Consider the following 57448-nt stretch of genomic DNA (forward strand, 5'->3'; position numbering starts at 1 on the left):
ACAGTGGCACCAGCGGTGGATACAGTAAAAGTAACAAACAATAAGGCTGGAGATGCGGATACAATTACAGTAAGTGGGATTGCCGAAGGTGATCTTGTTCGCGTATATGATGCATCAACAGAAGGGAAAGAGTTAGAGAAAGCATACGTGGCGAAAGATGCGAAGGAAGCGACAATCACAGGAAAAGATTTACTAGTATCAACAGGCGGCACAGTATACGTAACAGTAACGAAATCGAATAAAGATGAGAGTAAGAGAGTCACAGTGAAGTACGAAGCAGAGCCAACAACGGTGGCACCAGCAGTAGAAAAAATCACAGTGTCAAATAATAAAGTGGAAGCAGAAGATACAATTACAGTGTCAGAACTGAAAAAAGGTGACATTGTCCGCGTATATGAAGAAACGAGAGACGGAGAAGCAATTGCAACAGCGAAAGCAGAAACTTTTGCGGAGGAAAAAACAGAAGCGATAATCAAAAAAGCAGATCTATTAAAAACAACAGGTGGAACAGTGTACGTAAGTGTACAGAGTGAAAATGAGCTAGAAAGTGCTCGTACAGCGGTGAAATATGAATCACAAGTAACGGCGGCGCCAGTAACTGGAAATATTGTTGTTTTAAATAATGACGGAGCGGCTGATATTGTTAGAGTGACTGGTTTAACAGCAGGTGATAAGGTAAGTGTATATAATGAAGAGACAGTCGAAGAAGTAATTGGAACAGCAACGGTAGCAGAAAATAAAACGGCGGTAAATGTTGTAATCCCTCAGTTAGGGGAAGCAGCAGGAAAAATCTATGTAAGTGTTACAAAATTAAATAAAGATGAAAGTAAACGTGTTGTAATAAATTATATTGCTGAATAATTTGTGCAGTTAATGAATTAGATGGAATAAAGGGAAGTGCACTAGTAAATAGTTGACTAACTATTTACTAGTGCACTTTTTTTATTTAATAAATAATTTTTAAATAGAAAAATATTTTGTTAATAACGATTTTTAGAATGTTGAATGTGAATATTCTGGTAAAAGCTATTTAATAGATAGTAATAAGTTAATATATTTTTAAGTTAAAGGAAGAAAATATATTTATTTCTAAATTATATAAAAGCGTTTTAAAAGTGATATTATCCTCTGATAGTAGACGGGTGAGAGAAAGGTACTTTACTGTTTATTTATGAAGGGGATTTTTTTGAAAATAAAAGAACTTTCTCAATGGATTTTAAAATGAAAGCTATTGAATTGTACTCACATAGAGGAATTGGAATTGAATTATTTGGAGAGGAATTAGGCGTTATATATTCAGTTATAGATAGGTGAATTAAAAAATATAAAAATGAAAGGATTCTGGGCCTACAAGAAAAAAGAGGAAGAACTAGACAAACACATGAAATAAATCAAGGTGCTAGAATATAACAATTAGAAGTGGAAAACGCATGCTTAAAAAAGCTATTAGCTACGAAAAAGGGGATGAAATCAAAAAATTAAATCAGTAGAATACGAGCGAGGTTCAGAGATAAATGGTAACTATAGTTACCGAAGAAGTTGTATATGGATGAGTCAAAATGTTGCTACAAATTCTTTAAATCGGTGCTTAAAAGCATCCACAGAAGGGCTGAAAAAGTAGCCGTTTAGTTTTTACAACATATATTGACTAAACTTCTAAATAAAAAATCAACTTCATCTATACGAATTTTTTCTCCATACACCCCTGTTTCCAAGCAGATCCGTATTTTAGATTCAACTGCATTTCAGCTTCGGGATATATTTTCATCAATTTATCTGGGCGGGAGGATGTAGCCATACAGAAAGATATCTAAGAACTATCAAAGATTACTATTCAGCTATTCAAGCTCCTACAGCAAAACGAGCGAAAATCTCATCGGTATGATAAAAAACAGTCATTGATATATTAGGTTTCGTTTGCAATTATACCATGTCTGATGATCAAGTGGCCCAATTCAAAAAATGAAACACCCTTTACTATATTTGATGTTGTATGAACTTAATTTGATGGACATGGGATAAGATCAGAATACAGAAATTATCTGCTTGATGTTATCTAGTTTTTTTAAAAAATGCCCTTTACAAAAGGCTGGATACAGATTAGTTAGGCTATTCCTTTTTTATGATGTGATAAATAGTTGTACTTCTAATAGTTATTATGGTTTGTAAATGATGTTGTGTCTCTATTAAGAATGGAAGAGGATATAGATTTTATAGAGTTGAATGATAAGGTATTTAGCTAATTGTAAGTGATATGAACGAGTTCTTAATGTAAAATACACAAGGATCCTGTGTCCCTTTATAATTCTACTATTGTTGGATGGATTTAAACTATAATAATTAAAGTTGTACAGGTCCTCCAATAAATTTAATTTATCTGATGAAATGATTAAAAGAGAGAAAAGTATAGTTTTGGGGAGGTATTAGACACATTGAAATAGCTATGCCAAGTTTGTAAGTATTCAAGCTGCGAAGGGATATTTGGTTCTTAATTGTTAGGGGGGATTGATATATGAAAACACACCTCTCAATTTGTAGAGAGGTGTGTTTTCATAGTTGCTAAATGGATTATTGTAATAATTTACTTACCATTTGTGGAGTTTGGTTTGCTTGAGAAAGCATGCTGATACCAGCTTCGTTTAAAATTTTGAACTTAGTCATTTCAGACATTTCTTTTGCCATATCAGCATCTTCGATTTGAGAAGCAGCGTCTGCCATGCTAGTTTCTTGACTCTTTAAGTTATTTGAATTAAATTCAAAACGGTTTAATGTTGCACCAAGCGTAGCACGTTGACCAGCAATTTGTGTAATAGCAGCATCGATTGCATCAATTGCCTTTAAAGCCTCAGCTGGGTTAGCAGCCTTTGTACTATCAGCTTTTGTATCATCACCAATTTTTACTGTGTCAGAAAGTTTTAAATCGTCTACTTTTACGCTATTAAGTGTAATTGTCATTTGAGTATTACTTTTGCTTCCAGTGTCAAGTGTTTGAATCTTAATCTCTTTACCATCACTATCTAATAATTTTTGATCATTGAATTGTGTATTATCTGCAATATAATCGATTTGTTGTTTTAGTTGATCAAATTCTTTTTGTAAAGAAGCCTGGTTACCTTCAGTGTTTGTTCCGTTTGCAGATTGGTTTGCAAGGTCACGCATACGTAATAGGATATTAGAAACTGAGTTTAAAGCTGAGTCAGCTGTACGAATTAAAGAGATACCGTCTTGTGTATTACGTCCAGCTACGTTTAAACCGCCTTCACGCGCTTTCATACGAGTTGCGATTGCAAGACCTGCTGCATCGTCAGAAGCGTTGTTGATACGTTTACCGCTTGATAAACGGTCCATAGCGTTGCTCATTTTAGCTTGGTTTTGGCGCATGTACTCTTGAGTACGCATGCTGTTAATGTTTGTATTAATTCTCATGTTAAGAAACCCCCATTTTTTTATATTGACTTTTCTGCAAATTGAAAAACGGTAATATGCGAAAAAATCAATTTCGAGATTTATTGTAATCCCTGTCATAGCGGGTGTCAACTAAAAATTCGAATTAATAAATATAAAAAAATAACAGTTTAACAATATATTCATTTTTTTATTACATAATTATTAAAAGGATTATTGCAAACTTTAAAAAAAAACTCTAATATTAGATTATCTTTGTTTACCGAAAAGGTGATATTATGTTAGTTGGAAATATAGTAAAAGAAGTGCTTGCATATAAAAAAGGACAAATTCAGCAAAAGCTAAGTAGTCCACAAGCATTCGTTAGTAGTCGTTTTCAAGAGAAGTTGCAGAGTGAGCCTGCGAAGGAGACGAAAGAAACTACGCAGCCGGCAAAAGTAGAAGATATGAGTCAGCCGGTACAATCTACGAAAATAGAAGCGGTTGTTAATAAGCCGGTAGAAACTATTAATAAAGTAGAGGAAGCGAGTAAGTCTGAAGAAAAGTCTGAAACGAAGAAAGCAGATGAAGTGCAAGTTGCGCAAAAAGAGTTTGAACGACGTTTCCCAGAAACGAAAAATGAGGCTGCTGATACGTGGGAATTAACGAAGAAGTATAATATTCAAAAAATACGTTCTTTCAATGAAGGAAAGTATGAGGATATTATTGATCGCGTAAGTCGTACATACGGAATTCCGAAAACGTTAATTCAAAAAATGATTGAAGTAGAGTCTAATTTTAATCCGAAAACGGTGTCACATGCAGGTGCGATGGGTCTTATGCAGCTTATGCCAGCGAATGTGAAGGAGATGGGTGTGAAGAATCCCTTTTCACCAGCTGAAAGTATTGAAGGTGGCGTGAAAGAGTTAAGCGGTTATTTAAAGAAAAATAACGGCGACTTAGTATTGGCACTTGCTTCTTATAATGCTGGTCCTGGCAATGTGAGAAAGTACGGAGGCGTACCGCCATTTAAAGAAACGCAAGGATATATTAAAAAAATATTAAATATCGACGTTTCAAAATAAGAAGTTTCATATATAGAGAGAACATGAAATTTTCGTGAACATGATATGGGAGTTGGCTAGATTTGAAATTACAAGATGATATTCCGTTAACAATTTATTTTGAAATCGGAAATACGAAAAAGAAAATTGAAGATCTGCTTCATATTACGAAAGGTACATTGTATCGTCTTGAAAATTCAACGAAAAATACGGTGCGTCTTATGCTTGAGAATGAAGAGATTGGAACCGGAAAGATTTTGACGAAGAATGGGAAGATGTACGTTGAAATCGTTGAATTGAAAAGGTAGGGAAGGGGATTGTCATGAGTGGCGAAAAATTAAGCCAAGAGCAAATTGATGCCCTGCTGAAGGCGGTAAATGAAGGCGAGGAAATGCCAGCTTTCGCACAAGAAGCAGGAAAGCAAGAGAAATTTCAAGAGTATGATTTTAATAGACCAGAGAAGTTCGGTGTTGAGCATTTACGTAGTTTGCAAGCAATTGCTTCTACATTTGGAAAACAGACGTCACAGACGTTATCAGCGCGTATGCGTATTCCAATTGAACTAGAGCCTTCAACAGTTGAGCAAGTTCCATTTACGAGTGAGTATGTGGAGAAAATGCCGAAAGATTATTATTTATATTGTGTAATTGATCTCGGTTTACCAGAGCTTGGAGAAATTGTTATTGAGATTGATTTAGCATTCGTTATTTATATTCATGAATGTTGGCTTGGCGGAGATAGTAAGCGTAACTTTACGATGCGCAGACCGTTAACAGCATTTGAGTTTTTAACGCTTGATAATATATTCTTGCTTCTTTGTAAAAATTTAGAGCAATCATTTGAAAGTGTTGTTGCGATTGAACCGAAATTTGTAACGACGGAAACAGATCCGAATGCATTAAAGATTACGACAGCGAGCGATATCATTTCATTACTTAACGTAAATATGAAAACAGATTTTTGGAATACGACGGTGCGTATCGGGATTCCGTTCTTATCTGTTGAAGAAATTATGGATAAGTTAACGTCTGAAAATATTGTCGAACATTCTTCAGACAAACGTAGGAAGTATACGTCTGAAGTGGAAGTGAAAGTAAATCAAGTGTACAAACCTGTTCACGTTGCGATTGGTGAGCAGAAAATGACAATGAGTGAGATTGAACAAATTGAAGAAGGCGATATTATTCCGCTTCATACGAAAGTTTCGGATGAATTACTTGGTTATGTAGATGGAAAGCATAAATTTAATTGTTTTATTGGAAAAGATGGAACGCGTAAGGCGCTCCTATTTAAAAGTTTTGTAGAGTAGGAGGATCCATATGAAGCATGAAGTATCTCCTGTGTCATTAATGGGATTAGAAGATTTTGCAGGAAAGCGAAATGAAGCAGGTAAAGCACATATTGATACTGTTTCAGATATTTCGATTGAACTTGGTGTAAAGCTTGGAAAGTCATCTATTACGCTCGGTGATGTAAAGCAGTTAAAAGTTGGCGATGTTCTTGAAGTAGAGAAAAACTTAGGACATAAAGTAGATGTGTATTTAAGTAATATGAAAGTCGGCATCGGTGAAGCAATTGTAATGGACGAGAAATTCGGTATTATCATTTCTGAAATTGAAGCTGACAAGAAACAAGCGGCGCTTATGAAAGCGCAAAGTCAAATGCAAGATAAAGAGTAGAGGAGGAGTCATATGTCGTATATGACGACCTTATTTCAAGTCGTTTTACTGTTTGGTGCGCTCGGTTACGGTGCATATTATATGACGAAAAAGACGCGCAAACAGCAGTTTTTTAAGCAGGGTGAAAATGGCCATATTCAAGTAAAAGACGGCGTGTATTTAAATCATCAAACCAGTGCCTTTTTATTTGAAGTGGACGGAAAGCAAGTGTTCACTGTTATTAGTAATAACGGTGTACAGTCTGTGCAATTAACCGGAACAGGAAATCAGTTTCAACAAGCACTAGAAGACGCGGTGAAGACTGAAACGAAAAAAGTAGAGGATCCATCATGAGAATAAAGAAACAGTTATCATTATTAGCCGTTATTTTCGTATTTTCTATCGTTTTTTCAATTATTTTTGTAAATCCAGCGTATGCGGCCCCGAACGGTTTTATTAATTTCGAAAATGGAAAAGAGTTTACGAGTAATTCAAGTGTACAACTATTTGCGCTCGTTACCCTTTTATCATTATCTTCTTCTATCGTTCTATTATTTACACATTTTACTTATTTTATGATCGTTCTTGGGATTACACGTCAAGGACTTGGGGTAATGAATTTACCACCAAACCAAGTGCTTGTTGGACTTGCATTATTTTTATCACTCTTTACGATGCAGCCTGTACTCGGGCAACTGAAGAGCGATGTGTGGGATCCGATGACGAAAGAGAAAATAACAGTAAGCCAAGCTGCGGAAACGACAGCTCCTATTATGAAAGAATATATGTCAAAGCATACGTATAAGCATGATTTGAAAATGATGCTGAAAGTACGCGGAGAAGAGTTGCCGAAAGATTTGAAAGATCTTTCCTTATTTACACTCGTACCATCCTTTACGTTAACGCAAATTCAAAAAGGGTTACTTACAGGGATGTTCATTTATTTAGCGTTTGTATTTATAGATTTGATTATTAGTACACTTTTAATGTACCTCGGGATGATGATGGTACCGCCGATGATTTTAAGTTTACCGTTTAAAATACTCGTTTTCGTATATTTAGGTGGATATACAAAAATCGTCGATATTATGTTTAAGACGGTCGCTTGAAGCGCTTGATGCTATGTGATAGGAGTCATATAAATGAATACGTCACCAATTATAGATATTTTCCAAACCTTTTTTTATAAAGGGGTTATGATTTTAATGCCGATTGCCGTTGTAAGTCTGATTGTCGTTATTATTATCGCGGTTATTATGGCAATGATGCAAATTCAAGAGCAAACGCTGACGTTTTTACCGAAAATGGCGAGTATTGTGCTCGTTATTATCATTTTAGGTCCGTGGATGTTCCAAGAGTTAACGATGCTTATTTTAGATTTATTTGATAAAATCCCATCGCTATTGCGTTCGTACTAAGATAGGTGAACTGAAATGAATATGGAATTATGGGCGGCGACGTTTTTTGCGTTTTGTCGCATTACTTCATTTTTATATTTTTTACCGTTTTTCTCAGGTCGATCAATTCCGGCGATGGCAAAGGTTACAGTTGGACTTGCTCTTTCAATTACAGTGGCCGATCAAGTGGATGTCTCTCACATCAAGACAGTTTGGGACGTTGCAGCTTATGCAGCAACGCAAATTGTAATTGGATTATCACTTTCAAAAATTGTAGAAATGCTGTGGAACATTCCGAAAATGGCAGGGCATATTTTAGACTTTGATATTGGTTTATCACAAGCAAGTTTGTTTGATGTAAATGCAGGGTCACAGTCCACTTTGCTATCAACAATTTTTGATATATTTTTTCTTATTATTTTTATTTCACTTGGCGGCATTAACTATTTCGTTGCCACTATTTTAAAGTCGTTTCAATATACAGAGGCGATTTCAAAATTGTTGACGACTAGTTTTTTAGATAGTCTACTCGCAACGTTATTATTTGCGATCACATCAGCGGTTGAAATTGCTCTGCCGCTTATGGGAAGTTTATTCATCATTAACTTTGTTTTAATTTTAATCGCAAAAAACGCTCCGCAATTAAACGTTTTTATGAATGCATACGTAATTAAAATTACATGTGGGATTTTGTTTATTGCGATGAGTGTACCGATGCTCGGTTATGTGTTTAAAAATATGACGGATGTATTACTTGAAGAGTATACGAAACTATTTAACTTTTTCTTAACGAAGTAGGGGGACGCGCATGGCAAAGGATAATAAAACAGAAAAGGCCACCCCGCAGAAGCGTAAAAAATCGCGTGAAGAAGGGAATATCGCCCGGAGTAAAGATTTAAATAATTTATTTTCCATTCTCGTATTAGCAGTTGTCGTTTACTTTTTCGGAGATTGGCTAGGGTTTGAGATTGCGAATTCCGTAGCGGTGCTGTTTGATCAAATTGGAAAAAATACAGATTCAACCGAGTATTTTTATTTAATGGGGATTTTATTACTAAAAGTATCGGCTCCGATATTAATACTCGTATATGCTTTTCATTTATTCAATTATATGATTCAAGTCGGCTTCCTATTTTCTTCTAAAGTCATTAAACCGAAAGCGTCACGTATTAATCCGAAAAACTATTTTACGAGATTGTTTAGTCGTAAAAGTTTAGTAGATATTTTGAAATCACTGTTTTACATGGGATTAATCGGTTACGTTTCGTACGTTCTCTTTAAAAAGAATTTAGAGAAGATTGTTAGTATGATTGGATTTAACTGGACAGCGTCACTTACTGAAATTATTAGTCAAATTAAATTTATCTTTTTAGCCATTTTAATTATTTTAATCATTCTTTCTATTATTGATTTCATTTATCAAAAATGGGAGTACGAACAAGATATTAAGATGAAAAAAGAAGAAGTAAAAAGGGAGCATAAAGATAATGAAGGGGACCCGCAAGTAAAAGGGAAACGAAAAAACTTTATGCATGCAATCTTGCAAGGAACAATTGCGAAGAAGATGGATGGCGCAACGTTTATTGTAAACAACCCGACTCATATTTCGGTCGTACTTCGTTACAATAAACACGTTGATGCAGCACCAATTGTCGTTGCAAAAGGGGAAGATGAGCTCGCATTATATATACGAACACTTGCCCGTGAACAAGAAATACCAATGGTGGAAAACCGTCCGCTTGCTCGTTCTTTATATTATCAAGTCGAGGAAGATGAGACGATTCCAGAAGATTTATACGTAGCTGTAATTGAAGTTATGCGCTATTTAATTCAGACGAATGAACTTGAAGTATAATAGCGCGTTTGGAGGAGATCTCTTTGTTTAAGATAGATTCTGCAAGAACCTATTTTTCTATCTTTTTAGCAGCGTCATTCGTAGTGGCGCTCTTAATTCCACTTCCACCATTTATACTTGATATCATTATCGTTTTTCTACTAAGTATGTCAGTACTTATTTATATGCGAGCGACAAGTATTAACGAGTGGGATGAATTAAAGTCATTTCCGACGATGTTGTTATTAATCGGGATTTTCCGCGTATCGATTAACGTTTCGACGACGCGAGCGATTTTGACAGACGGAAATGCCGGTCATGTTATTGAAGAGTTCGGCCAGTTCGTAATTGGCGGAAACTTATTAATTGGTATCGTTATTTTTACAGTATTAATCATATTCCAGTTTATCGTTGCAAACGGTGCATCTCGTACAGCTGAAGTAGCAGCTCGTTTTACACTTGATTCTTTACCGGGGAAACAAATGTCTATCGATGCTGATTTAAACCAGCGTATTATTTCAGAAAAAGATGCACAGGCAAAACGTAAAAAATTAAATATGGAAACAGAGTTTTACGGAGCGATGGATGGTGCCGGGAAGTTCATTAAAGGGGACGTTATTTTCGGGATTGTCATTTTATTCGTAAACATTATTTTCGGTTTAATTGTCGGAATGATGCAGCAAGGAATGAGCTTTGCAGATGCAGCTCTTCATTATACACAGTTAACTGTCGGTGACGGAATCGTAAACCAAATCGGTTCATTAATGCTTGCAATTTCAACAGGTATTATCGTAACGCGTGTATTTGACGGCTCACCGGATACAGTAACAGAAGGTATCTTTAAAGAGTTATTAGCGCATGAAGTCGTTGTATATGCACTAGGTGGTTTATTTATCGCAATGGGTATTTTTACTCCGCTACCGTTTCTACCATTCGCACTCGTTGGTGGAACGATTATCTTCTTAGGCATTCGTAATAAAAATCGAATAAAGAAAGAAAAAGAAGACGAGCTCCAAAAAGAATTAGAAATGATTCAAGGCGAAGATGAGCAATTACAACAAGTGGAAGATTCATTCGGAGTATTTACGGATAAATATCCGATTATTGTAGAACTAGGTTTAGATTTAGCAGCACTTGTAAAGCAGAAAATTAACGGGGAAACAGCTCGTGATAAAGTTGTTCTTATGCGGAAGTCGATTATTACTGACCTTGGTATTAACGTTCCTGGAATTAACTTTAAAGATAATACGAGTTTTAGACCACGTGGTCGTTACATTATTCGTATTAAAGGTGCGAAGGCGGCTGAAGGTGTTTTAAAATCAGGTTATTTATTAGCACTGAAAACACCGAACGTAATGGCTGATTTAGATGCAGAGCCAGCGAAAGATCCAATTTTCGGTGAAGATGGATATTGGATTTTAGAGCATATGGTGCAAGATGCACAAATGAAAGGCTATCAAGTGTTAGAGCCACTTAGCATATTAATTACACATTTAGATGTTATCGTTAGACGTAATCTTCATGAATTAATTCAGCGTCAACATGTAAAAGACTTAATTAACTCGCTTGAAAATGATAATGGCGTTCTATTAGAAGAGATTAAGAAGAAAGAAATTGATTTATCACTCGTTCAAAATGTTATTAAACAACTTCTAAAAGAAGGTATTTCTATTCGTGATTTACCAACAATTATTGAAGGTATTATTGACGGAAAAGAAGTGTATCAAAACCACGTTGACGGTGTGACATCATTTGTTCGTGAATGTATTTCAAAAGTTATTTGTGAAAATGCGAAAAATCCGGACGGAAAAATATATGCAGCGCTCTTCTCTGATTCAATTGAGTTAGATGCGGATGTTGTGAATAATTCATATCAAGGTTACTTATTAAACTGGGATTTAGATTTAGAAACACGTGTCGTTGAGCAAGTGCAACGCGTCTTTAAGCAAGCACGTTTAATGGGAAGAGAACCAGTGTTATTAACACGTAGAAAAGATTTTAGATTTGCGATTGTAAGACTGCTAGAACGTTATCAAGTGGAAGCACAAGTACTTTGTATTAGTGAATTAGCACCAGAAATTGTTGTGGATCAAATTGCCTATATTGAATAGTAGGGGGTGAAGTAATGGAAAGTACAGAAAAGAAAGAAGCGTTAATGCGAATAAAAGCAGCTTCGAAAAATGAATTGTATCGAAAGTTATTTGACCAATATGGTACAGATTATTATTACGTTGTCGATGAAAGTGTAAAACGAAATATACCGTTTTTCTGGAAAAAGGATTATGAAATGTTAGTTGCTTTTCCAGAAGAAAAACAGGAAGAAGTGAATGAAGGTACAGCACAATTTCATGAACAGTTAATGGATGTCGTGAATGATCCTTCAGAACAAATTGTGAAGGCGAATGGAATTCAATCAGTACTGCACAATTTAGAAAACGTAACGACTTCTATGTCATACGCGGCAATGCAAACAGGAAATAGTGAAGAATGGGCAAGAAAAAAAGAAAAACTATTAAAGCTGTTTGAAAAAGGAATTGTCGTGGTGAAACAGACGAAAGAAACGGAAGTACCGAAAAAGAAAAAAGTTGTGAAACAAGTCGTTCCGGTAAAGAAAGAAGAAGTAGTTCCAAAGAAAGAAAGTCAAGAATCTGTACCGTTTATTATTCAAAAGGTAATTCGGATGCTAGAACAAAACGATGTGGAACAATATTTCATTTATGCATATGCTGAAAAGTTAAAAATAAAGTTTGAAAATGCAACGATGATTACGGAAGAAGAAGTTATTAGGTACATATTGGAAGATATGAAATCTCATTTCAATACGGAAAACGTCTTTGAAAAAGAAGTACAAACAATTGCATTAATCGGTCCAACTGGTGTTGGTAAAACGACGACGCTTGCGAAAATGGCATGGCAATTTCACGGTAAGAACAAAACAGTTGGTTTTATAACGACAGATCATTCGCGCATAGGGACAGTGCAGCAATTGCAAGATAACGTAAAGACAATTGGATCGGAAGTAATTGCTGTGCGTGATGAAGCTGCAATGACAAGAGCGCTTACGTATTTTAAAGAAGAAGCGCGCGTCGATTATATTTTAATTGATACAGCCGGAAAAAATTATCGTACGACAGAAACAGTGGAAGAAATGATTGAAACGATGGGACAAGTAGAACCAGATTATATTTGTTTAACGTTATCAGCTTCGATGAAAAGTAAAGATATGATTGAAATCATTACAAACTTTAAAGATATTCATATAGATGGTATTGTGTTTACAAAATTTGATGAAACAGCAAGTAGTGGTGAATTGTTGAAAATTCCAGCAGTATCATCAGCTCCTATTGTATTAATGACAGACGGCCAAGACATAAGGAAAAATATACATATCGCTACAGCTGAACATTTAGCGAAACAAATGTTACAAACATCGTAGAAAAGAGGTGAAGAATAAGGCACTTGCCTTATTCAAACGAATATGAACGGTCTTTATATAGGTTCTATGGGTATGATGAACTACATGCAGCGAATTAATGTTCATTCGAATAACGTTGCAAATGCTCAAACGACAGGATTTAAAGCAGAAAATATGACGTCTAAAGTATTTGATGTACAAGACACATATCGCCGCGGAGATGGGGCGGTAACAAATATCGGTTCGGTCGATTATGCTGTAGTACCAGCTGCAACACATGTGAATTTAGTACAAGGAAATATACAAATGACAAATAGCGCTACAGATTTCTTTTTAGATGACGGCGCAGCCGGCACAACATCATTTTTCGTTACTTCTAAAAATGATGAAACGTTTTTAACGAGAGATGGTAGTTTCACATTAAATGGTGATCGTTATTTACAAACATCTTCAGGTGCTTTCGTAATGGGAGAGAATAATGAGCGTATTCGTATTCCAGAAGGAGCAAAGGTTGCTGTACAAGCAGACGGTACATTATATGATGAAGTAACACAAAATAATATTGCTCGTTTGCAAACAAAAACAGTAGATGCAGAAACGAATGCTCGTCTCGTGCAACGTGAAAATAAAAGCTTTACACTAGCAGAAGGAAACATTGCTAATTTACCGAACGGAACAGGAATAGTAAAAAATCATATGCTAGAAAATTCAAATGTAGATATGACGAAAGAGATGGCCGATCTTATGACGGATCAAAAGATGATTCAAGCATCACAGCGCGTTATGACGTCATTTGATAAAATTTATGAAAAAGAAGCGAATGAAATATTGAGATAGTGGACTCCTAATAAAGGAGTCTTTTATTAATTTCAAATTTCAGAATTATCAATTGACTTTACAGAACTTCTTTTTTATATTAGTAGGTATAACTATAACTACTAAAGAGGTGAGAGTATGACAACGGCATTATATTTAGAAGATGCATACAAAACGAGTTGTGAAACAGAAGTGATAAAAGTAGAAGGGAATAAAGTATTTGTAAAAGAAACAGTTTTTTATCCAACTGGTGGAGGGCAGGAATGTGATACGGGTGTCATTGTACAAGATGGGTCTGTATTTGAGGTTGAAAAAGTAAAGAAGGAGCAGGGAGAAATAGTTCACTATATAAAAGATGAAGCTCAAGTAAAATTAGGTCCAGTTAAATTAGAGATGAATTGGGAAAGACGTCATAATTTAATGCGTCATCACTCTTTACTGCATCTTATCGGAGCTGTTGTTTATGAAAAGTATGGGGCTCTATGCACCGGAAATCAAATTTATCCTGATAAAGCACGTATCGATTTTAATGAGTTACAAGAGTTATCGAGCGTGGAAGTAGAAGAAATTGTTGAGGAAGTGAATAAACTTATTAAGCAAAATAAAGAAATTTCCACTCGTTATATGAGCCGCGAAGAAGCAGAAAATGCTGTAGGAATGATTAAAACAGCAATAAATCTCCTGCCAACGACTATCCAAGAAATCCGCATTGTTACAATTGAAAATTTAGACGAACAAGCTTGTGGAGGCACACATGTGAAAAATACGAGTGAAATAGGAACACTTGTTATTGATAAAGTAAAAAGTAAAGGGAAGCAAAATCGTCGTTTTGAAGTAAGGGCGATTTAGATTGTGAGGGGTTACCGATGGATGAAATTATAAAGGAATTACAAAAGTTAGGATTTTCCCAGTATGAATGTAAAGCGTATATTGGATTGTTAAAACACTCCCCAGTAACAGGCTATGAAGTGAGTAAACAAACAGGAGTACCTCGTTCTATGATTTACGAGGTACTCGGTAAGTTAATGGATAAAGGAGCGGTGCATATTGTACCTTCCGAACCAGTTAAATATGTACCAGTACCAGCTACCGAATTAATGAATCGAATGCGAAAAGACTTTGAAAAGTCATTTGAATTTTTAGATGAGAAATTAAATTGTTTAGAACAAGAGCGACAAATAGATGTAATTTCGCATATTCGTTCAAATGATCGTGTTTTGAAAGAAATATGCAATATAATTAGTAGAGCTAAGGAAGAGTTATGGGTTTCTGTATGGGAAGATCAAGTGTATGAAATTGAGCCATACATTCATCAAAAGGAAGAGGAAGGCGTACATATATTTTCAATCTTATTTGGAGCTCCAGAAACAAAAATAGGAGCGACGTTTCACCATAATTATATGACGCCTCACGTTGTTGAAAAGAGAATGGGTGGTCATTTAACTGTTATTGCTCGTGATGGAGAGGAAGTATTAATTGCGAACTTTTCAAATGATAGCACTTCATGGGCCGTTACAACGTATGACCCAGCGCTAGTTCTCGTTGCTACAGAGTATGTAAGGCACGATATTATGGTTGAAGAAATCACAAAGGAATTTGGAGCTGATAAGTTAGATACGTTATGGCGTGAAAATATAGATTTAGTTCATGTCGTAACAGGAAAACGAACTTTAGAAGGAATGGAGGATGATAGAGATGAGTAAAGCTGAGGCACATGTAGCTTTGCAGAGCGATGATACATTTCAGCAAGGAGTAAAAGATTGTTTACCAACTGTATTTGGTTATTTGAGCATCGGTATAGCAGCTGGTGTAATTGCAAAAACAGCCGGTTTTTCTATCATTGAAATTGCATTTATGTCCACTTTAATTTATGCAGGTTCTGCCCAATTTATATTAGCTGGTATGTATGCAGCCGGTGCACCTGCTTCCGCAATTATTTTCACTGTATTTTTTGTTAATTTACGCCATTTATTAATGAGCGCAGCGCTTGCACCGTACTTTACGAAAATTCCTCTATTTAAAAACTTAATCATCGGTTCTCAAATTACAGATGAAACTTTCGGCGTTGCAGTGCAGCATGCAGCGCAAAAAGGATATTTAGGTGAAAGGTGGATGATTGGGCTTAACGTAACAGCGTATTTAAATTGGATTCTTGCTACTATTATTGGTGGGCTGTTTGGTGAGTGGATACCAGATCCGCATACATACGGGATGGATTATGCATTACCAGCGATGTTTATCGGATTATTTGTTCTTCAGCTCATAAGTAGTAAACCAACACTAGTAATTCATTTAAGTGTTGCAATTGTAGCGATTATTATCGCATACGTTTCACACCTATTTATGCCAGATAGTATAGCGGTTATTATCGCAACATTACTAGCTGCGACGATTGGAGTGGTGATTGAAAAATGGAAATGAGATTAGATGTATTATTACTTTTATTAGCAGCAGGAGCTGTTACACTCGTGCCACGTATTTTACCTCTACTCGTATTTAGTAAACTACAAATTCCAGACTGGGGTTTAAAATGGTTAAATTACATACCAATTGCAATATTAGCAGCACTTTTAGCACAAGTATTATTTATGCATGAGACGATGCAGTGGGATTACCTTATCGCAGCAATTCCAACATTTCTTGTAGCGATATATACTCGTAGTTTATTAGGTACAGTATTAACAGGAGTGGTTGTGATTATTTTGTTACGTTTCTTTTTCTAAAAAGGATTACGCTCATATAATAGCGAAAGGTGTAATAACATGAAAAATATAGGGGTGGTGTTATGATACTTTTAACGATAGGAGCAATTTTGTTAACGTTGTTTATTTTCTTTATTATCGGTTTCGTTACGTTTATGATGTTTGTTGATAAGGCGACACCTCAAATATATTATACACCTTGTGAATCAGTGACAGTGAAAACTAAAGGTAAACATAGAAGGAAGAAAAGTTGAAAGTTGGCTTTTCTTCCTTCTTCTATTACATCCCCGAAAGAACTAACAACAATAACCCAAATAAAAAACTAATAAAGGAAAGAAGAACGATACATATGGAAAATACACGATTATTTCTCCATTCGTGCCAAAAAGCGATAAATCCTAAAATACAAAGGAAAAACCAAATGGGCAGGAATATGAACTCGCTAACTTTCTCGGGGAGTAACGAATAAAAAGTTGTTACATATAAAATCCAATTTGTAAAAAATAAAATGCAAATGATAATAGATTGTAAGTAGGGGCGGTTGAAAAATATCCTTTTTTTACGGTTTTAAAAATGATAGTTAGCGCTGAGATAAAGGCAATGAGTATGAAAACAAGTAAGAGTAATGTCAGCGTCATTTTGAGTCTCCTTTATAAGATTGTTTTTATCACGCATGGGAGTAAGACCCACATCTTAAAACTCAACGTAAGAAAAGAGATTAGGTGGGGGATGAACACCCCCAACTGATTGAAGTTTCACTTTACAAGAAATGAATCTATTAAATGGTATGCTTGCTTTGTAGAGTGCCCGTTATATTTTTTAGTGTACGGATTTAGAAATCCATGTTCACCGTGTAGTTGTTTTATTTCTAATAAAGGATTATTTTGTTGCTGCAATGTTTGAATTAAAGAGGATACTGAAAAACTAGCTTCTTTTTCAGGAAATATAAGTAGTGTAGCGCATGTAGGCTTTATGTGAACATAGTCGCGTATACGAGAACCGTAACATCCGATAATAAAATCTATTTCCGGATTGTTACTACATAGCCATGAGATGGTAGCTCCAACACTAAAGCCGATAAGTCCAATATGTGTATAACTACTAGAAAGATGAGAAATGAATTCTTCAATTTGCTTTTTTCCATAATCAAATCCAATATGATTTATAAAATGTTCATATGCTTTTTCTTCATCACGATAATGAAATGCATGTTGCGATTGTAGAAGATTAGGACAGAATACGTCTATATGAGATGAAGTAAAGTGGTTGGTAACGTGATGCATATGGTCGTTCACACCATATATTTCATGAACAACAATGAGAGCTACTTTTTTCTTCATAGTTATAAAGTACCTCTATGAAACTTAAATTCTTTCTCAACAAGGCAGATACGCAGGTGGAAGTTTTCATACCATTGCTCACGACCTCTTTTTTTCGCTTCTTTATGTAAGGCGTTCTTTTTCCAATTTTCAATCGCATCAAGTGATTCCCAATAAGAAATTGTTATTCCGAGTCCAGAATTACCTCGTGCACTTTCTACACTTAAAAATCCAGGTTGTTGCTTTGCAAGTTTCTCCATTTTGTCGGCAACTGTACTATAATCTGCTGTATTATTAGATAAATTGGAAGTGAATATAACTGCATAATAAGAATTGTTTTTTTCTAAATTAGATGCCATTATTTTTCCTCCTTAATGTATAGTGTGAATAATTAATCCATAGTTTGTATTTTAGCAGGTCACAAAAAGAAAAGAAGTAGAAAATTCTTATTTTTTTCAGCTCATGTAAAATAAAAGATTGAAGAAATTTATAATAAGTAATCTGAAAGAAGAAAAATGCCACTTCAAAAGAGAAGTGGCATTTCTTATATTTCCTCTAAGCTATTAACTGGAACAGTTAATTCGCGTTCTGGGTTTTTTACTTCATATATGCGGGCGGTTTCATTGCTTTCATCGACGTGTTGAATCATAACAGGCATGCCTTGAAAACTGACATTGGCTTGTTCCGCTGACACAGAAAGCTCTATTGCACGTTGTATATTCATTTATATTCCTCCCATCATTATTATCTTTGCTAAAAAAGAGGAATAATATACCATTTAGAGACATTCTTAAAGTTTTTGTATTATTTGTAATGTTTCTTTAATAAATGAAGTGAAGATGGAATCAGGATAACCATCTATCGTTTGAACTGCTTCTTTTGCTTCTTTCAGAGCAGCTGGTTTATCTTGAAGTTTTATATGACACAGGGCACGATAAGACCCGGCTGTTAATACCCAGGATTGATCAAGTGGATGAGTCATATAATCTGGTATGGTAGCGTGTTTTAATATTGCCAAAGCTTCCTTATAACGTTTTAAGCCATACAAAGATTTTCCTTTTTCAAGATAATATAATCCATCGTCTTGAAAGATTGGTTCATCTTTTAGTTTTTCTCGGAATTGTTCTAGATGTTCTAATGCGATTGTATATTCATTAGTAATTGTGTTGTAGTAGTAAGCTTTTAAAATATCAATAATCGCAATGGATAGAATATCTTCTGTAAAAATGGCAAATTGCTCCGATTTTTTTATGTAATATAAATATCGCTCTTTATCGGTTGTAATGATTTTTTGATAAGATAAAATACGGTAAAATTCATCTGTTTTATAATACACTTGATGTTTTTTTGAAAATGCAAGTGCATCTAAAATGACTTTTTCACATTTTTCATAATTACCATATGCGAGTAAAATAATTGCTTCTTTTAAGTATAATTGTATATGTGTAATGAGATCCATTTCTAAATTCTTCGTTTTATATTCATCGCGAATTCTGCTAATCAACTGTAAACATTCTTTATATTTTTTCCGTTTGTAGAGCATATAGTAAAACAGTAGTTTCGTTTCAGTACTTTCACGATACAAAGTATATTTTTCAAATATAGAAACAGCTGTTTCAACGTAATATTCAATATTGTAATCGTTCATAATGGCCGCTCCAGTTATGAACTGTTTATATAAACGTGCTGTGTTTAAAGTAAGGGGTAGTTCTTTTTGAACGATAGGTAGTAAAGTCTTGTATACTTCATCGCATTTATTTGATTTTATTAATGGCTCCATTTTTTGAATGAGTTCCACAATTTCTTCTTCATCTTCTTCTAATAAAAAGCTCGTTTCACATTCAAGTTTTTCCGCAATATATTGTAATGTTTTCATAGAAGGTGTAGCTTTTCCATTTTCAATTTGACTAAGCATACTTTTTGTCAGTTCCGAACCTGCCAGTGCTGTTTGCGTAAGCTTTTTATCTTTTCGTAATGCTTTAATTTTTTCACCGAGAGTTGCCATATTATTGCTCCTTTATATTTAAAAAGTTTAATTGTATTTAACTTTTTGTTGTAAAAATTGGAAAGTTGATTATATAATAAGTTTAACACAATTTAACTTTTAAGGGGAGAGAGTCAAAAATGGGAGATATAAGTATAGGACAACATGATTCAAGAATGAAGATTGCAACTAGAAATATCATTTTAATGATGATTGGAAAAATGACGTCTTTATTAGGCGCAGGTATTTATACGTTCGCAATGGGGTTATATGTATTAAAGACTACTGGTTCAGGGATGGGTTTTGCAATTACGCTCGTTTGCGGATCACTTCCAAGGATGATCTGTGGCCCAATTGCTGGTGCTGTAGCAGACCGTGTGAATCGAAAATGGCTTGTCATTGGTACTGATTTATTAAGTAGTTTAACGATGCTTAGTATGTTTATTCTTGCTACTATATTTGGGCCATCACTTCTTTTTATTTATATTTCAGCAGCATTATTATCAATTTGTGCAAGTTTTTATTCTGTTGCATTAACTTCGTCTATTCCGAGTTTAGTAGATGAAGGACGTATTCAAAAAGCGAGTGCTTTAAATCAAACGGCGGCTTCTTTATCAAATATTTTAGGACCGATTATTGGCGGAGTTGTATATGGTTTCTTTTCAATTAAATCGTTTTTCCTATTAAATAGCATTACGTTCTTTTTAGCGGTTATTTTGCAATTATTTATCGTATTTGATTTATATAAAAAAGAAGTGGCTGAAAGTACAGAGCATTTCTTGACGAGTATAAAAGAAGGTTTTTTATATGTAAAAAGACAACGTGAAATATATGGTTTAATGAAAATAGCATTGTGGGTAAACTTTTTTGCGTGTGGTCTAACAGTTGCACTTCCGTACATTATCGTCCATACATTGCATTTATCTTCAAAGCAACTCGGTACTGTAGAGGGAATGTTAGCAGTCGGGATGCTAATGGGAGCGATTGCTTTATCAGTGCGTAAAGAAGTGAATAATCCGTTTCGTTCTATTTATACTGGACTGTTTTTGTTTGCAGGTTTAAGTTTATGTACAGTCTTTCCGTTGTTAGTTATCATTCCAAAAGTAGCAAGTTTTATTTACTATATTGCTTTTATGATGTTAACTGGTATAGCAATTATGATTGTAAACATTCCAATGCAAGTACATATGCAAAAAACGACAGATCCGAGCTACCTAGGGCGTGTGTTTGGCCTACTTGAAACAATTGCGACTGCAATCGCACCACTTGGTATGATTGTATATGGACTACTATTAGATATGTTGCCAACTAGCATTGTTATGATGACAATAGGCGGAGGGTTATTGTTAGTTGTATTAGTTGGAGTAAAGCAACATATGGCGAAAAAACAAGTAGATGTGTCCGCTTAAAAATAAGAAAATAATAAAAATTTGACTTATCATTATAAAAATGACTAAATTAGTATTTTAGTTTTTGAAACTCTTTTTCATGTATGTTAAAGTAAAGTGAGCTTGCAAAGAAAAGGAGACAACAGCATGAAAAAATTAAGTTTTGTTATGCTTTTTCTATTAGTCGTAATGGCTGGATGTAGCAATTATGACACATATATTGAAACAGGTATGCAATCATTGAAAGATGAAAAGTATAGTGATGCAACAATGTGGTTTGAAAAAGCAGAAAAAGAGAAATCAGGAAATGAAGCGAAATCATATAAAGAAGTTGCTGAGAAAATGGATCACGGAGCAACAGCATTAAAAGATGGTAAGTATTTAGAAGCGAAAGACATTGCAAATGAAGTGTTACAAAAGAAAAAAGATGCTGAACTTGAAAAAGCTGTAACATCAAATGCAGAGAATATGCTTCAAAAAGCAAAAGATGTGGAAGAGAAAGTAAATGAAAGAGTGGCAAAGCGTAGAAAGGTAGAAGAAGAAGGAATCGATAAAATTATTAAAGCTGTCGATAGTATAGATGAAGTGAAAGAAAAAGAGAAGAAAGTATCAGAAGCATTAGATAAGGCTGAAGAGGCGCAAGCAAAAATTGAGGCAAAGAAAAATAAATAGATTTATAGTTTGAAAGGCTGTCGTGCATAACGACAGCCTTTTAATTTTTTGTTGCAAATGAAGTGATGCTCTGTAGTAAAAAAGAAATGATTTTAGAATTCCATCTGTCCTCATGATGAATCGTATAAATGTTACGCTGAAATTCAAATTCAGGGATTGGTATATAGCATAGCTCATTTCGTTGTATTTCTTGCTCGATAGCAAGTTTAGAAATAAAGGCAATTCCATTACCATATTTTAAAATTTGTTTCATCGTTTCTAATGAGTCTAATTCAATTTCAGATTGGAATGTAATGTTGTGCGCCAACGTCCATTGTGTAAGTAAATCTCTCGTTGTAGATGGATTACGATGCAATAGTATGCGTTCCTTTTCGATATTTTGTAACGATACATTGTCTTTCTTTGAAAAATGATGTTCTTTGGAAAAGGCAAGAACAAGTGTATCGGGCATTATATTCGTTTGTTTTAAAAGTGGTTCATCAAATGGAGCAGCGGAAATTATCCCAAGATCGATTTCGTGATTTTGTAGCATCATTCGAATTTCAGGGGCTGTTTTCACTAGTAGCGTTATTTTTATATTGGGAAATTCACATTGAAATTGATGAACGACTTCTGGCAAAAGATAAGTCGCTGGTACATAACTAGCGCCGATTGTTATAGCACCTTTATGAAAATCTTTAAACTCTTGCGTGACACGTCTAGCTTCTTTCATAAGTGCATCTATTTTAGAAGCATAATGATGCAAAGCCTCACCAGCCTCTGTTAAGAAATACCTTCCAGAACGTAATTCGAATAGAGATACACCGAGTTCTTCTTCTAAGCTTTTTATATGAAATGTAATAGTTGGTTGTTTAACGCCAAGTTTTTCTGCAACGATTGTAAGCTTTTTGTATTTCTTAATAAGTACTACAATTTCTAATTTTAAGAGATTCATTATGAATTGCCGCCTTTTTTATTTTAACTATAGAAAAAATCTATAGAAATAAATAGTTTATTAGAAGTTTTTTAATTTAATCTTTACAGTACATTAACATTCAGTATAAATCTTCCATATAGAATGAAAGCAGGTTAAGAATGAGGGGAGAGAGGTGAAGCAATGGATATTACAATTAGTGGATTAGAAAAGGCATTTGGAAAAATACAGGCGTTAAAGACGTTGCAGATTGTAATGAAACAAGGGGAATTCACTACACTTTTAGGACCTTCGGGGTGTGGAAAAACGACTTTACTTAGAATGATAGCAGGGCTTGAAGAACCGGATAAGGGAGAAATATATTTTGGAGACCAGTGCATGTATTCTGCTGCAAAAAAGATAAAGACATCTCCTCATGAACGGAATATCGGTATGGTATTTCAAGATTTTGCTTTATGGCCGCACATGACTGTTTTTGAAAATGTTGCATTTGGTTTAAGAGCTACAAAGCAAACGAATCGATTGCGAGAAAAAGTAGAAGATGCGATAAAGCGAGTTCGCCTGCAAGGTATGGAGAAAAGGTATCCACACGAACTTTCTGGTGGACAGCAACAACGTGTCGCATTCGCTAGAGCAATTGTAACAAAACCTCATTTTATTTTGTTTGATGAACCGCTAAGTGCACTCGATGCAATTTTGCGAGAAGAAATGAGAATAGAGCTTATGGATATCGTTCATTCCATTGGTTTAACTGCACTGTATGTCACTCACGACCAAACAGAAGCAATGTCAATGTCAGACCAAATTATTGTCATGAAACAAGGAGAAGTATTACAAAAAGGAACACCGGAAGATATTTATGTGAAACCGTCTCATGAATTTGTTGCCAAATTTGTTGGTAAGGCGAATTGGCTTGTAGAGGGTAAAAAAATGGTTCGTCCAGAGCATGTGAGCTGGACGAAAAATGAAGTGTGCGAAATGTATACAGGTGAAATTAAGCACGTTACATATGTAGGAGAACGGTATGAAATAAAAGTAAACATGGGGGCACTCGGAATATGGACAGCTTATCACAATAGTAAATTAAGCATCGGTAAACCAGTATCGTTATATGTGCCAAAAAAATGTATTCGTCATATAGGGGGAGAATCATATGAAGAAATTCAGTTCGCTTAAGTCTTTATTTGTATGTACTTTATTATTTTCGGCTGTAGTAACAGGGTGTAGTTCAAAGACAGGCAATGCAGATGCAAAAAGTAAAAATACGACTGAAAAGAAAATTGTTGTATATAGTGCAGGGCCAAAAGGGTTAGCAGAAAAAATTCAAAAAGACTTTGAAAAGAAAACTGGTATAAAGGTGGAAATGTTTCAAGGGACAACTGGTAAAATTTTAGCGAGAATGGAAGCTGAAAAGAAAAATCCAGTCGTTGATGTAGTCGTACTTGCATCATTACCAGCGATGGAAGGATTAAAGAAAGAGGGTCAAACGTTAGCTTATAAAGAAGCGAAACAAGCTGATAAGCTGCGTTCTGAATGGTCAGATGATAAAGGACATTATTTCGGGTATAGTGCTTCAGCATTAGGGATTGTGTACAATACAAAAAATGTGAAGACAGCGCCTGAAGATTGGAGCGATATAACGAAAGGGGAATGGAAAGGAAAAGTGAATCTTCCAGATCCAGCACTTTCAGGTTCAGCTTTAGACTTTGTAACTGGATATGTGAAAAAGAATGGAAAAGATGGATGGAATTTATTTGAACAACTTAAGAAAAATGAAGTTACAGTAGCAGGAGCAAATCAGGAAGCGTTAGACCCAGTTGTAACAGGTGCGAAAGATATGGTAATTGCGGGTGTTGATTATATGACGTACAGCGCAAAAGCAAAGGGTGAACCTGTTGATATCGTATATCCAAAAAGCGGAACAGTTATTAGTCCACGCGCAGCGGGGATTATGAAGGATAGTAAAAATGTAGAAGGCGCAAAAGAGTTTATTGATTATTTATTATCCGATGATGTACAAAAACAAGTTTCTAAAGCGTATTTATTGCCTGGTAGAACAGATATAAAAGCTGAAAATAGACCAAATGTAGAAGAGATTCCAGTATTAAATATTGATTGGAAAACAGTTGAGAAAGAGCAAGATGAAATAGGAAAACAATTTAAGAAAGTATTTCAATAAGATGGTGATTCCATGGTAAATCGATTCGTATCAGTAAGACAAGTTGGAATGACGGTAGCGTTATTGCTTGTGGCGATGTTAATCGTCATTCCCCTTTTTCTTATTTTATTTTCTAGTATATATGAAAATAGCAGTTGGAACTTTTTAAAGCCTTTTGAAGTGATACAGAGTGGTGAATTAGCTGGGATTTTTCTGAATTCGCTGCTTCTAGGTGTACTCGTTGTAATAGGAGCTACAATATTTGCATTTCCATTGGCGTTTATTATGAGCAAAACAGATGTAGGAAAGTATAGTAAGTTAGATATTGTTTTTATGATTCCATTTATGACACCGCCGTATATTGGATCAATGGGCTGGATTTTGTTCATGCAACCTAACGGCTATTTCGAACAATTTTTTCCGATGCTAAAGACAGTTTCATCATCGTTTTTTAGTTTAGGAGGTATGGTCTTAATTATGAGTCTGCATTTATTCCCATTCCTTTATTTCATGCTGAAAAACACGTTACTTCAGATTGGGAGTAGTAAAGAAGAAGCTGCAGCAGTTCATGGCGGAAGTTTTTTCTATCGTTTAAGAAAAATAATATTGCCGTTATTAGTATCAAGTTATGTAATGGGTGCTTTACTCATTTTCGTAAAGACGATTGCTGAATTTGGAACACCGGCTACATTTGGACGTAGAATAGGATTCCACGTGTTAACATCAGAAATCCATAAATTTATTTCGAGTTGGCCAATTGATTTTAGTAGTGCAACAGCATTATCTTCTTTATTACTTAGTGCTTGTATGCTTATTTGGTATATGCAAAATGTATTGAATCGAAAGTATTCATATGCAATGGTTAGTGGAAAAGGTGTGAAATCTAAAAGATATACTTTGTCTATATTTACGCGCGTTGTAGCATGGATGTATGTAATTGGTTTATTAATCGTATCAATTGGAATTCCATACTTTTCTATACTTATTGCTTCTTTGTCAAAATTAAGAGGCGGCGGTTTACATGTAAATAACTTTACAACAAGCCATTATGAGGCATTGTTTACAATAGGATCTCCGGGATTAGAGGCTTTATGGAATAGTTTTCTTTTTTCACTCGTAACAGCGATTATCGCGGTAATGATTGGAGTCTTTTTGGCACTTATGATTCGAAAGGGGAAAAAAACCTCTGAAAAATGGCTTGATATGTGCGGTATGTTACCGAATATGGTACCAGGAATCGTTATGGTTGTAGGTCTTATTCTATTTTGGAATTCACCATATATGCCCCTGTCAATTTACAATACACCAATCATGGTTATCGTAACGTATGTTGTTCTGTTTTTACCTTACACGGTGCAATATGTAAAATCATCACTGGGACAAATTGATGATTCTCTCATGCAGGCAGGAAGTGTTTTTTCTGGAAATTATATTTATATTTTTAGAAAAATAATATTGCCTCTTATTATCCCGGGTATTCTTGCTGGATGGGCGATGACATTTACAATTTCGATAAGAGAGTTAGTAGCATCGCTTCTCGTATTACCTCCATCAGTAGAAACGTCAGCAACGTTTATTTTTGCTCAATTTGAACAGGGTGAAGTATCTATAGGCATGGCGATGGCCGTTGTTTCTGTTGGACTTACAACAATGTGCTTATTACTGCTGCAACATATGGAGCAAAAGCGAAAAGGGGTAGCATGATGAGAGTGGAAGTGTGGGGAGGAGCAGGAGAGTACGGTCGCTCCTGCTATTTTGTAAAAAATACAGAGGTGAAAATAGTATTTGATTGTGGTATTAATCGATCTTATGAGGATAGTTATCCAAAAATAGAGAGAGAAGCTGTTCCATTTTTAGATGCGGTATTTTTATCACATATCCATGAAGATCATACGATGGGTTTACCTTTATTAGCGAAGTATGGCTATAAGAAAAAAATTTGGACGACTCGTTATACGAAGGAGCAACTGCCGTTATATTATGAAAAATGGAGAAACTATAATGTGATGCAAGGGTGGGATTTACCTTATAGCGACCAACACATAAAAGATTTAAATTATGTATGTATTGATGAGATTAGTAATCCAAATGAATGGGTACAAATTACTCCTACATTGCGGTTTCAATGGGGATATAGTGGGCATGTATTGGGAGCTGTTTGGTTTTTAGTTGATATGTGTAATACATACGTATTTTATTCAGGCGACTATTCAGCAGAGTCTAATATACTACGAGCTAATTTACCTGAGAAATTGGGCCATAATATAAAAGTCGCAATTGTGGATGCCGCTTATCACACAGATGATGTTTCGCAAAATGAAAGATTAGACGATCTATGTGCAGAAATTGAACGAGTTATGCAAAATAAAGGAATAGCATTATTACCGCTGCCACAACTTGGTAGGGCGCAAGATATAGTATTGTATTTATATGAACGATATAAAGAATTTCCGCTTATAGTAGATAAAGAAATCTTGGCTGGATTTGAAGAGATGTTCGTATATAAAGATTGGATAAAAAATAATGAAGAATTTAAATGGATTATGGAGAGTTTAAAAAGAAACATAATAGTGATGGATAATGATATTAGTATGCAAAATAGTTACGGAATAGTTGTAATGAGTGATGCGAATATGCAAACGAAACGAGCGCAGTTATATTATGAACAACTTCGGAATGAAAAACGGAATGCCGTTATTTTTACTGGGCATATTGCGAAAGGGAGTTTTGCAGAAAAAGTTATGAAAGAACCTGTAAGGAGTACATGTAGGGTGAATCGAGTTGCGTATAAAGTTCATCAAAGTATAAGAGACGTTAAAGAGATGTTAAATACATTATTACCAGAACATACGGTGCTAGTGCACGCTTTGAAAGAGGATACAGATCGATTACAACAAAAGCTAAGTACAGCAGGATATGAAAATGTATATTCACTTGCAATGGAACGTATAGAAGTCATTTAAAATACAAAGGGGATAGGTATATGAAAAAAGTATTTGTATTCGTAAGCATTTTCTTTTGTTGTTTCCTTTATAACGTTAAGGAAGGGTTTACTGCTAGTCCAATGAAACCTAGTTTTGAAGTGAAGTTATTATTAAAGCCAGAACAAGTATTAGGTTATAACAAAGAGATGAAGCAAGAGGTGCTAGAACATTTCCAGGCTGGTACAAAATATGAAAGAATACAAGTGCAATTTTTAGATACTGCAAATAAAAGTTTAAGTGATGAAGGTTGGTTTGCTAGAATTCGAAAGAAAGAATTTAGTAAAGATTTTGAACTAACATATAAAAAAAGATATCCTATTCAAAATGGTGTAATTCAAGATGCACTAGAAGTAGCTAAAAAAGAAGGATTCGATAGTAATACGGATAGTTATGAGGCGGAAATAGATTGGGGATTTGAGAAGAAAACATTAAGCATTTCAAATAAGAAAAGTTACAGTGCTAAAGGATATGGGATACTTGATTTACCAAATGAACAAGCTGCTCAAAACATGTTAATAGAAAAATTACCAGGGAAAATGAACAAATGGTTGTATACAAATTGGGGAGAAGAGATGTTAAAGAATTCCCGTATTTACGGTCCTGTATTAATGAAGCGATATACAGGAGAGTTTGAAAACATAAAAGCAAATATTGAAATTTGGCCATTAAGTAATACTGGGAAATTAGAAGATGACTTCGTAATAGAAGTGTCATTTAAAACAAATGAAGAAAGTATTGCGACAAAAAAAAGGGAATTATTAATGGCGAGTTTAGAGAAAAAAGGCTGGTTGTTACCGAAAGATAGTTTAAAGACAGAGCTTATTTTTCAGTAAATAGTAAAAAGGAATACATATGCCATGGATTCCTTTTTATATATGAGTATTAAGCTAAATCATGTACAGAGATAATAAAGTTGTTTAATTTACAATAAAGTCATTTAAAAAATAATATAGTTGTTTAAAAATCCTTCTTCTACTAACGAGGCAGGTTAGTGGAAGAAATAGCAAGTGGGTTTAACTAGGAGAAGTGTCGATGACATTAAAGAAGACACCGAGGTGTCTTCTGTTTTTTTAATTAAAAATATCGATAAATTAGGATTTATTTACTTAACATTATACTTATTTTCGGACCGAGGCATCTAATCGGTGAGTATATACAAACCAAGTAATGCTTGCTGTTAATAATGTTGACGAAATTAAAGCTGTAAGAACACTATATGTTTGCCAAATAAGTATCGTTGACCAATCGAAGGCAAAAAACATTATACACTGGGCAATCGTAGCGATTAGGAAAATAATTGTTACGATTGTTCTCTTTTTTGTCATTGGCTGCTGCTCATTCGTTTTCCTTTTTCTTAATCCTAAGAAAAATAACAGAACGGCTAATAGGCAAAGAATAATTGTGGTAGACGACAAAATGATGTCCAAAAGCTGTGTGCCGCTTATCTCGTATGACTGAGTTAGATTGCCGCTTAATATATTTTTAACTTTTAGTACCAGGTTTATATTGGTATTTGTGCCGTTGCTCAGTAAGCAGATGGCTGTTCTTTCATTTGGCAGTATGGCTACTTTGGTACTAAAATTTGGATTACCCCCAGTGTGTTCTATAAACGTTTGTTCGGCGTTTACCGACCAACCTGCCGCATAATACATATCATTGACAGCCGAAACAGACATATCACCCCTATGTGATTTTTCGATGGCCCTGTGAAATATTTCGGGTATGTCCTGCACGATACCCATCTGTATGCCCATCCAACGCGCCATATCTTTTGTATTAGAAATGATATAGCCGGCAGGTTTATTCCCAGCATAATCCGGAGCGTTAAATGGAGTTGTTATAAAAAAGGAAGAACGGTAGCCCTGTGCTAACTGTCCAGTGGCTTGAGCATCTTCTTTATAAACATACGTCTGGTGAAGACCTAAGGGTAGAAGTACCTGTTCCTTCATAAAGTCTTCATAGCTTTGTCGTGATACAATCTCAATAACCAAACCCAATACGTCATAATTAACGGTTCCATATTTATATTGTTCACCGGGAGAGAACGCCAATTCTGCATCTGCCAGCGTTTCCACAGTCTTTTGCAACATATCAGGCGTATTACCTTGTGGAATATTTTGAGTATGTCTAATATTTGTTAGGCCGCTGGTATGGTGAAGAAAGTTATTTAGTGTAAGGTTTTGCATATCAACAGGTTTACCTTGATACTTTAACGTAAACCAAGGTAAATATTTTTGGATAGGGTCAGTCATTGATAGCAGCCCTTGCTCTTCCAATAGCAAAATCCCCATACCAGTAAAAGCTTTACTCACCGAGGCCAACTCATAGAGTGTATTTTCACTTGCAGACAATCCCTTTTCAAGATCTGCATACCCAGAAGAAAAGTAGAACACTTCACCATCAGCAAGTATTGAGATTGACATTCCAGGCACACCTGATGTACGACGGGCATCATCTAGCAATGCTTGTATTGCCTCAGATTTCGAATCTGACAACGCATAACTTTGTGTTGCGAATCCTGGGAATAATATAAATATCGTTAATACAAAAACAATAGTCTTTTTCATACACTCTCCTTTTTGAAGAATTATAAGGATATAAATAACTTATTTTTATAACTATAAACTAAATTCTAATTTATCTTTCTATTTACCTATATAATATGAAATAATTGTGAAGAGTTACACTTAAACTAACGGGGGCGTTAGTTCAATAAGAAGTAAACAACTTTATTATTCATTTTTTAAGCATTACATAAGCAGATGGATATAATTTGAAACAGCTTTAAAGAGGCTTGCTGCATATAGAATGTAGTAAGCCTCTTATCTTTTTTAGTCAAAATTCAATAACTTTATTATCACTATACAAATCAGCTGACACGAACATATCACTATTTTGAAGATTTTTAGAGCGTAAACTATAAGCAACTACCTTCTTTTTATATTGTTTTACAACATCAACATGCTCTTCATGACTGTAAATATAAAATGTGAAATCTTTTTTACCACGTTTTGCATGGATAATTAAAGGAGTGCCTTCATTATGGGGTGGTGCATAATAGCGATCTAAAAATAAACCTTCGTTAAAATCATGAATAATTTTTGATTTCTGTTCGCCTTCTACGTTATTTCCGTGAATTGTAATAGTCACATTCTCTTCTTCAAGTTTTGGATGTGTTTCGTACTTGCTAATAATGGATTCAATAACAGTGTTAGGAAGGCTAGAAACGATAATTTTAAATGCTCCAAATACAACTAACATTACAATAAACCAAGTCGTCATAGTAATCATCCCCTTTATTCTATTTAATAATATAACTCATATGGTAATAGTACATATGGTGAAGTTTTGTATAATTTGTGAAAAATATGCCATTTTTACGAACGAAATATTAGAAAAATCAATTTTGTTACAAAAAGTTGAAATTGAAGTATTTTAAAAGAAAAAGGTTTATAATAAAAATATAACTAATAACCACATTACTAATTATAAGGAAGTGTAACTATGAGTACTGTAGCAATCGTATATGGTATTATTCTTTCCACAATTATTGTTTTGTTTTTCGTTGGGGTTTCACGTTATATTCATAAATGGAAAGAAGGCGTTGCGAAATTAAATCACATTGAAGAAGAACTTAGTGATTTAATGTTACATCATGGTAAATAAAAAGATAATTTTTTAACGAAACAATGTGAAGAATATCACAAAACATGCTCTCATCATGAAAGCATGTTTTTTTGTTATGTGAATGTTAGACATATTCATGAGATTTTTTCGTGCAATACAGTGTGAAATAAAATAATAATTCTTTATGTGTAGGAAGAGTTATTCTGTTTTGTATAATTTTGTAATTTAGTTCGGTATAATTATGATATAGAAGGAAATTTGTTAGAGGAGGTATATTGTGAACATATTAAAGATTATAGGAATTGTTGCAGGAGTGATTATAGTAGCAATTATAGCTTTCTTTGTCATAATGAAGTATTATTTGTCAAAAAAAGATTCTGATTACGTATTAACCTATATAAAAGAACATAAAGACGATGAGACATGTTCATTACTGATTAGAAAAAATGGTGAGATATTAACATCTATAAATGAAAATAAAAAATTGCCATTAGCGAGTACGGCAAAAATCGTAATAGCAGTTGAATTTGCTAAGCAAGTGTCAGAAGGAAAAATAAGTCGTGATGAACAAATTTCATTGCACGAGCTAGAAAAATATTACGTTAAAGATACTGATGGTGGAGCACATCCTAACTGGTTAGAAGATGCCAAAGCGAGAGAATTAGTGAAAAATGGACAAATCGCTTTAGAAGAAGTCGCTAAAGGAATGATTCATTATAGTTCTAACGCAAATACAACATATTTGTTAGATAAGCTTGGAATAGAAAGAGTAAATGAAAGTATAAAAGAGTTAGAGCTTACTAGTCATGATAAGTTCTCTTCGTATACAGCTTCACTATATATGAGAGGGTATGTAGAAAAAGAGCTTCATAAGCCAGAAAATCAATCATTAGAAATGATACGTAACATGTCAAAGGATGAGTATAATAAACATGTGTTACAAATTCATGAATGGATGAAAGATGAAGAAGAATGGAAAAAACGTGAAATTCCATTAAAGGTAGATATGGAATTTCAGCGAATTTGGTCAGATCGATTAGTGAGTGCAAACGCTAAAGATTATATGAGTATAATGGAAAAAATAAATAGTAGAAATTATTTTCCTAAATTAATGCAAGAAGAAATCGAGAATGTTTTCAAAGGAACAGTTAATAATAGTAAGTTAGAATTTGCGGGGCAAAAAGGTGGTTCTACCGCATTCGTATTGACAAAAAGCTTGTATACTACAGATAAGAAAGGGAATAAAGTAGAAGTTGTAATTATGTTTAACGATATAGAAGATCAAGTTGTATATCAAAAGCTGAGAAATAATATAAATTATTTTATTCAAGATGCTATAACAGATGAAGAGTTTAGAAATAAATTATAATAAAATAATTTTATTATGTAAACAACATGCTATTAAAGGTAGGTATTGAGATGAGGTTGAATGAGTATATGCTTGAAACGTTTCCGAATTTAGAACTTAGACCACCTCTATTTTATAATTGGGATATTGGTATTCGTTTTAGATTAGGTGTGGACTATGATTGTAATAACATTTATGAAAATTGTCTATATTTAGAAGGCGTTTATAAAAGGACGATTACTTTATTTCAGTCTTTACATTCAACAAAAGATGATATTTATATTGTAGTGGATGTAAATGACTATGCAAATGGTGAAATTTTCAAACAGAAATTGAATATCTTTTCTAAGTATGTCAAAGAGAAGTCCGATTTGTTTAAGTTACAGAAAAATACAATCCCTTATGTTTTTCCAGAAGAAGATGAAGATGGAGCATATAAAACACATAGATATACTTTGAAATGTAAAATCTCTGACTTTACATACATTCCTATGCTAAAAGCAATTTGTAATCAAGATATGGGAATAAAACCGAGTATTTTTCATAGGGTGTATTTTATAAATGTTAACAAGAATACTATATTTCACGTTTATGATGATAGAGGTTGTGATGTATTAGCTACCTCTCCTGATACAATTAGGGATATTTATAATACATATAATGATTGGATATTAGAATACGATAGAAATAAAATTGATAAAGTATTTAATTGAATGTAGTCTATTTTAAATGAGGGAAACACCATATGGGGTGTTTCCCTTTTATTAATATGAAAATCAACATTTAAATTTGAAAGCACTTATTATAAAGGTAAAGGGATTTGATGGTAATGTATTGAATTTGGGTAGAAACGGAAAAAGGAGATGAATAAATGACAACAATATATTTCGTTCGCCATGCCCATTCTACCTATACAAAAGAAGAACGGGAGCGACCTTTATCTGAAAAAGGGTACTTAGATGCAGAGAATGTAACACGCTTATTAAAAGATAAACATATTGAGGTTGTGATTTCTAGCCCGTATAAAAGAGCAATCCAAACTGTACAAGGAATTGCGAATACATATAAATTATTAATACAAACAGAAGAAGATTTGCGTGAAAGATTATTGAGCACAGAGCCAGTATCAAATTTTAATGATGCTATGCAGAATGTGTGGGAAGATTGGAGTTTTGCATACGAAGGCGGAGAATCGAATGATGTCGCACAAAGGCGCGCTGTAATATGTATGCAAAATATATTAAAACAATATGAAGGTAAGAATATTGTAATAGGTACGCATGGAAATATTATGGTATTACTCATGAATTATTTTAATTCGAAATATGATTTTGAGTTTTGGAAAACACTTCATATGCCTGATGTGTATAAATTAAATTTTGATAAAAATCGTTTCATTTCTGCTGAAAGAATAGAGAAAACAGGTCATCGGTTAAATATTTTGTAAAAGTTTATCAAAAAAAGAGGAAAGAGAGAAGTTATTGTAGAAGTATGACTTTGTAACATAAAAAATATATGTTAAAGGAGGCTGTTTACATGTTTGAGAAAGAGAAAGAAGGGCTTATTGAAGTTCAAAACGTATATGAAATTGCACCAGAAGATGGAACAATTATTGGTATGGCAACGGAAGAAGAAATGGAAATTGCTGCTGAACTAGAGTTACAGTACTATGCCCATTCTCGTTTGTTAGAAGCAAATATTCAGTTAGACGGTTCCTCCTACAAAGAGTTACTTCAGGAGTTCCAGGAGTACGAAAGAAAATCAATGAGCTTTTGGCGAGCGATACATAAACGTTTAGCTGTGCCATGGGCGTGGGTACTACGTATTGATGTTGCGAATGGCCCTATATATGTAAGTAATGGAAGTTCATATTACGAAGAAATCGATGATGAAGAAGATTATGAATAGATAAGTAAGGAAGCAGCTTTAGTTGCTTCCTTTTTTTATTTGTAAGAAATGAATCGCCTCAATAATAATATCTGGTCGATCATTTTCTATACCGTGACTAGCATGTTCGGCAAGAATATATTGGTTGTTAGTTGAGAGGTGTAATTGTTCGTGAATTAGTTCTTGCCACATTGCTTCAAGTTGTATTGCTTCCTCTTTTGGCATGCCGCCATTAGTCAATTGAGTAATAGAATATTGAGGATCTCTACCGATAACGATTAATGGTATTTCTAATGTTTTACATAGCTCTTTTAGTGAGAGAGCACAGTTTTTCCACTCCGATAGTTCAGAAGCTGTCGCTTTATATAATGAAGGCGAGGTAGAGAATTCAATTTGCTGTTTTGATTGATCGGTGAGAATAGGTTTTAGTTCATTATAAAGTGTGTCTACATCCATTTTGGAATATATATTATATTTTTGAAACCAAACATCATCAGAATCAGTTTGATCAGAAATTGGTAAATGAAGTTCATCTAAACGGTGTAAGTTCATCGAAGTAGAATCAACTAAAATAAGTGCTTGCAGCTTATCTTCATGTAACATCGCAAAATGTTGTGCACATAATCCTCCATAGGAATGACCGATTAGAATAAATGGTTCTTGAATAGCTAGTTTGTTTAGTAACATATGTAGCTCTTTTGTAACTTGCCTTATTGTACGCGGCTGATTGCCTAAATCACTTTTTCCGTAACCTGGGCGATGGTATGAAACAACTGTAAAGTGCTCTGAAAGCTTTTCTATAATAGGAAACCAATCATAAAATGAGCAAGTCATTCCAGTTTGAATGACTACAGTTTGTTTACCATCTCCTTTTATATGTACTTCTATATTTTGCCCCATTATTTCTACAAATTTATGAATGTTAATTCCTCCTAAGCTTGAAATAATTTTTGACAAGCAAAAACGATACACCAAACACCTATACCAAGTAGGACAGATGTACTAAGTGTAAATGAATTTTTTAAACCAATATAGACAATAAATAATAGTAGTGCTGATGCGGGGAATCCATATAATACCCCTAAAGCAAATTGACTCAATTCTTGTTTATTTCCGCCTTCGAATGAAATCCAAAATAAACTAAGTAAACTCACGAGAGGAAGGGCAGCAATAAAGCCACCTATCGTACTGTAATGTTTAGCGACTTCAGTGATAATGCCGATAATAAGTGCCGAAACGATTACTTTAACGAGGAAATGCATATTTTGCCTCCTTCGCTAATAACGAAAATGCTTTTTCAATTAATTGTTGTTCTTCTTTTGATAACTGTAATTCTAATATTTTTATCTTTTCTTTATCTAGTAAAGTATGTTTTTCTAATACTTCAATTCCTTCAATTGTTAATGTAAGGTTTACCACTCTTTCATCTTTTTTATTTCTCTCTTTAACGATGAAACCCTTTTGAATAAGGCGTTTTATATGTTCAGACGCTGTGTTATGAGAAAGACTAAGTTCAGTAGCGACTTTTCCAATTGTTATATCTTTCTCACGAGAAACGATTTGTAAAATACGAATTGCTTGGTGGGAAAGGTTGTCCTCGTATTCGTATCGTAAGTGATAATAAATGCTCTCCCAATGTTGATTAATGTTGTTCATAATAATAAATCCCCTTTTTTATATCGTATAGTAAGATATATTCGTTGTTTTAGAAATAAAATCCTTTTATTTGGATAAAAAATGTTGAAAAAGTTTATTTTTATTGAAATATAAGGTAATCTATGTGTAAAGGTATACATTTAGCAAGAGAGAGGATGATAGCTGTGAATACATTCAAATGGATTAGTCATGAACAGATGTATGTAGATGAAATACATGTTGAAAAATGTGGTCCTCTTTCAGTCGGCGTATATGGGGGAAATCAAGAGAGTGATGCATATGAACGAGGAGATGCGGTGCTGGCTTGGTGGGATCCTGAATTACAATTTGAATTTGTTATGATTTTTGATACACATCACAAAACAAAAAATATAGATTATATAATAGAAGCGATTTCGGAAAGAAAAGAAAAACTAAAAGAGTTATTCTCATATCCAATACATTTAGCTTTCCATCATACACATATGTACTTATTAGCGTTATTTACAGATGAGTTATTTATTAAAAAGTGTGATCAAGATGATGAGGAACTCGCTTGCTTAATTTGTTTACGAAAAGGGGAATTTTTATATTGGTTATCAGTTGGTGATTGTTTCGCGTATTTATTCCATTCTGAGAAAACGAAAAATGGAAAAGGACGATTAAATAAACGGAAGAATTACGAATATATTGGCAGGAAAAATATTTTTGCAGCAAATACACCTTGCTTTACGTCAGGTGTAAGAGGATTAGAAAAAGGAATGAATCACATTGTAATGGCAACGGACGGTATTTTAGAGTGTGATAAACGAAGGTTTGATGATGAGCAATCTTTAGTAGAAATATTACATGACGGAAATAGCTTGCAGATTGAGCCAGTATTAACAAATGTACTGCAGTGGAAAGGTAGAGATTGTGCCACGATTATTGGATGGTCTATTGATACTGATAATAAACAATGTGCTAATTAATATAAAAGGAGTTCAAGGTTTTTATCCTTGAACTCCTTTTTGTTAAGCAATATGGATGTGATATGTTTTTAACCATTCATTTACTTGTAGCATATACTCCATGGCACTTCTTGCCTCAAAATTGTTAATCTCTTTATTACTTTGATCAGCAATTGAAAGTAAGATGGAATGGTTAATAAGTGAGAAAATAGGATTGTTTTTATTGTTACACATATCAAGTGTTAAATTACGGATTGTTTGTAAGTAGAGTGGATCTTGTGAAGTTGGATAAGCGCTTTTTCTTCTATTGCGTACATCGTCAGGTAAAGCTGGTTGTAGTGCTCTACGTAAAATGCCTTTTTCAATATTATCAATACTTTTTATGTTGAAAGGAACATTCCATAAATATTCAACTAATCTATAATCACAAAACGGTACACGAACTTCAAATCCAACAGCCATACTCATGCGATCTTTACGGTCAAGTAAGAAAGGAAGGAATCTTGTTAAAAATAAATAAAACATTTGACGTTGTTTCGCGGATTTTTTACTTTCGCCTTCAAGAGTAGGTACTTCAAGTATCGCCTCTTGGAATCGTGTATCAATATAGTCTTCTAGATTACATTGGTTACTTACTTCATTTAGTAGAAGAGGAGATGTATTTTTCCAATTTGTTAGCCAAGGAAACTTATCTACATATAGTAGTTCTTCTTGATGAAACCAAGGATATCCACCGAATACTTCATCAGCCGATTCGCCGGATAAAGCTACGGTCGCATCTTTTTTCATTTCGCAAAATAGTAAATATAGTGAAGTTTCCATTTCACCAGCACTCGGTAAATCTTTTGCATGAAGGGGAACGAATAAGTGATTTGCTAATTCTTCAGCATTCACAATAATGTCATGATGCGATGTTCCTACATGTTCAGAAACACGTTTTACCCAAGGGGCATCTAGACCAGTTCGAGCAAATGTCAGTTCGAAATCTTTTGCGCTATTTACAAAGTCAACAGAATACGTATGAAGTGTTTTATTTTCAGCAGCAAATTCTTTACCCGCAAGTGCAGTAATACCGCTAGAGTCTAATCCGCCTGATAACATACAAACGAGAGGAACATCGGCAATTAATTGTCTTTTTACTGTATCTTGTAAAATAGATAAAATATGCGAAGATGTATCTTCTATAGAGTCTGTATGGAACTTACTTTCTAAATTCCAATACTTCGTAACTACTTTTTTATGACGTGTAAATGTTATAGAATGTCCAGCACGTACTTCTTGAATATTTTTAAAGACGCCACATCCTGGAGTGCGAAATAAGCCTAATCCAAATACTTCATTTATTCCATCCGCATCAATTTCAGCAGGGACAGATGGATGCGCTAGTAATGCTTTAATTTCAGAGCCGAAAATAATACTGCCATTTCTTTCTGTAAAAAAGAGTGGTTTTACACCTAAATGATCTCGTGCTAAAAACAATTGTTGCTTCTGATCATCCCATAAGGCAAAAGCGAAAATTCCGTTTAAATGTCGTACGCAGTCTTCTTTCCACTCTAAATAAGCATGCAGTAATACTTCTGTATCTGAATGGGTTTCAAATGCATGCCCACATTTTTGAAGCTGTTCTTTAAGTTCACGGAAATTATAAATTTCTCCATTATAAGTAAGAGCATACGTATAATCACCAGCACGAAATGTTTTTGGCTGCGTTCCTCCTTTAGGATCTATTACGATTAATCGGCGGTGTGCAAAAGCTGCGCGAGGTGAAAACCAAAATCCTTCAGCATCCGGACCACGATGCTGAATACTATTTGCCATCTTTTTTAAAATAACATGTTGATTTGAAAGGTCTTCTTTCCAATCTACCCAACCTGTAATTCCACACATACATATCTCATCTCCTAATTTAAAATAGTAGATTAACGAAATAAAATATACACCAAGTTAAAGAATGACTATATAAATAGTGTACTACATGAACCAAATTGTAGACTTGAGAAAATTTTCTTTGAACGCATAGTTATGTGAGACAATGGCTAAGGAAAAGTATTCCATTACATACAAAAAATAAAAAAGATGAGAGAAAAAATTTTCTCAGACGTTATATAGGGTGTAAGAGCTTTTACAAAACAATAAGGGGAATCGCTACATGAAATCAAATGAGAAAAATTTTATAAAAAGATTACAACGGCAAAAAGAAGACGCGTTAGAATTTGTTGTCGATACATACTTACCACTCATAAAGGGAATCACGCATAAAGTTCTACTTCCAATTCAAAATGATGGACTCATAGAGGAATGTATAAACGATATATTTCTTTCCATTTGGAATAACGCAAATAAATTTCATGGAGAGCCGAGCGATTTTAAAAAGTGGATTGCAGCGATTGCGAAGTTTAAAGCAATTGATTATTACCGGAAATCGACTAAAACAGTAGAAATCATTTCAGATGAGTTTCATATCAGTACAGAAAAATCAGCAGAAGACGAATTAATCGTTATGGAAGATAGGGAAGAATTATTGAAGCTCATTAATCAATTAGAACCGCTAGACCAAAAGGTGTTCATTATGAAATATTTACTTGGTATGAAGACAGAGGAAATAGGTGACAAGTTAGGATTAACTCGGGCAGCAATTGATAATCGAGTGTATCGGGGGAAAAAGAAACTACAACAAAATGCTACGAATATTAGTTTTGGAGGTAGTGCGATATGAAAGACATTTATGAACTATTAAATGATATTGATATAGATGAAAAAGAACTAGAAGAAATTGAGGCTTCTGAAATTGAAAAGGAAAAAGTAAAACGAAATGTAAAACAATCTATACGTACGAAGAAAAAGATGAAAAGTTGGAAAAAAGGTGTCGCTGCTGCATCTATTTTAGTAGGATTATCAGTTGCAACACTCGGTATCGGATTTCCTACATATGCGGGGGGATTGCCAATTGTAGGTGACATATTCCGATTTTTAGATAATGGTAGAACAGGGTTATATGAAAATTATAAAGAATTTTCGACTGAGTTGAATATGACGAGAGAGAGTAATGGAGTTAAAGTTACAATTAATGATGTAATTTCTGATGGCAGAACATTATCTATAACGTATTCACTGGAAAGTGAGCAGGACTTAGGGGAGGATCCTATCATATTAGGTGGATTGGATATAATGGACGCTCATGGTAGTTCAGGCAGTGGTAAAATGACTAAAGTTAATGAAAAAAAGTATGTAGGTATGGTAACAACGACGCATCATGATAGCAATAAAAAGGACAAAGTAAACTTTAGATGGAATATAGAGAGAATAGAGATGCCAGATAGGAAAAAATCAATACAAGGTAATTGGAATTTCGCCTTAACTGTAAAATCAGTGGATAGTAAAGAGAGAACAATTGGTGGGAGTTCGGAAAAAGAAGGTATAAAAGCAAATATGGAAAAGGTCGCAATATCGCCAGTTTCATTTATTCTTTATTACAATCAAGAGGTTTCTAAGGGCGCGAGGAAAGAATGGGATAGTGTAAATGTTGAATTGACGGTTAAGGATGATTTAGGGAATATTTATTCGGGTGAAGGAAATGGGGGAAGTGGCAACGATCCTTACAATATCCATTGGAGTGCCACCTTCCAAAAACTAAACGAAAATGCAACAAAGCTTATCGTTACACCTCGCGTGCACTTGCGAGTACATACACCTGAAAATCATGGTGGAGTAGAGTATGTGAATGGGAAAGAGAAGAAAATAGAAGTGCTGAAAAAAGAAGCGAAGAGTAAAGATATTGTGTTAGATGATATTGTCATTGATTTAAAGAAATAAAAGAGAGACTGCCTAAAACCATTTAGGCAGTCTTTTTTTCGTTAAGAACTAGTAACGAGCAATGCATGCGGATGCTGCGTTTTATATTCATCTTTCCACGGAATATTTAGTTGTTCCCACGATTCGCCGCTATCATTGGATTGAAAGACGCCATTGTTATTTAACGTGTAAAACGTATGTGGTTCAGCCTTGTTTGTCGCAAACATCGAAATGACTGTACCGATTGCAGATGGTAGTCCTTGTTGTACTTGCTGGAACGGAGTATCTTTCGTTTTTCGATAAATATAAGATTCATAAGGGATACGGTGATGAGCCAGATCAGCACTTGGCGCGGCAGAAACTAGAATCGTATTACAATCAGCTGGATCAATTGCCATGCTGTATAAATAATGATGTTCAAGTCCTTCACTACATGAGATCCAGCTGTTTCCATTGTTATAACTTTCAAGATAAGCACGATCAGGTCCGCCCATAAATCCGTCACCACATGATGCATAAAGACGATTTGGTGCTTCAGGGTGCATAAGTAATTGATGAGCATCGATAGGAGCACCGAATTTTTTATCAATCCATGTATGCCCTTTATCATTACTTTGAATAACAGCACCAGCTTCGATTGAAACGTGTATTGTATTAGGGTTGTTTGGATCAACTGTAATCCAGCGTACGTGATGGGTAAAAGGTCTAGGCGGGAAAGCCCACGTATAAGAAGATAATAATGATTTCATATTTTTAAGTTCAGTCCACGTTTCACCACCATTTTCAGAGCGAAATAAAGCACTCGGTTCTGTGCCGACATAAACGACCCCATATCCGTTCGCTTGTTCATTTGAGCTTATTGTTATGGAAGTGATAGAGGAGTACAAAATACCATCTTCTTTAGGAAAATCAAAGTAACGATAGGAATCCCCAATTGGTCGCCAAGAATCCCCACCATCATCGCTTAACCATAAACCTCGTCCAAATGTTCCGCAATATACACGGTTTGGGTGGAGCGGATCAACAGCGATACAGGTAGGTTGCATATTTTGTAAGTGATAAGTCGTTTCATAGTTATCATATTGTTCTTTCACTACAACAAGTTCACGTTCCATACAGAGAAATAAACGTTTCATTTAAGTAACCTCCTTAAAAAATCTTTCATTAGTAAACAATATGAAAATAAAAAAGAAGTAGTCTTGTTTTATTTGAGAAAAAGGGATTGTTTAAAAAGTAGCGAAGTGTGTATACAGAGGAAGCGGGCGTTTACAATCAGTCAATTCGGGATAAAGATGGGGAGTTTGTTTCATACTAACATACAGATATTGTACTTAAAGGAGTATAAGTATGGGACATTCGCATGATCATGGTCATTCAAAAAATAAAAAGGCGTTACTAATTGCCTTCTTACTAACAACAAGTTTTATGATTGCAGAAGTTGTTGGTGGATTTGTAACAAATAGCTTAGCACTACTATCTGACGCGGGGCATATGCTAAGTGATGCAGTATCTTTAGCTTTAAGTTTACTTGCGTTTAAGCTCGGAGAAAAAACAGCAACAACTGTGAAAACATATGGATATAAGCGAGTCGAAATGTTAGCAGCATTATGTAACGGTGTCGTTCTAATTGTCATTTCGGTATACATTTTTATTGAAGCAATCCGTCGTTTTAAAGAACCAGTTGAGATTGCTAGTAATGGGATGCTCATTATTGCAGTCCTTGGTCTGCTTATTAATATTTTATCAGCTTGGATATTAATGAGAGGCGGAGATGTGAAAGGTAATTTGAATTTAAGAAGTGCTTTCCTGCACGTACTAGGCGATCTATTGGGTTCCGTCGGAGCGATTATTGCTGCGTTACTTATTAAATTTTTCGGATGGACTGCTGCAGATGCGATTGCTAGTATTCTTGTGTCTATTTTAGTCATTATTAGTGGATGGCGTGTAACACGTGATACGGTTCATATATTAATGGAAGGTGCACCACAGCACATAAATGTTGAAGAGGTAAAAAGTACATTATTAAATATTCCGATTGTAAAAGAAGTTCATGATTTGCACATATGGTCTGTCACATCGGATTTTCAAGTATTAACTTGCCACTTGATTATTAAAGGTAATGAAACGCAAAGTGTTTTAAAAGAGGCTACGGATGTATTAAAGGAGAAGTTTCATGTAGAACATGTCACCATTCAAGTAGAAATAGATGGTGAATTTCACCATGATGAGACAACTTGCAAAGTATGAAAGAAAAAGGATAAGAAAAAGTGTCATAACATTTTTCGCACGGCATACATATATATAATGTGGCCACAAATACTTTGCAAGGTAAATATTTCATGAAATTACTTTACTTATAAAGAGTCATCTTTTATAATCAAAAGTGGTAATTGATAGAGATTATCATTTTCAATGATTGTAGAAAGGAGTTTTTTAAAAGATGAGTAGTCAACTCCGTTTTGCTGTTGAAAATCGTAAGAGGCATTTAATTGATGAGTTAATTGGAGCAGGTGTGTTTAAGATTCGCGACCGACAATTATACGAGCTGTCTTTAGAGGAATTGGAAAAAGAGTACGAAGATATGGAAGATTATGCGAATATTCAGGCGTAGCTATATAGATTAGTAAAAGGAGAGCTGGTTACGATTTTGTGTAACCAGCTCTTTTTTTACTTCGTAGAAATTATTTTTTGTATTTCTTTCATGGGACGGAGCCAGTTTTGGGTCATTATTTGTTCCATTTGTTTTTCGTCCTGCTTCTGTAATGCTTGAATGATAGAGTGATGTTCTTCAATAGATTGACTTGCTGGAACAAAGTTTTGGAAAAACAAATATTCAAGACGTAAAACGTGAAGTTGCATATTTTCTAGAAAGGGTTCAATATATTGATTTTTAGCAATAGAAGAAATTGTATTGTGGAATTGTATATCTAATTCTAAAGCTTGTTTTGCGTTTTTTTTCTCTATAGAGTGCTGAAAATGATCATTTATTTCAGAAAGTAGTTGAATATCAGCGTCTGTAATGTTTTGAAGAGCTTGCTTTCCTATAATAGAGTGAAGACCAGCCATCGTTTCATAAATGATAGATACGTCGTCTAACTTAATAGGAGCAATTTTCGTTTTTTGCCCTGGTACCATTTCCACTAATCCAGAAAGCTCTAATATTTGAAGTGCTTCCCTTACAGGTGTTCTGCTTACTCCTAGTGCCTCAGCCAATTCCCCATCATTAATTTTTTCATTGGGCTTCAGTACACCTTCAATAATCCAATTTTGTAGTTGATTTAAAACGAGTGATTTTGCTGAAATTCTTCCTGGTTTTTTATAATTTTGAGGGACAGGCATAGTGAATTCAATCCTTTCATTGTATATTTTCCTTTTTTGCATGAACAAGCTTTAATTTTTCTTTCCCTTCATCCGGCTTTTGGCTTAAGATGAGCACCATTACAATGACACAAAAAGCGCCTAATAACTGAAAAGATTGAAATGGCACGTGCAATATAAGTACAGAAGAAATAATAGCTGCGAGTGGTTCTGTGCAACCAAATAATGTTGTTTCTTTCGGAGTCAGGTATCTTATGCTGTCTAAGTATAAATAAAAGGCAATAAGTGTCCCGAAAATGACGACAAATGTGATGAGCGGTAGGGTACTTAGTTTTACATATTTCATAGTTGATAATAAAATGAATTCGTTTGTAGAAATAAAGTGTACAATCGTTACACCAATACCCCCAATAATCATGCCCCATCCAACGATAACGGAGGAAGACCATTTTTCTAACAATTCCTTTGAATATAAACTATAAAAAGCGAGAGATAATCCAGATAAAACACCCCAAATAATAGCTGGTGTAGAAACAGCCAAGTTATGAACAGACCCGTTTGTTAGTAAGAGAAAAGTGCCTACTAATGAAAGGGTAATTGAAATGAAATCAATTTTTGATGGACGAACGTTCCATTTGAAAAGTAAGTATACAGTGATGAATATAGGAGCTAAATATTGTAATAATGTTGCCACGGCAGCATTTCCTTCTTTAATTGAAGCGAAATACGTATACTGTACAGCAAGCATACCGAATAGACCAAACAAAATCATTTTAATAGCATCAGATTTTTTTTTCCAAATGCCAAATATCTCTTTTTTTCTCGTTCCGAATGAGGAAATAATGAGCAAAATAATTCCAGATATAAGTAAACGGATTGTAACTAACCATTCGGTTGAAACATTGTCATATTGAAAAAGTTGTTGTGCAGCTGTACCAGACAAGCCCCATAAACAAGCACCGATTATGACCATTATAATTCCTTTTAATCGATTTGAATCCATATGATCTAAAATTCTCCTTTCTAAAAATATAAATTGAATACAATATGCAATATATCACAGAATGACTCGTTAATAAACTGAAATTTCTAATTTGTTTTTTGTGTATAGTAAAATATTGTAGAGGAGGGGGAGTATATGTTAGCAGGATTTTTAGTTTGTTTATTTGTTGGGTTACTTATCATTTTTTTAGTGTATCAAATACATGTGAAAAAGAGGTTGTTTTTGTTAGCAGGATATCAAGAAGAAACGTTTGTTGGAGATAAAAATAAATTAGCGAAGCTTTCAGGAGCATTTTCTTATATAGTCGGAGTTGCTACTATAATATTACCGCTTGGCTTAGAAAAAATAGGTGATGTAGTTGGTATCATATATGCTATATTAATTGTTTTAGGTACAGTTGTATTTATAATTAAAGCAAACTTATTAAATAAGAGTGCTATAAAATAAAAAGGCTTCATTCTACTGAAGCCTTTTTATTAATTATTATGAAGTATAAGTAAAAGCCGGAATAGGATCAATAAATGTATTCCACTTTTGTTCCATTTCCTTTTCTGTTAATAGACAATCATCTAATGATTGTTCAATCACAGAACGATTCATATCAATACCGATAAATACGAGCTCAGTTATTCGATCTCCATATCGCTCGTCCCAGTTTTTTAATACTTCAGGTTCTTCTGCAATCATTTGATTTCTTTCAGTTTCAGGTAATGCGGCTATCCATTCACCGGCTCCTTGAATTGTAATAGAGGAACCTGCTTGAGATAGAAGCCCTATCATATTATTACGAGATGCGAGCCAGAAGAATCCTTTCGCTCTTACAACATCTAAAGGCCATTTTTCTAGCCAATTCATAAGGCGCTCGGGATGGAAAGGATATTTGCGACGGTAAACAAAGGAATTGATACCGTATTCTTCCGTTTCCGGTGTATGATGTTCACTATTTAATTCTTGTATCCAGCCGGCCGATTGACTAGCTTCTTCATAATTAAATAGATTTGTGTTTAAAATTTCTTGTAATGGTACTTTGCTAAACGAAGCTTCAAGAATTTTTGCATTAGGATTTAATTTTTTTAGTAAATGATGAAGCTCTATCACATCTTCTTTTTCTAGCAAATCTATTTTATTAAGAATAATTACGTTTGCAAACTCAATTTGATCTATTAATAAATCAATAACTTCCCGGGTATCATTCTCATCGATTGCTTGTTTTCGGTCTAATAAACTTTCTCCGTCTGCAAAATCATCCCAAAACCTATTTGCATCTACAACTGTAACCATCGTATCGAGGCGACAATTTTTCGTTAAATCAATGTTAAGAACTTCGTCTGTATAAGTAAATGTTTGAGCAACTGGAATAGGCTCACTTATACCAGAAGATTCAATAATAATATAGTCAATATCACCATTTTCAACAAGACGATTCACTTCTATCATTAAATCTTCTCGTAGTGTACAACAAATACAGCCATTTTGAATTTCTACTAGTTTTTCCTCCGTACGTGAAAAACCACCCTTTTTTATAAGAGATGCATCAATGTTTACTTCGCTCATGTCATTAACGATGACAGCTACTTTTAAGTTATTCTTATTAGTCAAAATGTGATGTAGTAAGGTAGTTTTTCCGGATCCTAAAAAACCACTCAATACAGTGATAGGTACTTTTTTCATGAAATGATCTCTCCTTTAAATCGTAATGATTACGTTTTATGTTAAACGATGGGAAAAGAAAAAGCAAGAATAAATCATAATGATTACGATTTAAGAATAGGAATAGACTATAAAATTTGTGCTGTAGTATGGAGCATTTGGACAAGCACATGTTTACATATAAATAAAATGGAGGCGAGAAGCTTGGTCTTTAATAGAGTTTCAAAAGAATTAGTAGGCATAGCTCTTATCGCTATGTTTCTCTTTTTATTATTTTTTGTAGATTTTACAAGTCTAGCAAATTTGCACAAAAATATGCCACAGGAATGGTTGAATGTGAATACAGTATTTTTAAGTATCATTTTTGAAGCAATACCCTTTATTTTATTAGGGGTAATTGTTTCTTCATGTATTCAAGTGTTTGTGACGGAAGATATGATTCAAAAAGTAATGCCGAAATCTCCGATTGTTGCAATGATTCCGGCAGTATTTGTGGGAGTTCTTTTTCCAATGTGTGAATGTGTCATTATACCAATTGTAAGAAGGCTCATTCAAAAGGGGTTACCACTTCATGTAGGCATTGTTATTTTACTGAGTGCACCCATTATGAATCCAGTTGTTCTTTTATCTACTGTATATGCGTTTCAAAAAAATGATTACGTTGTATATGCACGCTTTGGGATAACAATTTTAGTTGCTCTATTCATAGGTCTAATTGTGTATTATTGCTATCGCGAAAGAAATGTTTTAAAAGACGTAGAGGTTTCAGTTCAAACAAGCAATAAAAAGAGTTGGAAAGATGTTATGAATCATATTGTAGATGAGTTTTTTGATACTGGTAAGTATTTATTGATTGGTGCTTTTTTAGCAAGTGTATTTCAAACGTTTTTTGATCGGAATGTACTGGATGCAGTAGCACATAACGAAGTAATTGCCCCCTTTATTATGATGGGATTTGGTTATGTTTTATCAATTTGCTCTGCAGCCGATGCTTTTATAGCGGCATCTTTTGGACATGTTTTCTCGGTAAAGGCACTTCTCGCATTTCTTGTATTTGGGCCTATGCTTGATATGAAAAATACGTTAATGCTATTTGCATATTTTCAAAAGAGATTTGTATTCTTTTTGATAGGAATTGTCATTGCATCTGTGTATACCATCCTGCAAATCATAATGTTATAGGAGGTGAGAAAGAATGGAGAAAGAGGAGCAGAAGGCGTATCATCGCTATATACGTGGCATTATTTTAATTGGTTTAGCAATGCTCTTATTTAAGCTACTTGTAACAGGGAATATTTATAATTTTATCGCTCCAAAAATGATCAAATTTACGTATATAGCTTTTGTAGTAATTTTAATTGTTGGTAATGTGCAAGTTTTGGGAGATGGAAGAGAAAAACAGCATGATTGTAATTGTTGTAAACATCATACAACATCAAAATCAGGGATAAAAAGTTTCTTTGTATATGTTTTATTTGTCGTTCCGATAGTTAGTGCTTTTCTCTTTGGAAGTGTAACAATTGATGGAAGTTTAGCAGGAAAAAGGGGTATGAATCAAAGTGTACAGGCGAGGAGTCTAGAAAGGAACGAAAAAGAGGGGGAACAGGTTAAGTTTGATGGGCGAGAAGTATCCGTTGATCCAGAAGAAACATCAAATTTATCAACGACTTATAAAACGGAAGAGCAAGTAGTAAAAAGTATGTTAGGACAGCGTAAACTACAAGTAAAGGATAAGGACTATGTTCAAACAATGAATGTAATTGGTCAAAATGTTAATTGGTTTAAAGGGAAAGAAATTACATTCTTAGGGTTTATATATAAGGATAAAGATGTGACGGGTAATAAAGCAGTAGTGGCTCGATATGGTATAACTTGTTGTATTGCGGATGCATCAGTCTGGGGGATGATTGTTACCGGGAAAAATCTTGAAAAAACTCCAGAAGAAACATGGGTGAAAATAACAGGATTATTAGATGAAACGACATATAAAGGAACAGTCTTTCCACTTGTAAAAGTAAACAAAATCGAGAAAATTAATAAGCCAACTGACCCATATGTATATGATGCTTTACCTTAATAGAAAAGAATAAATTCTTCATATTTTCATGAAATAGAATCATAATCAAGGCGATAAAAAAATAAAGATAAGAGTAATTTGGTTTGTTAAAAATATGTGCAGAAGGAGTTATGCGATGAACTGGGTTACTCATAAACCATCATTTGAATTTGAAACATTTAGTCCTATTATTCGGTCACAATCTGCGTGGAGTGGACATTTAGATTTTGCATATGACTTAGTACGATTTGAAAAACCAGAAACTTTAGTTGAGTTAGGTACACATCTAGGTGCTTCTTTCTTCAGTTTTTGTCAAGGAGTAAAAGATGGAGGGTTATCGACTAAATGCTTTGCAGTAGATACTTGGGCTGGAGATGGGCATACAGGTCCATATGGAGAAGGAGTTTTTCAAATAGTAGAAAAAGTAGTGAGTGATAACTACCTTAATATAGGAAATTTAATTCGATCTACTTTTGATGATGCTGTAGACCGGTTTCAAGATGAAACGATAAATCTTTTGCATATTGATGGCTATCATACGTATGAAGCTGTTTCTCACGATTATAATACATGGCTACCGAAAGTCGCGAAAAACGGTATTGTATTATTTCATGATATTGAAGTTAGAAGTGGTGATTTCGGCGTATATAAGTTTTGGGATGAGGTAAAAGCGAAGTACCCTCATTTTCAATTTGCGCATTCATATGGACTGGGAGTGTTATTTCCGAAGGGTTGTAGTGATAAGTTTGAAGAAATACTTAAAAATAAAGAAGAAATACAAAATATGTATAAATAAAGGTAGGGCATGCATCATTTTTATGATGTGTGCCCTATTTTTTGCGTAGAAAATAATGGTGTGAATTAAAAAGTTAAGATAGTTGTAAAAAGTTTTGTTGCAGCAAATATTAAAAAAGTTAGTATGGGATTGTTCCTTGTAAATAAAGTGAAGCTTTAATACGTTCATATCAATCCGGGATTTTACAGTAGTTAATTTCTTAACTAGGTACTTTGCACTTACTAAATTTTGATACAAGGGTCTTATTGACCGAAAATATCGGGATAAATAAAAATACAACATTTTTTATATTTTTCATTGCGAAAAACGTAATCTACTTTTACAATAGAAAGGGTTGTGAATATATTATACTGGAAAAATAAATCGAAATAATATGAAAATTTTGTTTTGTCTTCGCTAATTGTATATTACATACATGTAAGACGACATACGTCATGTTATCGACTTGTAAGGAGAGAAAAAAATGAAAAGTGTAAGATTACCATCGATGCTAGAAATCATAGTTCTTTTATTACTATTTCTTGCTGTTGTCTTTTCCTTCCAAACGATTTTTGATCTCCCAATTCAATTAGCGCTATTTATTTCATGGTTTTTAGTAATTGCGCTTGGATTAAGATTAGGATTTCGTTATCAAGAATTGCAAGATGCAATTACGAAAGGGATTTCTAACGGATTAGAAGCAATACTGATTTTAGTTGCAGTAGGTGCTTTAATTGGAACGTGGATTGCTGGTGGGGTAGTACCAACATTAATCTATTATGGATTAGAATTTATTCACCCTAGCATATTCCTATTAGCAACATTAATTATTTGTTCTATAACTTCTATCGCAACAGGAACGTCTTGGGGAACAGTGGGAACAGCAGGTATTGCTATGATGGCGATTGGTGAAGGACTTGGTTTACCACTTCCGCTTGTTGCTGGTGCAGTTCTTTCAGGAGCTTATTTCGGCGACAAATTATCACCACTTTCTGATAGCACAGTTCTTGCAGCTTCTATGGCGAAAGTAGATGTTATTGCTCACGTTCGAGCTATGCTCGTATTAGATGTTCCGGCTTATATTATTACTAGTATTATGTTTACTGTAGCTGGTTGGATGTATGGCGGCGATAATGTAGATTTGAATCGAGTAGAATTTTTAAAAGAAGCTTTATTAAAGCAATTTGATATTAAAATATGGATGCTTGTTCCGGCGGTCATTGTTATCGTTCTATTAGCGATGAAGAAACCGTCTATGCCAACAATTGCAATGGGAGCTTTAATTGGTGCAATTTGGGCAACTCTTTTCCAAGGGATGAACTTTGGAGAGGCGATTGGAACAGCTTATAACGGATTCTCAATTCAATCTGGTGTTGAGTTTGTTGACAAGTTATTAAACCGTGGTGGAATTAACGGCATGCTTGGCTCAGTAGCCGTTATTATTTTCGGTTTAGGATTTGGTGGATTACTTGAAAAACTAGGTGTTTTAAAAGTAATCGTATCAAAATTCGAGAAGAAATTAAATTCTGCAGGTAATGTAACATTGTCTACATTAATCGTGGCATTCTTAGCTAATATATTTGGTTGTGCGATGTATGTATCACTAATTTTAACACCAAAAATTATGGAAGATAGCTATGATAAATTAAAAATAGACCGTCGTGTATTAGCGCGTAACTCAGAAGTAGGTGGAACATTAACTTCAGGTATGGTTCCATGGTCTGATAATGGTATTTTTATGGCTGGTATTTTAGGTGTAGCAACGTTCTCATACGTTCCGTTTATGTGGTTAAGCTTCGTATCGTTAATTTTAGCAGTTATTTACGGATATACAGGCAAATTCATCTGGTATGTAGATGATGCAGATAAAGGAAAGCAAGCATCATAAAATAAAAATCACCTTCTACAATATGTAGAAGGTGATTTTTATTTTTTAATAGCATTTGCTGAAGTTATTTCATTCTCATATTTAGCAATTTTTTGTTGTATCTTTTTTAAGTTTTTTTCAGTGTCTTGAATGAGCTGTAAGACATTGGTCTCCTGTTGTTTCATTAATTCTAACCTTTGAAGGATGGTAGATTCTCCTTCCATAGACCAGTCGATAAATTGTTTTATTTTTTGAATTGGCATACCAGTGTTTTTTAAACACAAAATCATCTCTAAATATTTCAGTGCTTCTTCATCAAAAACTCGATCTCCTTTTTCGTTTCTTTGCAGAAAAGGAAACAGTCCTTGTTTATCGTAATAACGTATTTGAGAAATAGTTAAGTGTTGCATTTTGGCGACTTGCCCAATTGTATAATACATATCATTCATCCTTTTATTACCAAGGTATAATGCCATCTTTGTTAAATATTTTACCATTATAGTTTGTTTCACTTAATGCATATTTAATAATAATTTTAGCACTTTCAGTGGTTGTATGGCCACCGGGGGAATTTCCATTAAGATCCGTAGTTGTAAAACCAGGAGTTACTCCAAATACTTCTGGACCGTTAGTGGCAAATTCTTTACTAAAAGCTAATGTTAAAGCATTAATAGCTGTTTTGGAAGAATTATATCCTAGTGTATTAATTGGATGTGTTTCACCATTAGCAAACATTGTTAGTGAGGCCATGTCAGTTGTTACATTTATGATTTTACTGTTGCTTGATTTCTTTAATAGTGGTAAAAAGGCTTGCATCATTTGGAAAGTTCCAAAAAAGTTAACTTCAAATCCTTGGCGTAAAGTTTCAATATTTAATTCACTAGGTAGCGTATTGAAGTCTAGCGCTATGCCTGCGTTATTAATTAATAAATGTAAGTGGTCAGTCGTTTCGTAAATTTTCTTTGTTGCTTCTTGAATGGATTGTGAATTTGAAATATCTACTTGAATATAGGAAACGTTTGAAACATTTAAAGATTCTACGGCTTGTTGTCCAAGTTGTTCATTACGAGCACCTAAAAATACGTGATAATCTTTTTCTGCTAATTGACGAACAAGTTCATATCCAATTCCTTTATTCGCACCTGTTATAAAAGCATATTTTTTCATATTGAATTCCTCCAGTAGTGTTATAGTAGGTTACAATGGAAAGGATACAGCCTAAACTTAAGTTTAGGTCAAGAGGAATTTTTAAAAATAAATATAGAATATCTATATATAAGAGTGAGAATTCTTATCATTTAAGAGGAAGTCTGTTATTATAAGAGATGTAGGTATTATATTTTCAAGGGGATGAAAACATGGAGTACAGAATTGAAAGAGATACATTAGGAGAAATAAAAGTTCCAGCTGATAAATTATGGGCAGCACAAACACAACGTAGTAAAGAAAACTTTCCAATTGGAACAGAGCAAATGCCGCTTGAAATTGTAAAAGCATTTGCAATTTTAAAGAAGAGTGCAGCGCTTAGCAATCAAAAATTAGGAAAGCTATCAGAAGAAAAAGCAGAAGCAATTGTAGAAGCTGCGGATGAAGTGATTGCAGGGAAATGGAATGAACATTTTCCGCTTGTCGTATGGCAAACAGGTAGTGGTACACAGTCAAACATGAATGTGAATGAAGTAATTGCAAATCGTGGGAATCAAATTTTGAAAGAGAAGGGATCTGACGTACATATTCATCCGAATGATGATGTGAACATGTCACAAAGTTCAAATGATACATTTCCAACGGCGCTTCATGTAGCTTGTGTAATCGCAGTAGAAAATCACGTATTACCAGCAATTACGAAATTAAAAGAAACTTTAGCAGAAAAAGTAACTGCATTTGAACATATTATAAAAATTGGTCGTACACATTTACAAGATGCAACGCCGTTAACTTTAGGGCAAGAAATTAGCGGATGGCACCGTATGCTTGAAAAAACAGAGCGTATGATTGCAGAGAGCAATACATATATGAAAGAGTTAGCAATTGGTGGAACTGCGGTTGGAACAGGTATTAATGCTCATCCTAAATTTGGTGAGATGGTATCAGAGGAAATTAGTCAATTTACAGGTAAACAATTTGTTTCTGCACCAAATAAGTTCCATGCATTAACGAGCCATGATGAAGTTGTATATACTCACGGTGCATTAAAAGCATTAGCTGCGGATCTAATGAAGATTGCTAACGATGTACGTTGGCTTGCAAGTGGTCCACGTAGTGGTCTTGGAGAAATTATTATTCCAGCAAATGAACCGGGAAGCTCTATTATGCCAGGTAAAGTAAATCCAACGCAAAGTGAAGCGTTAACGATGGTTGTAGCGCAAGTAATGGGGAATGATGCAACAATCGGATTTGCTGCGAGCCAAGGTAACTTTGAGTTAAATGTATTTAAACCTGTTATTGCTTATAACTTCTTACAATCAGCTCACTTATTAGCGGATGCAATTGTTTCGTTTAATGACAATTGTGCAGTTGGTATTGAAGCAGATGAAGAAGTAATTAATGAAAATGTGAATCGTTCACTAATGCTTGTAACAGCGCTAAACCCACATATTGGATATGAAAATGCAGCGAAAATTGCGAAGCATGCTCATAAAGAAGGATTAACTTTAAAAGAAGCAGCATTGCAATCTGGGCTACTAACAGAAGAGCAATTTGATGAAATTGTAGATCCAAAGAAAATGATTGCTCCAAAAGAGTAATAGAAAAAGCCAAGATTCTTAGTATAGAATCTTGGCTTTTTTGATGTTCATTTTTAAGTTTCATCTACTTGCAATAATGCAAGCTTCAAAATATATTATTTGTTAGCAGGCGTATTCATTACTTTCATCTGTGGGCAGTTCTCTTTTAAGAGTGAAATGAATTTTTCTTCTTCTTGTGGTACGAAAGTGGTCACTGAGTCAAATAAATTATAATTAATTTCTAATTGTTGCCTCGTCCATTTTTTTGAACGAAGTTTTTTGCCAGAGTACTTAATATGGCGAATGTCTTTAAATGGGATTTCAGTACGAAGTATGAAACCGTGTTTTACAACAAGAGATGATTCCGTTACGTTGTAGTGAGAGAAATAGAATGAAGAAAGATTCACGATATTTAGCAGCATCATGAGAGTGAAAAAAATAGAATTTTCATTTTGGAAGAATAACGAAACGAAAAAAATAATTATAAATAATGTAATGAAAATGACGTGGAATGGATTTTTTTTCGCTTTAAATTTCAAGTTAGTCACCTCGGTATACTTGTTCTTTAACTAAATTAAATCATAACATTGTGATAAAACGTGTGAATATGCAGAATTGCATATTCACACGTTTTATTATTCATGTAAAATTTCTTGATGGGATAAATTCAAAAGAAGTTTTGTAATAGTGGAGTGGCATGAAGTGACTTACAAGAATAGAAAGATAGCGTTAGTCATAATTAGTTGTATGATGATTATGAGTAGTTGTGCTAATAAATTTGTTGAAGATAGAAATCGAAAGCATACATTTGTACAAGCAAGTAAGGTTTTAGTAGAGACTGTAAATAGAATATATAAAAAGTAAAGGATGTTTTTTTATACGAAAACATCTTTTTTGTAGTTAAAATTGAATACTGAAGTTTTGGAATGAGTGAATACTAGTTCCATATTCACTAATCGCATATGTATTCTGTGCAATTTGTTTAACGGTAAACTAAGGGTCTTGAAGAATATTTATGTTCTATTTCACATCCTATAAAATGAATTTGTATAAACATATTCGCTTTTCTTTGTATTAAACCCTTTTGTTAGATGTTTTTATAAAAGTTTATAAAATGGGTAAACGAAACATTGAAATGTTTGTTTGCGTTGTGATAAGATGGTGAAGTGGTAATAAACGTTATGTTGATTTGTTTGGTTTTAAATAAACATTTTAAAGGAGTGTTTAGTATGAGTGATATTTCAGAGAAGTTTTGGGATGCGTCAATAGAGGAATTAAAGAAAGGGTATGTGTTTGATGAAGAAAAAGAGGAGTACATTTGCTTAGCTTGTGGTGAAACATTTATTAAAGGTGTTATTTATCAAGATAACCAAATTTTGTATGAAGCAGAGAAGTTCGTCCAATTGCATATTCAAAATGAGCATACGTCTATGTTTGATTATTTGTTAAATATGGATAAGAAATTTACTGGTTTAACGGATTTACAAAAGAAAATGGTTCAGTTTTTCCATATGGGACTGAATGATAAAGAAATTGTAAAAGAAATGGATGGCGGAAGTACATCAACAATTCGTAATCATCGATTTACACTGCGAGAGAAAATGAAGCAAGCAAAAGTATTTTTAGCGCTAATGGAATTATCAGAAGAAAAATCAAAAGTACAAACGAAATTTGTGCCAATTCATAGAACAGCAACGATGGTGGATGATCGATACAATATTACGGAAGAAGAAAATGATGAAGTATTAAAAGCTCATTTTACAGAAGGATTAGATGGACCTCTCTCTAAATTTCCGAAGAAACAAAAGCGCAAATTAATTATATTGCGCCATTTAGTGAAGAAGTTTGATAGTAATAAAAAGTATACTGAAAAAGAAGTAAATACAGTGATAGAAAATGTATACCCTGATTTTGTAACATTAAGAAGATATTTAATCGAATATGGATTTTTAGATCGAACAGCCGATGGAAGTCAATATTGGGTGAAGTTATAATTATACGAAAAGAAAATGAATAGAAGCACAGTATTATAACAACTATACAAAGAGATAGAGATTGAAAATAGATGTTTAATAAAAGGAGAAATGAAATTTGAAACCACCTGCAGATAACAATAAAGAAGGTGCGGAGTCACATAAGTTGGAAAGTGAGAGTAAACCGATTTGGAAATCGATGTCGATGTTTTTAGTACCGTTATTATTAAGTAATGTACTACAATCAGTTGGACAATTATTTGGTATGGTAGTAGTAGGAAGATGGCTTGGAGTTAATGATTTAGCGGCTATATCAGCATTCTTCCCATTATTTTTCTTGCTCGTTTCATTTGTAATTGGTATCGGTTCAGGAAGCTCTATTTTAATTGGTCAGGCGTTTGGTGCTAAAAACGAAGATCGTTTAAAAGCTATCGTTGGTACGACGTTGACGTTTACCTTTATTATTGGAGTTGTGTTGGCGATAATAGGCAGTATTTTTGCGATGGATATTATGCGTCTAATGGGAACGCCAGAAAATATTATTGAAATAAGTGTACATTATGCACGGATTTTATTTATATCGATGCCAGTATTATTTTTATATTTCGCATATACAACATTTATGAGAGGTACAGGAGATTCTAAAACGCCATTTTACTTTTTAATTGTAAGTACAGCGCTAAATATGATCTTATTACCAGTTCTTATTTTTGGATGGTTAGGAGCTCCGAAATTAGATGTGTATGGAGCGGCCTATGCATCTGTTATATCTACAGTTATTACGTTTATTGTCATGCTTGTGTATTTAAAGAAGAAAAATCACCCATTACAACTAGATGGCACGGTTAGAAAATACCTTCGAATGGATGGGGAGTTATTAAAGCTATTGCTAAGGCTCGGTATACCAGCAAGTATAAATATGATATTAGTATCATTATCTGAGATTGCCGTAATCGCATTTGTAAATCGTTACGGTTCGGATGCAACAGCTGCTTACGGCGTTGTGAATCAAGTTGCAAGTTATGTACAAATGCCAGCAGTTAGCCTTGGTATTACAGTTTCCATTTTTGCGGCACAATCGATTGGTGCGAATCAATTTGATCGATTGCAGAAAGTTGTGAAGGCTGGAATTATTATGAACTACGTCATCGGT

63 protein-coding genes and 5 pseudogenes (1 of these 68 cut by a window edge) are annotated in these 57448 nt (G+C 34.1%); 48 read left to right on the forward strand and 20 right to left on the reverse strand.

The window, feature by feature from the left end; genetic code table 11:
- From H6481_RS28905 to H6481_RS28910, 4 pseudogenes are all read left to right on the forward strand, one after another.
- Positions 1-861: pseudogene (locus H6481_RS28905) on the forward strand (hypothetical protein); the annotation flags it as partial.
- Positions 862-1209: 348 nt separating this feature from the next.
- Positions 1210-1482 (forward strand): annotated as a pseudogene (locus H6481_RS29160) (helix-turn-helix domain-containing protein).
- A gap of 58 nt (positions 1483-1540) precedes the next feature.
- A pseudogene (locus H6481_RS19000) lies at positions 1541-1801 on the forward strand (IS4 family transposase); the annotation flags it as partial.
- Positions 1794-1966: pseudogene (locus H6481_RS28910) on the forward strand (IS4 family transposase); the annotation flags it as partial. The pseudogenes H6481_RS19000 and H6481_RS28910, both read left to right, overlap by 8 nt.
- A gap of 602 nt (positions 1967-2568) precedes the next feature.
- On the opposite strand, the gene H6481_RS19005 reads toward H6481_RS28910, so the two are convergent.
- Positions 2569-3426, reverse strand: a complete 858-nt coding sequence (locus H6481_RS19005) for a flagellin (protein WP_097960348.1) — start codon at positions 3424-3426, stop codon at positions 2569-2571.
- Positions 3427-3683: 257 nt separating this feature from the next.
- Between H6481_RS19005 and H6481_RS19010 the strand changes: the two genes are divergently transcribed.
- The 17 genes from H6481_RS19010 (at position 3684) to H6481_RS19090 (ending at position 16524) form a co-directional block, all read left to right on the forward strand.
- Entirely contained in the window at positions 3684-4469 is a 786-nt protein-coding gene (locus tag H6481_RS19010; protein WP_182812829.1) for a lytic transglycosylase domain-containing protein, read from the forward strand.
- A 62-nt stretch (positions 4470-4531) separates the two neighbouring features.
- Entirely contained in the window at positions 4532-4756 is a 225-nt protein-coding gene (locus H6481_RS19015; RefSeq protein WP_000775712.1) for a flagellar motor switch protein FliN, read from the forward strand.
- 14 nt (positions 4757-4770) lie between these two features.
- A complete protein-coding gene (gene fliM / locus H6481_RS19020; RefSeq protein ID WP_000012361.1) occupies positions 4771-5757 on the forward strand; it encodes a flagellar motor switch protein FliM in 987 nt (328 codons plus the stop codon).
- 10 nt (positions 5758-5767) lie between these two features.
- The gene (gene fliN / locus H6481_RS19025) at positions 5768-6127 is read left to right on the forward strand and encodes a flagellar motor switch protein FliN (protein WP_000680010.1); all 360 of its coding nucleotides are present in this window, start codon (positions 5768-5770) and stop codon (positions 6125-6127) included.
- A 12-nt stretch (positions 6128-6139) separates the two neighbouring features.
- A complete protein-coding gene (locus H6481_RS19030; protein ID WP_000121178.1) occupies positions 6140-6460 on the forward strand; it encodes a hypothetical protein in 321 nt (106 codons plus the stop codon).
- On the forward strand, positions 6457-7215 hold the full coding sequence (locus tag H6481_RS19035) for a flagellar type III secretion system pore protein FliP (RefSeq protein WP_001220582.1): 759 nt from the start codon (positions 6457-6459) through the stop codon (positions 7213-7215). Before H6481_RS19030 ends, H6481_RS19035 begins: the two co-directional genes overlap by 4 nt.
- A 33-nt stretch (positions 7216-7248) precedes the next feature.
- Positions 7249-7524, forward strand: a complete 276-nt coding sequence (locus H6481_RS19040) for a flagellar biosynthetic protein FliQ (protein WP_001098080.1) — start codon at positions 7249-7251, stop codon at positions 7522-7524.
- A 15-nt stretch (positions 7525-7539) separates the two neighbouring features.
- Positions 7540-8301 (forward strand): flagellar biosynthetic protein FliR, encoded by a 762-nt coding sequence (locus H6481_RS19045; protein WP_001055717.1) that lies wholly within the window; start codon positions 7540-7542, stop codon positions 8299-8301.
- A gap of 10 nt (positions 8302-8311) precedes the next feature.
- On the forward strand, positions 8312-9358 hold the full coding sequence (locus H6481_RS19050) for a flagellar type III secretion system protein FlhB (protein WP_065483016.1): 1047 nt from the start codon (positions 8312-8314) through the stop codon (positions 9356-9358).
- A 23-nt stretch (positions 9359-9381) separates the two neighbouring features.
- Positions 9382-11448, forward strand: coding sequence for a flagellar biosynthesis protein FlhA (gene flhA / locus H6481_RS19055; RefSeq protein WP_000472535.1), 2067 nt, complete (start codon positions 9382-9384; stop codon positions 11446-11448).
- Positions 11449-11462: 14 nt separating this feature from the next.
- Positions 11463-12773 (forward strand): flagellar biosynthesis protein FlhF, encoded by a 1311-nt coding sequence (flhF, locus tag H6481_RS19060; protein ID WP_000446182.1) that lies wholly within the window; start codon positions 11463-11465, stop codon positions 12771-12773.
- Between the two features lie 42 nt (positions 12774-12815).
- Complete coding sequence (locus H6481_RS19065) at positions 12816-13589, forward strand: flagellar basal-body rod protein FlgG (protein WP_098853063.1); 774 nt, start codon at positions 12816-12818, stop codon at positions 13587-13589.
- A 117-nt stretch (positions 13590-13706) separates the two neighbouring features.
- The gene (locus H6481_RS19070) at positions 13707-14417 is read left to right on the forward strand and encodes an alanyl-tRNA editing protein (protein WP_000205381.1); all 711 of its coding nucleotides are present in this window, start codon (positions 13707-13709) and stop codon (positions 14415-14417) included.
- 17 nt (positions 14418-14434) lie between these two features.
- A complete protein-coding gene (locus H6481_RS19075) occupies positions 14435-15271 on the forward strand; it encodes a helix-turn-helix domain-containing protein (RefSeq protein WP_065483029.1) in 837 nt (278 codons plus the stop codon).
- Complete coding sequence (locus H6481_RS19080) at positions 15264-15989, forward strand: AzlC family ABC transporter permease (RefSeq protein WP_065483032.1); 726 nt, start codon at positions 15264-15266, stop codon at positions 15987-15989. Before H6481_RS19075 ends, H6481_RS19080 begins: the two co-directional genes overlap by 8 nt.
- The gene (locus H6481_RS19085) at positions 15980-16291 is read left to right on the forward strand and encodes an AzlD domain-containing protein (RefSeq protein WP_000425944.1); all 312 of its coding nucleotides are present in this window, start codon (positions 15980-15982) and stop codon (positions 16289-16291) included. Before H6481_RS19080 ends, H6481_RS19085 begins: the two co-directional genes overlap by 10 nt.
- A 62-nt stretch (positions 16292-16353) precedes the next feature.
- Positions 16354-16524, forward strand: coding sequence for a DUF3951 domain-containing protein (locus H6481_RS19090; RefSeq protein ID WP_000602244.1), 171 nt, complete (start codon positions 16354-16356; stop codon positions 16522-16524).
- 25 nt (positions 16525-16549) lie between these two features.
- Here the strand turns inward: H6481_RS19090 and H6481_RS19095 are convergent.
- The 5 genes and pseudogenes from H6481_RS19095 to H6481_RS19115 form a co-directional block, all read right to left on the reverse strand.
- A pseudogene (locus H6481_RS19095) lies at positions 16550-16908 on the reverse strand (hypothetical protein).
- Between the two features lie 117 nt (positions 16909-17025).
- On the reverse strand, positions 17026-17610 hold the full coding sequence (locus H6481_RS19100) for a dienelactone hydrolase family protein (RefSeq protein ID WP_023521615.1): 585 nt from the start codon (positions 17608-17610) through the stop codon (positions 17026-17028).
- Between the two features lie 2 nt (positions 17611-17612).
- Entirely contained in the window at positions 17613-17948 is a 336-nt protein-coding gene (locus H6481_RS19105) for an antibiotic biosynthesis monooxygenase (protein WP_182812831.1), read from the reverse strand.
- Between the two features lie 185 nt (positions 17949-18133).
- Complete coding sequence (locus H6481_RS19110; protein WP_001025733.1) at positions 18134-18313, reverse strand: H-type small acid-soluble spore protein; 180 nt, start codon at positions 18311-18313, stop codon at positions 18134-18136.
- Positions 18314-18379: 66 nt separating this feature from the next.
- The gene (locus tag H6481_RS19115) at positions 18380-19594 is read right to left on the reverse strand and encodes a helix-turn-helix transcriptional regulator (RefSeq protein WP_182812833.1); all 1215 of its coding nucleotides are present in this window, start codon (positions 19592-19594) and stop codon (positions 18380-18382) included.
- Between the two features lie 119 nt (positions 19595-19713).
- Here H6481_RS19115 and H6481_RS19120 point away from each other — a divergent pair, with 119 nt between their 5' ends.
- Positions 19714-20982, forward strand: coding sequence for an MFS transporter (locus H6481_RS19120; protein ID WP_029441922.1), 1269 nt, complete (start codon positions 19714-19716; stop codon positions 20980-20982).
- Between the two features lie 126 nt (positions 20983-21108).
- Entirely contained in the window at positions 21109-21633 is a 525-nt protein-coding gene (locus H6481_RS19125; protein WP_000736436.1) for a DUF4398 domain-containing protein, read from the forward strand.
- Between the two features lie 40 nt (positions 21634-21673).
- On the opposite strand, the gene H6481_RS19130 is transcribed toward H6481_RS19125, so the two are convergent.
- Positions 21674-22567 (reverse strand): LysR family transcriptional regulator, encoded by an 894-nt coding sequence (locus H6481_RS19130; protein ID WP_043936912.1) that lies wholly within the window; start codon positions 22565-22567, stop codon positions 21674-21676.
- Positions 22568-22729: 162 nt separating this feature from the next.
- On the opposite strand from H6481_RS19130, the gene H6481_RS19135 reads away from it, so the two are divergent.
- From H6481_RS19135 to H6481_RS19155, 5 genes are read left to right on the forward strand one after another with little or no spacing between them, the layout of a single operon-like run.
- The gene (locus H6481_RS19135) at positions 22730-23722 is read left to right on the forward strand and encodes an ABC transporter ATP-binding protein (RefSeq protein WP_182812836.1); all 993 of its coding nucleotides are present in this window, start codon (positions 22730-22732) and stop codon (positions 23720-23722) included.
- Positions 23700-24725, forward strand: a complete 1026-nt coding sequence (locus tag H6481_RS19140; protein WP_000714686.1) for an ABC transporter substrate-binding protein — start codon at positions 23700-23702, stop codon at positions 24723-24725. The genes H6481_RS19135 and H6481_RS19140 overlap by 23 nt, the downstream gene beginning before the upstream one ends.
- A 12-nt stretch (positions 24726-24737) precedes the next feature.
- A complete protein-coding gene (locus H6481_RS19145; RefSeq protein ID WP_182812838.1) occupies positions 24738-26408 on the forward strand; it encodes an iron ABC transporter permease in 1671 nt (556 codons plus the stop codon).
- Positions 26405-27667: an MBL fold metallo-hydrolase gene (locus H6481_RS19150; protein WP_182812840.1), complete on the forward strand. Its 1263-nt coding sequence runs from the start codon at positions 26405-26407 to the stop codon at positions 27665-27667. The genes H6481_RS19145 and H6481_RS19150 overlap by 4 nt, the downstream gene beginning before the upstream one ends.
- A gap of 20 nt (positions 27668-27687) precedes the next feature.
- Positions 27688-28521, forward strand: coding sequence for a hypothetical protein (locus H6481_RS19155; protein ID WP_182812842.1), 834 nt, complete (start codon positions 27688-27690; stop codon positions 28519-28521).
- Between the two features lie 285 nt (positions 28522-28806).
- Here H6481_RS19155 and H6481_RS19160 read toward each other — a convergent pair whose 3' ends face one another.
- Together H6481_RS19160 and H6481_RS19165 are read right to left on the reverse strand one after the other, a co-directional pair.
- Positions 28807-30255: a serine hydrolase domain-containing protein gene (locus H6481_RS19160; protein WP_078994775.1), complete on the reverse strand. Its 1449-nt coding sequence runs from the start codon at positions 30253-30255 to the stop codon at positions 28807-28809.
- A gap of 268 nt (positions 30256-30523) precedes the next feature.
- Positions 30524-30970 carry a YfmQ family protein gene (locus H6481_RS19165; RefSeq protein ID WP_000214587.1) on the reverse strand — a complete coding sequence of 149 codons (447 nt, stop codon included), beginning with the start codon at positions 30968-30970 and terminating at the stop codon, positions 30524-30526.
- A 40-nt stretch (positions 30971-31010) separates the two neighbouring features.
- Between H6481_RS19165 and H6481_RS19170 the strand changes: the two genes are divergently transcribed.
- From H6481_RS19170 to H6481_RS19195, 6 genes are all read left to right on the forward strand, one after another.
- Complete coding sequence (locus H6481_RS19170; RefSeq protein ID WP_002011946.1) at positions 31011-31127, forward strand: hypothetical protein; 117 nt, start codon at positions 31011-31013, stop codon at positions 31125-31127.
- A 65-nt stretch (positions 31128-31192) separates the two neighbouring features.
- A complete protein-coding gene (locus H6481_RS19175; protein WP_000108701.1) occupies positions 31193-31354 on the forward strand; it encodes a hypothetical protein in 162 nt (53 codons plus the stop codon).
- 238 nt (positions 31355-31592) lie between these two features.
- A complete protein-coding gene (locus H6481_RS19180) occupies positions 31593-32684 on the forward strand; it encodes a serine hydrolase (protein ID WP_182812843.1) in 1092 nt (363 codons plus the stop codon).
- 68 nt (positions 32685-32752) lie between these two features.
- Positions 32753-33376, forward strand: coding sequence for a DUF3885 domain-containing protein (locus H6481_RS19185; RefSeq protein ID WP_065486054.1), 624 nt, complete (start codon positions 32753-32755; stop codon positions 33374-33376).
- A 158-nt stretch (positions 33377-33534) separates the two neighbouring features.
- The gene (locus tag H6481_RS19190) at positions 33535-34110 is read left to right on the forward strand and encodes a histidine phosphatase family protein (RefSeq protein WP_120460511.1); all 576 of its coding nucleotides are present in this window, start codon (positions 33535-33537) and stop codon (positions 34108-34110) included.
- An 89-nt stretch (positions 34111-34199) separates the two neighbouring features.
- Positions 34200-34571, forward strand: a complete 372-nt coding sequence (locus H6481_RS19195) for a hypothetical protein (RefSeq protein ID WP_000461779.1) — start codon at positions 34200-34202, stop codon at positions 34569-34571.
- Between the two features lie 18 nt (positions 34572-34589).
- Here H6481_RS19195 and H6481_RS19200 read toward each other — a convergent pair whose 3' ends face one another.
- The 3 genes from H6481_RS19200 to H6481_RS19210 are packed head-to-tail and all read right to left on the reverse strand — an operon-like array spanning position 34590 to position 36206.
- The gene (locus H6481_RS19200) at positions 34590-35522 is read right to left on the reverse strand and encodes an alpha/beta hydrolase (protein ID WP_065483061.1); all 933 of its coding nucleotides are present in this window, start codon (positions 35520-35522) and stop codon (positions 34590-34592) included.
- The gene (locus tag H6481_RS19205; RefSeq protein WP_000545616.1) at positions 35483-35812 is read right to left on the reverse strand and encodes a DUF3147 family protein; all 330 of its coding nucleotides are present in this window, start codon (positions 35810-35812) and stop codon (positions 35483-35485) included. Before H6481_RS19205 ends, H6481_RS19200 begins: the two co-directional genes overlap by 40 nt.
- Positions 35796-36206, reverse strand: a complete 411-nt coding sequence (locus H6481_RS19210; protein WP_001059783.1) for a MarR family transcriptional regulator — start codon at positions 36204-36206, stop codon at positions 35796-35798. The genes H6481_RS19205 and H6481_RS19210 overlap by 17 nt, the downstream gene beginning before the upstream one ends.
- 122 nt (positions 36207-36328) lie before the next feature.
- Here H6481_RS19210 and H6481_RS19215 point away from each other — a divergent pair, with 122 nt between their 5' ends.
- Positions 36329-37156 carry a protein phosphatase 2C domain-containing protein gene (locus H6481_RS19215; protein WP_120460509.1) on the forward strand — a complete coding sequence of 276 codons (828 nt, stop codon included), beginning with the start codon at positions 36329-36331 and terminating at the stop codon, positions 37154-37156.
- A 42-nt stretch (positions 37157-37198) separates the two neighbouring features.
- Here H6481_RS19215 and asnB read toward each other — a convergent pair whose 3' ends face one another.
- Complete coding sequence (gene asnB, locus H6481_RS19220) at positions 37199-39022, reverse strand: asparagine synthase (glutamine-hydrolyzing) (RefSeq protein ID WP_182812846.1); 1824 nt, start codon at positions 39020-39022, stop codon at positions 37199-37201.
- A gap of 262 nt (positions 39023-39284) precedes the next feature.
- Between asnB and H6481_RS19225 the strand changes: the two genes are divergently transcribed.
- Together H6481_RS19225 and H6481_RS19230 are read left to right on the forward strand one after the other, a co-directional pair.
- On the forward strand, positions 39285-39851 hold the full coding sequence (locus H6481_RS19225) for a sigma-70 family RNA polymerase sigma factor (protein WP_000840007.1): 567 nt from the start codon (positions 39285-39287) through the stop codon (positions 39849-39851).
- Positions 39848-40948: a DUF4179 domain-containing protein gene (locus H6481_RS19230; RefSeq protein ID WP_182812848.1), complete on the forward strand. Its 1101-nt coding sequence runs from the start codon at positions 39848-39850 to the stop codon at positions 40946-40948. The genes H6481_RS19225 and H6481_RS19230 overlap by 4 nt, the downstream gene beginning before the upstream one ends.
- A 41-nt stretch (positions 40949-40989) precedes the next feature.
- On the opposite strand, the gene H6481_RS19235 is transcribed toward H6481_RS19230, so the two are convergent.
- Complete coding sequence (locus tag H6481_RS19235) at positions 40990-42063, reverse strand: glycosyl hydrolase (RefSeq protein ID WP_071730868.1); 1074 nt, start codon at positions 42061-42063, stop codon at positions 40990-40992.
- 211 nt (positions 42064-42274) lie between these two features.
- Here H6481_RS19235 and H6481_RS19240 point away from each other — a divergent pair, with 211 nt between their 5' ends.
- Both H6481_RS19240 and fbpA read left to right on the forward strand, forming a co-directional pair.
- Positions 42275-43174 (forward strand): cation diffusion facilitator family transporter, encoded by a 900-nt coding sequence (locus tag H6481_RS19240; RefSeq protein ID WP_048565284.1) that lies wholly within the window; start codon positions 42275-42277, stop codon positions 43172-43174.
- 193 nt (positions 43175-43367) lie between these two features.
- The gene (gene fbpA, locus H6481_RS19245) at positions 43368-43538 is read left to right on the forward strand and encodes a Fur-regulated basic protein FbpA (protein WP_000098302.1); all 171 of its coding nucleotides are present in this window, start codon (positions 43368-43370) and stop codon (positions 43536-43538) included.
- Positions 43539-43594: 56 nt separating this feature from the next.
- On the opposite strand, the gene H6481_RS19250 is transcribed toward fbpA, so the two are convergent.
- Positions 43595-44266: a GntR family transcriptional regulator gene (locus tag H6481_RS19250; protein WP_002023787.1), complete on the reverse strand. Its 672-nt coding sequence runs from the start codon at positions 44264-44266 to the stop codon at positions 43595-43597.
- Between the two features lie 16 nt (positions 44267-44282).
- Complete coding sequence (locus H6481_RS19255) at positions 44283-45248, reverse strand: DMT family transporter (RefSeq protein ID WP_071730872.1); 966 nt, start codon at positions 45246-45248, stop codon at positions 44283-44285.
- A 135-nt stretch (positions 45249-45383) separates the two neighbouring features.
- Here H6481_RS19255 and H6481_RS19260 point away from each other — a divergent pair, with 135 nt between their 5' ends.
- Positions 45384-45695 carry a DUF3784 domain-containing protein gene (locus tag H6481_RS19260; protein ID WP_065483072.1) on the forward strand — a complete coding sequence of 104 codons (312 nt, stop codon included), beginning with the start codon at positions 45384-45386 and terminating at the stop codon, positions 45693-45695.
- 36 nt (positions 45696-45731) lie between these two features.
- Here H6481_RS19260 and H6481_RS19265 read toward each other — a convergent pair whose 3' ends face one another.
- Positions 45732-46919: a GTP-binding protein gene (locus tag H6481_RS19265; protein WP_088020808.1), complete on the reverse strand. Its 1188-nt coding sequence runs from the start codon at positions 46917-46919 to the stop codon at positions 45732-45734.
- A 168-nt stretch (positions 46920-47087) separates the two neighbouring features.
- Here H6481_RS19265 and H6481_RS19270 point away from each other — a divergent pair, with 168 nt between their 5' ends.
- From H6481_RS19270 to nhaC, 4 genes are all read left to right on the forward strand, one after another.
- Positions 47088-48080: a permease gene (locus tag H6481_RS19270; protein WP_176520572.1), complete on the forward strand. Its 993-nt coding sequence runs from the start codon at positions 47088-47090 to the stop codon at positions 48078-48080.
- A 13-nt stretch (positions 48081-48093) separates the two neighbouring features.
- The gene (locus H6481_RS19275) at positions 48094-48975 is read left to right on the forward strand and encodes a TIGR03943 family protein (RefSeq protein ID WP_182812850.1); all 882 of its coding nucleotides are present in this window, start codon (positions 48094-48096) and stop codon (positions 48973-48975) included.
- 115 nt (positions 48976-49090) lie between these two features.
- A complete protein-coding gene (locus H6481_RS19280; RefSeq protein WP_001104670.1) occupies positions 49091-49750 on the forward strand; it encodes a class I SAM-dependent methyltransferase in 660 nt (219 codons plus the stop codon).
- A 463-nt stretch (positions 49751-50213) separates the two neighbouring features.
- Entirely contained in the window at positions 50214-51617 is a 1404-nt protein-coding gene (gene nhaC, locus H6481_RS19285) for a Na+/H+ antiporter NhaC (RefSeq protein ID WP_000843992.1), read from the forward strand.
- Positions 51618-51655: 38 nt separating this feature from the next.
- On the opposite strand, the gene H6481_RS19290 is transcribed toward nhaC, so the two are convergent.
- Together H6481_RS19290 and H6481_RS19295 are read right to left on the reverse strand one after the other, a co-directional pair.
- On the reverse strand, positions 51656-52036 hold the full coding sequence (locus tag H6481_RS19290) for a MerR family transcriptional regulator (protein WP_000291861.1): 381 nt from the start codon (positions 52034-52036) through the stop codon (positions 51656-51658).
- 16 nt (positions 52037-52052) lie between these two features.
- Positions 52053-52763 carry an SDR family NAD(P)-dependent oxidoreductase gene (locus H6481_RS19295; protein ID WP_000759552.1) on the reverse strand — a complete coding sequence of 237 codons (711 nt, stop codon included), beginning with the start codon at positions 52761-52763 and terminating at the stop codon, positions 52053-52055.
- A 191-nt stretch (positions 52764-52954) separates the two neighbouring features.
- On the opposite strand from H6481_RS19295, the gene fumC reads away from it, so the two are divergent.
- The gene (fumC, locus tag H6481_RS19300; RefSeq protein ID WP_000456608.1) at positions 52955-54343 is read left to right on the forward strand and encodes a class II fumarate hydratase; all 1389 of its coding nucleotides are present in this window, start codon (positions 52955-52957) and stop codon (positions 54341-54343) included.
- 95 nt (positions 54344-54438) lie between these two features.
- On the opposite strand, the gene H6481_RS19305 is transcribed toward fumC, so the two are convergent.
- A complete protein-coding gene (locus tag H6481_RS19305) occupies positions 54439-54861 on the reverse strand; it encodes a PH domain-containing protein (protein ID WP_000669072.1) in 423 nt (140 codons plus the stop codon).
- A gap of 163 nt (positions 54862-55024) precedes the next feature.
- Between H6481_RS19305 and H6481_RS19310 the strand changes: the two genes are divergently transcribed.
- From H6481_RS19310 to H6481_RS19320, 3 genes are all read left to right on the forward strand, one after another.
- Positions 55025-55186: a hypothetical protein gene (locus tag H6481_RS19310; protein WP_000221432.1), complete on the forward strand. Its 162-nt coding sequence runs from the start codon at positions 55025-55027 to the stop codon at positions 55184-55186.
- A gap of 365 nt (positions 55187-55551) precedes the next feature.
- A complete protein-coding gene (locus tag H6481_RS19315) occupies positions 55552-56316 on the forward strand; it encodes a DUF2087 domain-containing protein (protein WP_001280271.1) in 765 nt (254 codons plus the stop codon).
- Positions 56317-56413: 97 nt separating this feature from the next.
- A protein-coding gene (locus H6481_RS19320; RefSeq protein WP_000804127.1) for an MATE family efflux transporter crosses the window boundary here: on the forward strand, positions 56414-57448 show its 5' portion. 375 nt of this gene lie beyond the right edge of the window; only the first 1035 of its 1410 coding nucleotides appear in the window; it begins with the start codon at positions 56414-56416; its stop codon lies beyond the right edge, outside the window.

Source organism: Bacillus sp. ME78, from assembly GCF_903970865.1.
GTDB lineage: Bacteria > Bacillota > Bacilli > Bacillales > Bacillaceae_G > Bacillus_A > Bacillus_A cereus.

Coding starts and splice junctions, on each gene's coding strand:
- H6481_RS19290 (WP_000291861.1), bottom strand. CDS start 52,036: ATGTATTATACAATTGGGCAAGTCGCCAAAATGCAACACTTAACTATT.
- H6481_RS19230 (WP_182812848.1), top strand. CDS start 39,848: ATGAAAGACATTTATGAACTATTAAATGATATTGATATAGATGAAAAA.
- H6481_RS19270 (WP_176520572.1), top strand. CDS start 47,088: ATGGAGGCGAGAAGCTTGGTCTTTAATAGAGTTTCAAAAGAATTAGTA.
- H6481_RS19010 (WP_182812829.1), top strand. CDS start 3,684: ATGTTAGTTGGAAATATAGTAAAAGAAGTGCTTGCATATAAAAAAGGA.
- H6481_RS19085 (WP_000425944.1), top strand. CDS start 15,980: ATGGAAATGAGATTAGATGTATTATTACTTTTATTAGCAGCAGGAGCT.
- H6481_RS19185 (WP_065486054.1), top strand. CDS start 32,753: ATGCTTGAAACGTTTCCGAATTTAGAACTTAGACCACCTCTATTTTAT.
- fumC (WP_000456608.1), top strand. CDS start 52,955: ATGGAGTACAGAATTGAAAGAGATACATTAGGAGAAATAAAAGTTCCA.
- H6481_RS19045 (WP_001055717.1), top strand. CDS start 7,540: ATGAATATGGAATTATGGGCGGCGACGTTTTTTGCGTTTTGTCGCATT.
- H6481_RS19195 (WP_000461779.1), top strand. CDS start 34,200: ATGTTTGAGAAAGAGAAAGAAGGGCTTATTGAAGTTCAAAACGTATAT.
- H6481_RS19120 (WP_029441922.1), top strand. CDS start 19,714: ATGGGAGATATAAGTATAGGACAACATGATTCAAGAATGAAGATTGCA.
- flhF (WP_000446182.1), top strand. CDS start 11,463: ATGGAAAGTACAGAAAAGAAAGAAGCGTTAATGCGAATAAAAGCAGCT.
- H6481_RS19275 (WP_182812850.1), top strand. CDS start 48,094: ATGGAGAAAGAGGAGCAGAAGGCGTATCATCGCTATATACGTGGCATT.
- fbpA (WP_000098302.1), top strand. CDS start 43,368: ATGAGTAGTCAACTCCGTTTTGCTGTTGAAAATCGTAAGAGGCATTTA.
- H6481_RS19075 (WP_065483029.1), top strand. CDS start 14,435: ATGGATGAAATTATAAAGGAATTACAAAAGTTAGGATTTTCCCAGTAT.
- H6481_RS19115 (WP_182812833.1), bottom strand. CDS start 19,594: ATGGCAACTCTCGGTGAAAAAATTAAAGCATTACGAAAAGATAAAAAG.
- H6481_RS19140 (WP_000714686.1), top strand. CDS start 23,700: ATGAAGAAATTCAGTTCGCTTAAGTCTTTATTTGTATGTACTTTATTA.
- H6481_RS19210 (WP_001059783.1), bottom strand. CDS start 36,206: ATGAACAACATTAATCAACATTGGGAGAGCATTTATTATCACTTACGA.
- H6481_RS19130 (WP_043936912.1), bottom strand. CDS start 22,567: ATGAATCTCTTAAAATTAGAAATTGTAGTACTTATTAAGAAATACAAA.
- H6481_RS19235 (WP_071730868.1), bottom strand. CDS start 42,063: ATGAAACGTTTATTTCTCTGTATGGAACGTGAACTTGTTGTAGTGAAA.
- H6481_RS19135 (WP_182812836.1), top strand. CDS start 22,730: ATGGATATTACAATTAGTGGATTAGAAAAGGCATTTGGAAAAATACAG.
- H6481_RS19170 (WP_002011946.1), top strand. CDS start 31,011: ATGGTAATAGTACATATGGTGAAGTTTTGTATAATTTGTGAAAAATAT.
- H6481_RS19155 (WP_182812842.1), top strand. CDS start 27,688: ATGAAAAAAGTATTTGTATTCGTAAGCATTTTCTTTTGTTGTTTCCTT.
- H6481_RS19215 (WP_120460509.1), top strand. CDS start 36,329: ATGTGTAAAGGTATACATTTAGCAAGAGAGAGGATGATAGCTGTGAAT.
- H6481_RS19265 (WP_088020808.1), bottom strand. CDS start 46,919: ATGAAAAAAGTACCTATCACTGTATTGAGTGGTTTTTTAGGATCCGGA.
- H6481_RS19110 (WP_001025733.1), bottom strand. CDS start 18,313: ATGAATATACAACGTGCAATAGAGCTTTCTGTGTCAGCGGAACAAGCC.
- H6481_RS19160 (WP_078994775.1), bottom strand. CDS start 30,255: ATGAAAAAGACTATTGTTTTTGTATTAACGATATTTATATTATTCCCA.
- H6481_RS19255 (WP_071730872.1), bottom strand. CDS start 45,248: ATGGATTCAAATCGATTAAAAGGAATTATAATGGTCATAATCGGTGCT.
- H6481_RS19100 (WP_023521615.1), bottom strand. CDS start 17,610: ATGAAGAAAAAAGTAGCTCTCATTGTTGTTCATGAAATATATGGTGTG.
- H6481_RS19070 (WP_000205381.1), top strand. CDS start 13,707: ATGACAACGGCATTATATTTAGAAGATGCATACAAAACGAGTTGTGAA.
- H6481_RS19145 (WP_182812838.1), top strand. CDS start 24,738: ATGGTAAATCGATTCGTATCAGTAAGACAAGTTGGAATGACGGTAGCG.
- H6481_RS19240 (WP_048565284.1), top strand. CDS start 42,275: ATGGGACATTCGCATGATCATGGTCATTCAAAAAATAAAAAGGCGTTA.
- H6481_RS19050 (WP_065483016.1), top strand. CDS start 8,312: ATGGCAAAGGATAATAAAACAGAAAAGGCCACCCCGCAGAAGCGTAAA.
- fliM (WP_000012361.1), top strand. CDS start 4,771: ATGAGTGGCGAAAAATTAAGCCAAGAGCAAATTGATGCCCTGCTGAAG.
- H6481_RS19280 (WP_001104670.1), top strand. CDS start 49,091: ATGAACTGGGTTACTCATAAACCATCATTTGAATTTGAAACATTTAGT.
- H6481_RS19030 (WP_000121178.1), top strand. CDS start 6,140: ATGTCGTATATGACGACCTTATTTCAAGTCGTTTTACTGTTTGGTGCG.
- H6481_RS19165 (WP_000214587.1), bottom strand. CDS start 30,970: ATGACGACTTGGTTTATTGTAATGTTAGTTGTATTTGGAGCATTTAAA.
- H6481_RS19250 (WP_002023787.1), bottom strand. CDS start 44,266: ATGCCTGTCCCTCAAAATTATAAAAAACCAGGAAGAATTTCAGCAAAA.
- asnB (WP_182812846.1), bottom strand. CDS start 39,022: ATGTGTGGAATTACAGGTTGGGTAGATTGGAAAGAAGACCTTTCAAAT.
- H6481_RS19150 (WP_182812840.1), top strand. CDS start 26,405: ATGATGAGAGTGGAAGTGTGGGGAGGAGCAGGAGAGTACGGTCGCTCC.
- H6481_RS19225 (WP_000840007.1), top strand. CDS start 39,285: ATGAAATCAAATGAGAAAAATTTTATAAAAAGATTACAACGGCAAAAA.
- fliN (WP_000680010.1), top strand. CDS start 5,768: ATGAAGCATGAAGTATCTCCTGTGTCATTAATGGGATTAGAAGATTTT.
- H6481_RS19005 (WP_097960348.1), bottom strand. CDS start 3,426: ATGAGAATTAATACAAACATTAACAGCATGCGTACTCAAGAGTACATG.
- H6481_RS19065 (WP_098853063.1), top strand. CDS start 12,816: ATGAACGGTCTTTATATAGGTTCTATGGGTATGATGAACTACATGCAG.
- H6481_RS19315 (WP_001280271.1), top strand. CDS start 55,552: ATGAGTGATATTTCAGAGAAGTTTTGGGATGCGTCAATAGAGGAATTA.
- nhaC (WP_000843992.1), top strand. CDS start 50,214: ATGAAAAGTGTAAGATTACCATCGATGCTAGAAATCATAGTTCTTTTA.
- H6481_RS19105 (WP_182812831.1), bottom strand. CDS start 17,948: ATGGCATCTAATTTAGAAAAAAACAATTCTTATTATGCAGTTATATTC.
- H6481_RS19090 (WP_000602244.1), top strand. CDS start 16,354: ATGATACTTTTAACGATAGGAGCAATTTTGTTAACGTTGTTTATTTTC.
- H6481_RS19260 (WP_065483072.1), top strand. CDS start 45,384: ATGTTAGCAGGATTTTTAGTTTGTTTATTTGTTGGGTTACTTATCATT.
- H6481_RS19175 (WP_000108701.1), top strand. CDS start 31,193: ATGAGTACTGTAGCAATCGTATATGGTATTATTCTTTCCACAATTATT.
- H6481_RS19035 (WP_001220582.1), top strand. CDS start 6,457: ATGAGAATAAAGAAACAGTTATCATTATTAGCCGTTATTTTCGTATTT.
- H6481_RS19040 (WP_001098080.1), top strand. CDS start 7,249: ATGAATACGTCACCAATTATAGATATTTTCCAAACCTTTTTTTATAAA.
- H6481_RS19080 (WP_065483032.1), top strand. CDS start 15,264: ATGAGTAAAGCTGAGGCACATGTAGCTTTGCAGAGCGATGATACATTT.
- H6481_RS19125 (WP_000736436.1), top strand. CDS start 21,109: ATGAAAAAATTAAGTTTTGTTATGCTTTTTCTATTAGTCGTAATGGCT.
- H6481_RS19190 (WP_120460511.1), top strand. CDS start 33,535: ATGACAACAATATATTTCGTTCGCCATGCCCATTCTACCTATACAAAA.
- H6481_RS19205 (WP_000545616.1), bottom strand. CDS start 35,812: ATGCATTTCCTCGTTAAAGTAATCGTTTCGGCACTTATTATCGGCATT.
- H6481_RS19295 (WP_000759552.1), bottom strand. CDS start 52,763: ATGAAAAAATATGCTTTTATAACAGGTGCGAATAAAGGAATTGGATAT.